The organism is Flavobacterium lotistagni (assembly GCF_011392125.1).
Lineage (GTDB): Bacteria > Bacteroidota > Bacteroidia > Flavobacteriales > Flavobacteriaceae > Flavobacterium > Flavobacterium lotistagni.
Window position 1 is genome coordinate 173,015 of record NZ_JAAJBU010000004.1, and the last position, 57,671, is coordinate 230,685.

General features: G+C 41.2%; 51 protein-coding genes and 1 pseudogene (2 of these 52 running past the window's edge). 26 read left to right on the forward strand and 26 right to left on the reverse strand.

Annotated elements, in window-relative coordinates; all coding sequences use genetic code 11:
• Positions 1–639, reverse strand: partial view of an NAD(P)H-hydrate dehydratase gene (locus G4D82_RS06775; RefSeq protein ID WP_166335892.1) — the 5' portion only. Its footprint begins 213 nt before the window's first position; only the first 639 of its 852 coding nucleotides appear in the window; its start codon is at positions 637–639; the stop codon falls past the left edge of the window.
• 247 nt (positions 640–886) lie between these two features.
• On the opposite strand from G4D82_RS06775, the gene gcvT reads away from it, so the two are divergent.
• A complete protein-coding gene (gene gcvT, locus G4D82_RS06780) occupies positions 887–1,969 on the forward strand; it encodes a glycine cleavage system aminomethyltransferase GcvT (RefSeq protein ID WP_166335894.1) in 1,083 nt (360 codons plus the stop codon).
• A 114-nt stretch (positions 1,970–2,083) separates the two neighbouring features.
• Positions 2,084–2,797, forward strand: coding sequence for a YebC/PmpR family DNA-binding transcriptional regulator (locus tag G4D82_RS06785; RefSeq protein ID WP_166335896.1), 714 nt, complete (start codon positions 2,084–2,086; stop codon positions 2,795–2,797).
• A 128-nt stretch (positions 2,798–2,925) separates the two neighbouring features.
• Here G4D82_RS06785 and G4D82_RS06790 read toward each other — a convergent pair whose 3' ends face one another.
• Both G4D82_RS06790 and G4D82_RS06795 read right to left on the reverse strand, forming a co-directional pair.
• Positions 2,926–3,966: a PLP-dependent cysteine synthase family protein gene (locus tag G4D82_RS06790; RefSeq protein WP_166335898.1), complete on the reverse strand. Its 1,041-nt coding sequence runs from the start codon at positions 3,964–3,966 to the stop codon at positions 2,926–2,928.
• 78 nt (positions 3,967–4,044) lie between these two features.
• Complete coding sequence (locus G4D82_RS06795) at positions 4,045–6,180, reverse strand: S9 family peptidase (protein WP_166335901.1); 2,136 nt, start codon at positions 6,178–6,180, stop codon at positions 4,045–4,047.
• Positions 6,181–6,249: 69 nt separating this feature from the next.
• Between G4D82_RS06795 and G4D82_RS06800 the strand changes: the two genes are divergently transcribed.
• The gene (locus G4D82_RS06800) at positions 6,250–6,576 is read left to right on the forward strand and encodes a YbaB/EbfC family nucleoid-associated protein (protein WP_166335903.1); all 327 of its coding nucleotides are present in this window, start codon (positions 6,250–6,252) and stop codon (positions 6,574–6,576) included.
• A gap of 149 nt (positions 6,577–6,725) precedes the next feature.
• Here G4D82_RS06800 and G4D82_RS06805 read toward each other — a convergent pair whose 3' ends face one another.
• Positions 6,726–7,751, reverse strand: coding sequence for a threonine aldolase family protein (locus tag G4D82_RS06805; RefSeq protein ID WP_166335905.1), 1,026 nt, complete (start codon positions 7,749–7,751; stop codon positions 6,726–6,728).
• 191 nt (positions 7,752–7,942) lie between these two features.
• Here G4D82_RS06805 and prfB point away from each other — a divergent pair.
• The 3 genes from prfB to lpxD all read left to right on the forward strand — a co-directional run bounded on the left by prfB (position 7,943) and on the right by lpxD (position 10,734).
• A protein-coding gene (gene prfB / locus G4D82_RS06810; RefSeq protein ID WP_166335907.1) for a peptide chain release factor 2 occupies positions 7,943–9,041 on the forward strand; the annotation gives its coding sequence in 2 pieces (ribosomal slippage) (positions 7,943–8,005 and positions 8,007–9,041; 1,098 coding nt in all).
• 50 nt (positions 9,042–9,091) lie between these two features.
• The gene (locus tag G4D82_RS06815; protein WP_166335910.1) at positions 9,092–9,634 is read left to right on the forward strand and encodes a DUF1697 domain-containing protein; all 543 of its coding nucleotides are present in this window, start codon (positions 9,092–9,094) and stop codon (positions 9,632–9,634) included.
• 113 nt (positions 9,635–9,747) lie between these two features.
• Entirely contained in the window at positions 9,748–10,734 is a 987-nt protein-coding gene (gene lpxD / locus G4D82_RS06820; protein WP_166335912.1) for a UDP-3-O-(3-hydroxymyristoyl)glucosamine N-acyltransferase, read from the forward strand.
• A gap of 67 nt (positions 10,735–10,801) precedes the next feature.
• On the opposite strand, the gene G4D82_RS06825 is transcribed toward lpxD, so the two are convergent.
• The 3 genes from G4D82_RS06825 to G4D82_RS06835 are packed head-to-tail and all read right to left on the reverse strand — an operon-like array spanning position 10,802 to position 14,068.
• Positions 10,802–12,022, reverse strand: a complete 1,221-nt coding sequence (locus G4D82_RS06825; RefSeq protein ID WP_166335914.1) for a porin — start codon at positions 12,020–12,022, stop codon at positions 10,802–10,804.
• 52 nt (positions 12,023–12,074) lie between these two features.
• Positions 12,075–13,406, reverse strand: a complete 1,332-nt coding sequence (locus tag G4D82_RS06830; RefSeq protein WP_166335917.1) for an inorganic phosphate transporter — start codon at positions 13,404–13,406, stop codon at positions 12,075–12,077.
• Between the two features lie 20 nt (positions 13,407–13,426).
• Positions 13,427–14,068, reverse strand: coding sequence for a DUF47 domain-containing protein (locus G4D82_RS06835; protein ID WP_166335919.1), 642 nt, complete (start codon positions 14,066–14,068; stop codon positions 13,427–13,429).
• 184 nt (positions 14,069–14,252) lie between these two features.
• Between G4D82_RS06835 and G4D82_RS06840 the strand changes: the two genes are divergently transcribed.
• The 4 genes from G4D82_RS06840 to G4D82_RS06855 all read left to right on the forward strand — a co-directional run bounded on the left by G4D82_RS06840 (position 14,253) and on the right by G4D82_RS06855 (position 18,659).
• Positions 14,253–15,881: an acyl-CoA carboxylase subunit beta gene (locus G4D82_RS06840; protein ID WP_166335921.1), complete on the forward strand. Its 1,629-nt coding sequence runs from the start codon at positions 14,253–14,255 to the stop codon at positions 15,879–15,881.
• 56 nt (positions 15,882–15,937) lie between these two features.
• Positions 15,938–17,584 carry a M1 family metallopeptidase gene (locus G4D82_RS06845; RefSeq protein ID WP_166335923.1) on the forward strand — a complete coding sequence of 549 codons (1,647 nt, stop codon included), beginning with the start codon at positions 15,938–15,940 and terminating at the stop codon, positions 17,582–17,584.
• A 24-nt stretch (positions 17,585–17,608) separates the two neighbouring features.
• Positions 17,609–18,133, forward strand: coding sequence for a DinB family protein (locus tag G4D82_RS06850; RefSeq protein ID WP_166335925.1), 525 nt, complete (start codon positions 17,609–17,611; stop codon positions 18,131–18,133).
• 100 nt (positions 18,134–18,233) lie between these two features.
• The gene (locus G4D82_RS06855) at positions 18,234–18,659 is read left to right on the forward strand and encodes a DoxX family protein (protein ID WP_166335927.1); all 426 of its coding nucleotides are present in this window, start codon (positions 18,234–18,236) and stop codon (positions 18,657–18,659) included.
• Positions 18,660–18,707: 48 nt separating this feature from the next.
• Here G4D82_RS06855 and G4D82_RS06860 read toward each other — a convergent pair whose 3' ends face one another.
• Together G4D82_RS06860 and G4D82_RS06865 are read right to left on the reverse strand one after the other, a co-directional pair.
• Entirely contained in the window at positions 18,708–19,766 is a 1,059-nt protein-coding gene (locus tag G4D82_RS06860) for an AMP-binding protein (RefSeq protein WP_166335929.1), read from the reverse strand.
• The gene (locus G4D82_RS06865; RefSeq protein ID WP_166335931.1) at positions 19,744–20,697 is read right to left on the reverse strand and encodes a CPBP family intramembrane glutamic endopeptidase; all 954 of its coding nucleotides are present in this window, start codon (positions 20,695–20,697) and stop codon (positions 19,744–19,746) included. Before G4D82_RS06865 ends, G4D82_RS06860 begins: the two co-directional genes overlap by 23 nt.
• A 60-nt stretch (positions 20,698–20,757) precedes the next feature.
• On the opposite strand from G4D82_RS06865, the gene G4D82_RS06870 reads away from it, so the two are divergent.
• Together G4D82_RS06870 and G4D82_RS06875 are read left to right on the forward strand one after the other, a co-directional pair.
• Positions 20,758–21,099: an arsenate reductase family protein gene (locus G4D82_RS06870; protein WP_166335933.1), complete on the forward strand. Its 342-nt coding sequence runs from the start codon at positions 20,758–20,760 to the stop codon at positions 21,097–21,099.
• Between the two features lie 60 nt (positions 21,100–21,159).
• Positions 21,160–23,613 (forward strand): outer membrane beta-barrel family protein, encoded by a 2,454-nt coding sequence (locus tag G4D82_RS06875; protein WP_166335935.1) that lies wholly within the window; start codon positions 21,160–21,162, stop codon positions 23,611–23,613.
• Positions 23,614–23,754: 141 nt separating this feature from the next.
• Here G4D82_RS06875 and G4D82_RS06880 read toward each other — a convergent pair whose 3' ends face one another.
• Positions 23,755–23,919, reverse strand: a complete 165-nt coding sequence (locus G4D82_RS06880; RefSeq protein ID WP_166335937.1) for a hypothetical protein — start codon at positions 23,917–23,919, stop codon at positions 23,755–23,757.
• Between the two features lie 321 nt (positions 23,920–24,240).
• Here G4D82_RS06880 and fumC point away from each other — a divergent pair, with 321 nt between their 5' ends.
• Complete coding sequence (gene fumC, locus G4D82_RS06885; RefSeq protein WP_166335939.1) at positions 24,241–25,638, forward strand: class II fumarate hydratase; 1,398 nt, start codon at positions 24,241–24,243, stop codon at positions 25,636–25,638.
• A gap of 164 nt (positions 25,639–25,802) precedes the next feature.
• Complete coding sequence (locus tag G4D82_RS06890; RefSeq protein ID WP_166335941.1) at positions 25,803–26,519, forward strand: hypothetical protein; 717 nt, start codon at positions 25,803–25,805, stop codon at positions 26,517–26,519.
• Positions 26,520–26,593: 74 nt separating this feature from the next.
• On the opposite strand, the gene G4D82_RS06895 is transcribed toward G4D82_RS06890, so the two are convergent.
• Entirely contained in the window at positions 26,594–30,019 is a 3,426-nt protein-coding gene (locus tag G4D82_RS06895; protein WP_166335943.1) for a methylmalonyl-CoA mutase family protein, read from the reverse strand.
• Positions 30,020–30,256: 237 nt separating this feature from the next.
• Between G4D82_RS06895 and G4D82_RS06900 the strand changes: the two genes are divergently transcribed.
• On the forward strand, positions 30,257–30,979 hold the full coding sequence (locus tag G4D82_RS06900; RefSeq protein ID WP_166335945.1) for a DUF4197 domain-containing protein: 723 nt from the start codon (positions 30,257–30,259) through the stop codon (positions 30,977–30,979).
• A 155-nt stretch (positions 30,980–31,134) separates the two neighbouring features.
• Here the strand turns inward: G4D82_RS06900 and G4D82_RS06905 are convergent, their stop codons facing one another.
• The 6 genes from G4D82_RS06905 to prfA form a co-directional block, all read right to left on the reverse strand.
• The gene (locus tag G4D82_RS06905) at positions 31,135–31,935 is read right to left on the reverse strand and encodes an ABC transporter substrate-binding protein (RefSeq protein WP_166335947.1); all 801 of its coding nucleotides are present in this window, start codon (positions 31,933–31,935) and stop codon (positions 31,135–31,137) included.
• Positions 31,936–31,980: 45 nt separating this feature from the next.
• The gene (gene pyrF / locus G4D82_RS06910) at positions 31,981–32,799 is read right to left on the reverse strand and encodes an orotidine-5'-phosphate decarboxylase (RefSeq protein ID WP_166335949.1); all 819 of its coding nucleotides are present in this window, start codon (positions 32,797–32,799) and stop codon (positions 31,981–31,983) included.
• A 31-nt stretch (positions 32,800–32,830) separates the two neighbouring features.
• Entirely contained in the window at positions 32,831–33,751 is a 921-nt protein-coding gene (locus G4D82_RS06915; RefSeq protein WP_166335951.1) for an SGNH/GDSL hydrolase family protein, read from the reverse strand.
• 3 nt (positions 33,752–33,754) lie between these two features.
• On the reverse strand, positions 33,755–35,203 hold the full coding sequence (locus G4D82_RS06920) for an MBOAT family O-acyltransferase (RefSeq protein ID WP_166335953.1): 1,449 nt from the start codon (positions 35,201–35,203) through the stop codon (positions 33,755–33,757).
• A gap of 171 nt (positions 35,204–35,374) precedes the next feature.
• Entirely contained in the window at positions 35,375–36,952 is a 1,578-nt protein-coding gene (locus tag G4D82_RS06925) for a T9SS type A sorting domain-containing protein (RefSeq protein WP_166335955.1), read from the reverse strand.
• 51 nt (positions 36,953–37,003) lie between these two features.
• A complete protein-coding gene (gene prfA, locus G4D82_RS06930; RefSeq protein WP_166335957.1) occupies positions 37,004–38,080 on the reverse strand; it encodes a peptide chain release factor 1 in 1,077 nt (358 codons plus the stop codon).
• 232 nt (positions 38,081–38,312) lie between these two features.
• On the opposite strand from prfA, the gene G4D82_RS06935 reads away from it, so the two are divergent.
• A complete protein-coding gene (locus G4D82_RS06935; RefSeq protein WP_166335959.1) occupies positions 38,313–38,783 on the forward strand; it encodes a DUF6265 family protein in 471 nt (156 codons plus the stop codon).
• Positions 38,784–38,832: 49 nt separating this feature from the next.
• On the opposite strand, the gene G4D82_RS06940 is transcribed toward G4D82_RS06935, so the two are convergent.
• Both G4D82_RS06940 and G4D82_RS06945 read right to left on the reverse strand, forming a co-directional pair.
• Entirely contained in the window at positions 38,833–40,341 is a 1,509-nt protein-coding gene (locus G4D82_RS06940) for a S8 family peptidase (protein ID WP_166335961.1), read from the reverse strand.
• A 174-nt stretch (positions 40,342–40,515) separates the two neighbouring features.
• The gene (locus tag G4D82_RS06945) at positions 40,516–41,121 is read right to left on the reverse strand and encodes an outer membrane beta-barrel protein (protein ID WP_166335963.1); all 606 of its coding nucleotides are present in this window, start codon (positions 41,119–41,121) and stop codon (positions 40,516–40,518) included.
• Between the two features lie 168 nt (positions 41,122–41,289).
• Between G4D82_RS06945 and smpB the strand changes: the two genes are divergently transcribed.
• Together smpB and G4D82_RS06955 are read left to right on the forward strand one after the other, a co-directional pair.
• Positions 41,290–41,748 (forward strand): SsrA-binding protein SmpB, encoded by a 459-nt coding sequence (gene smpB, locus G4D82_RS06950; RefSeq protein ID WP_166335965.1) that lies wholly within the window; start codon positions 41,290–41,292, stop codon positions 41,746–41,748.
• A 6-nt stretch (positions 41,749–41,754) separates the two neighbouring features.
• The gene (locus G4D82_RS06955; protein WP_166335967.1) at positions 41,755–42,126 is read left to right on the forward strand and encodes a helix-turn-helix domain-containing protein; all 372 of its coding nucleotides are present in this window, start codon (positions 41,755–41,757) and stop codon (positions 42,124–42,126) included.
• On the opposite strand, the gene G4D82_RS06960 is transcribed toward G4D82_RS06955, so the two are convergent.
• A complete protein-coding gene (locus G4D82_RS06960) occupies positions 42,127–42,768 on the reverse strand; it encodes a protein-L-isoaspartate(D-aspartate) O-methyltransferase (RefSeq protein ID WP_166335970.1) in 642 nt (213 codons plus the stop codon).
• Positions 42,769–42,996: 228 nt separating this feature from the next.
• Between G4D82_RS06960 and G4D82_RS06965 the strand changes: the two genes are divergently transcribed.
• From G4D82_RS06965 to G4D82_RS07000, 8 genes and pseudogenes are all read left to right on the forward strand, one after another.
• Positions 42,997–43,968, forward strand: coding sequence for a Gfo/Idh/MocA family protein (locus G4D82_RS06965; RefSeq protein ID WP_166335972.1), 972 nt, complete (start codon positions 42,997–42,999; stop codon positions 43,966–43,968).
• A gap of 28 nt (positions 43,969–43,996) precedes the next feature.
• The gene (locus G4D82_RS06970; RefSeq protein ID WP_166335974.1) at positions 43,997–44,890 is read left to right on the forward strand and encodes a 3-hydroxyacyl-CoA dehydrogenase family protein; all 894 of its coding nucleotides are present in this window, start codon (positions 43,997–43,999) and stop codon (positions 44,888–44,890) included.
• A 10-nt stretch (positions 44,891–44,900) separates the two neighbouring features.
• Positions 44,901–46,115: a DUF1015 domain-containing protein gene (locus G4D82_RS06975; protein WP_166335975.1), complete on the forward strand. Its 1,215-nt coding sequence runs from the start codon at positions 44,901–44,903 to the stop codon at positions 46,113–46,115.
• An 11-nt stretch (positions 46,116–46,126) separates the two neighbouring features.
• The gene (locus tag G4D82_RS06980; RefSeq protein WP_166335977.1) at positions 46,127–46,786 is read left to right on the forward strand and encodes a YggS family pyridoxal phosphate-dependent enzyme; all 660 of its coding nucleotides are present in this window, start codon (positions 46,127–46,129) and stop codon (positions 46,784–46,786) included.
• A 21-nt stretch (positions 46,787–46,807) separates the two neighbouring features.
• Positions 46,808–48,178, forward strand: a pseudogene (locus G4D82_RS06985) (exonuclease domain-containing protein); the annotation flags it as partial.
• A gap of 99 nt (positions 48,179–48,277) precedes the next feature.
• On the forward strand, positions 48,278–49,216 hold the full coding sequence (gene miaA / locus G4D82_RS06990; RefSeq protein WP_166336073.1) for a tRNA (adenosine(37)-N6)-dimethylallyltransferase MiaA: 939 nt from the start codon (positions 48,278–48,280) through the stop codon (positions 49,214–49,216).
• A gap of 110 nt (positions 49,217–49,326) precedes the next feature.
• Positions 49,327–50,070 (forward strand): acyl-[acyl-carrier-protein] thioesterase, encoded by a 744-nt coding sequence (locus tag G4D82_RS06995; RefSeq protein ID WP_166335981.1) that lies wholly within the window; start codon positions 49,327–49,329, stop codon positions 50,068–50,070.
• Between the two features lie 5 nt (positions 50,071–50,075).
• Positions 50,076–50,558: a GyrI-like domain-containing protein gene (locus G4D82_RS07000; protein WP_166335983.1), complete on the forward strand. Its 483-nt coding sequence runs from the start codon at positions 50,076–50,078 to the stop codon at positions 50,556–50,558.
• A gap of 152 nt (positions 50,559–50,710) precedes the next feature.
• On the opposite strand, the gene G4D82_RS07005 is transcribed toward G4D82_RS07000, so the two are convergent.
• The 6 genes from G4D82_RS07005 to G4D82_RS07030 all read right to left on the reverse strand — a co-directional run.
• Positions 50,711–51,427, reverse strand: coding sequence for a response regulator transcription factor (locus G4D82_RS07005; protein ID WP_166335985.1), 717 nt, complete (start codon positions 51,425–51,427; stop codon positions 50,711–50,713).
• A 17-nt stretch (positions 51,428–51,444) separates the two neighbouring features.
• Positions 51,445–53,028: a sensor histidine kinase gene (locus G4D82_RS07010; protein WP_166335987.1), complete on the reverse strand. Its 1,584-nt coding sequence runs from the start codon at positions 53,026–53,028 to the stop codon at positions 51,445–51,447.
• A gap of 71 nt (positions 53,029–53,099) precedes the next feature.
• Positions 53,100–53,681, reverse strand: a complete 582-nt coding sequence (gene coaE / locus G4D82_RS07015; RefSeq protein ID WP_166335989.1) for a dephospho-CoA kinase — start codon at positions 53,679–53,681, stop codon at positions 53,100–53,102.
• Entirely contained in the window at positions 53,678–54,676 is a 999-nt protein-coding gene (locus tag G4D82_RS07020; protein WP_166335991.1) for a glycosyltransferase, read from the reverse strand. Before G4D82_RS07020 ends, coaE begins: the two co-directional genes overlap by 4 nt.
• Before the next feature lie 84 nt (positions 54,677–54,760).
• Positions 54,761–57,157 carry a GEVED domain-containing protein gene (locus G4D82_RS07025; RefSeq protein ID WP_166335993.1) on the reverse strand — a complete coding sequence of 799 codons (2,397 nt, stop codon included), beginning with the start codon at positions 57,155–57,157 and terminating at the stop codon, positions 54,761–54,763.
• A gap of 108 nt (positions 57,158–57,265) precedes the next feature.
• On the reverse strand, positions 57,266–57,671 hold the end of the coding sequence (locus G4D82_RS07030) for a T9SS type A sorting domain-containing protein (protein WP_166335995.1). The gene runs 2,165 nt beyond the window's last position; the window shows 406 of its 2,571 coding nt (coding positions 2,166–2,571); its start codon lies beyond the right edge, outside the window; its stop codon occupies positions 57,266–57,268.

Sequence of the window (57,671 nt, forward strand, 5' to 3'; positions counted from 1 at the left end):
CGCTGCGTTTCCTGTTGTGTTTTCGTAAATAGTATCGCCGTCGATGATTTTGGTAAGTGCGCCTTTGACTACGACAATCACTTTGTATAACATCGAGAAGTCGATGGTTTTCTGCAATTTTTCGTTTTCATTAGACCAAGCTCCGATAAGCCTTTCGAGTTCTTTTGGATGCGGCGTTAAGATGGTTCCGGGTTGTAATAATGAAAGCCAGTCTGGGTTTGCCGATAAAATATTTAAGCCGTCAGCATCGACAACCAGCGGATGGGAATTGGTTTTTAAAAAATCGTGCAAAGCTTTTTGCGTAGCCGGCTCCTGCCCGATTCCGATACCGATGCCGATGGCTTGCGGCTGAATTTCGAAATGGATTTCGGTGATGTGAGTTTCATGCTTGTCGGCATTTACCATCGCTTCTGGTAGGGAAGTTTGCATTATTTCGTAGCCGCATTTGGGAATGAAAGCCGAAACCAATCCGCAACCGGTTTTGAGTGCTGCTTTAGACGCTAAAACTACTGCGCCAATTTTTCCGTAACTGCCGCCGATAATCAGCGCATGGCCTTGAATGCCTTTATGGGTTTTAGGATCGACGGGTTTGTAGCGTCGGGCAATCTCTCGGGCATTGATAGGAAACGGAAGATTCATGTGTTGGAATTTAGCGTCATTAAAAATACGACTTTTTGTATTACCGCAGTTTCCTAGCCCTGATAGCAGCGGCAGCTTTTGTTTGCAAGCTTTTAATGGTTTTTTACCTTGATTTTGATGGCAAACAAAACTATAGCGGATAGCAGGTTCCCGGCTTCTAAAAAAGACACACATTTTGCAATTTATGAGTTTCCGGATTGACAAATTTTGAATACATTAGCGGCTCAAAATCTAAATCCTGAGAATAATGAAAAATACTGCGCTAAGCCATGTGCACGAAAGCCTCGGAGCGAAAATGCTGCCGTTTGCGGGCTACAATATGCCGATTACTTATGAAGGCGTGAATGCCGAACACGAAACCGTGCGCAATGCTGTGGGCGTTTTCGATGTGTCGCATATGGGCGAATTCCTGCTTACGGGCGAAAATGCTTTGGCGCTGATTCAGAAAGTGACTTCGAACGATGCTTCGACTTTGACGATTGGTCGCGCGCAATATTCTTGTTTGCCCAACAACGAAGGCGGTATTGTTGACGATCTGATTGTGTATCGCATGAAGGAAGACCAGTATCTGTTGGTCGTGAACGCGTCGAATATTGAAAAAGACTGGAACTGGATTTCGAGCCACAACGATTTAGGCGTAGACATGCGCAATATTTCGGACGATTATTCTTTGCTCGCGATACAAGGCCCAAAAGCGGTGGAAGCGATGCAGGCGTTGACTTCGGTAGATTTAGCCTCGATTGCTTACTATCATTTTGTGGTGGGCGATTTTGCCGGTTTTGAGCAGGTGATTATTTCGGCTACGGGTTATACCGGTTCGGGCGGTTTTGAGATCTACTGCAAGAATTCGGAAGTAGAAACGATTTGGAATAAAGCATTTGAAGCCGGAGCGGCCTTCGGAATCAAGCCGATTGGTTTGGCTGCGCGCGATACCTTGCGTTTGGAAATGGGATTCTGCTTGTATGGTAACGACATCAACGATACAACTTCTCCGCTAGAAGCCGGTTTGGGTTGGATTACTAAGTTTACTAAAGATTTCGTGAATTCGGATAACCTGAAGAAACAGAAAGAAAATGGCGTGAGCAGAAAGTTGGTTGGTTTTGAAATGCTGGAACGCGCCGTGCCCAGACACGATTATGAAATTGTGGATGCCAGCGGAAATGTGATTGGTATTGTGACTTCGGGAACCATGTCGCCAACATTAGGTAAAGGCATTGGATTGGGTTATGTTACCGCTGAAAACAGTGCTTTGGATAGCGAGATTTATATCAGAATTCGTAAAAATGATGTTCCTGCGAAAGTCGTGAAGTTGCCTTTTTATAAGAAGTAAAACACAGATTTCACAGATTAGCACAGATTAAATTATTGTTAGAAAATCTGTGTCAATCCGTGTCATCTGTGTTCATAATATTTTATTTTTGCACCGTAAAATTTAAGTTTAGAAATGGGAAGAGCGTTTGAATTCCGCAAAGGAAGAAAAATGAAACGTTGGGCAGCGATGGCCAAAGCGTTTACAAGAATTGGAAAAGATATTGTCATGGCTGTGAAAGAAGGCGGTCCGAATCCGGAAGCCAATGCCCGTTTGCGCGCCGTGATCCAGAATGCGAAAGCGGCTAACATGCCGAAAGAAAACGTGGAACGCGCGATCAAAAAAGCGACTGACAAGGATACCGCCAACTACAAAGAAGTTTTGTTTGAAGGCTACGCGCCGCACGGAATTGCCATTTTGATTGAAACTGCGACCGACAACAACAACAGAACTGTGGCCAATATCAGAAGTTATTTCAACAAATGCAATGGTACTTTAGGAACACAAGGTTCGGTAGAATTTATGTTCGACCATACTTGTAATTTCAGGATTCCAAAGGGCGGAATTGATGCTGAAGAATTGGAATTGGAATTGATTGATTTTGGCGCTGAAGAAGTTTTTGAAGACGAAGACGGAATCTTAATCTACGCTCCTTTCGAAAGTTTTGGAGCGATTCAAAAAGAATTAGAAAATAGAAAACTGGAAATTTTATCGTCTGGTTTTGAAAGAATACCTCAAGTGACCAAAGCACTGACCGAAGCGCAAGTTGCCGATGTAGAAAAGTTGTTAGAAAAAATTGAGGAAGATGATGATGTTCAGAACGTGTATCACACTATGGAGGAAAGTTAAAATCAATTAATAATTAATATTGAATAGTTAATAATTAATAAGTAAAAAAGTCCCGACTGTTTTGTCGGGACTTTTTTTTATTTTTTGTCAAACCAATTATTAATTATTCGTTATTAATTATTAATTAACTATTTGATGAATTCTATTCGCTGTACTTCTTCTGCGTTGACGCTGTCGAAAAAGCCTTGGTCGTTCATCCATTCGTCTGAGAACACTTTGCTCATATAGCGCGAGCCGTGATCTGGGAAAATGGCGATGACATTGCTGTTGGCATCGAACTCGCCTTCTTCTGCGTATTGCTTAATGGCTTGCATCACTGCTCCTGAAGTATAGCCTACAAAAAGGCCTTCTTTCTTCGCGATTTCACGGGTTACGTGTGCGCTTTCTTCGTCGGTTACTTTTGTGAATTTATCGATGACATCAAAATCTGTGGCGGTTGGAATTAAGTTTTTACCTAAACCTTCAATTCTGTATGGATAAATTTCGCTGTTATCAAACTCTTTGGTTTCGTGGTATTTTTTGAGTACTGAACCAAATGCATCTACTCCTAAAATACGAATATTCGGATTTTTCTCTTTTAAGAACTTAGCTGTTCCTGAAATGGTTCCTCCGGTTCCGCTGCAAGCTACTAAATGGGTAATCTTGCCTTGGGTTTGTTCCCAAATTTCTGGGCCAGTCGTATGATAATGCGCATCAACATTAAGCTGATTAAAATATTGATTGATATATACCGAACCTTTGATTTCTTCATGCAAACGCTTGGCTACACTATAATACGAACGATCATCATCGGCTGAAACGTGTGCTGGGCAAACATATACTTTAGCCCCTAAACTGCGGAGCATATCGATTTTGTCTTTAGACGACTTTGAGCTCACGGCCAAGATACAATTGTATCCTTTGATGATACTGACCATCGCCAAACTGAATCCGGTATTGCCTGAAGTGGTTTCTATAATGGTATCGCCGGGAGAAAGAATACCGCGTTTTTCTGCTTCTTCTATGATGTATAAAGCGATTCTGTCTTTGGTTGAATGACCCGGATTGAACGCTTCTACCTTTGCATAAAAATTACCTTCTAAATGCTCGGTCAGCTTATTGAGCTTAATAAGAGGAGTGTTTCCTATTAGTTCCAAGACATTGTTGTAGGCTTTTATTTCTTCTTTCATAAAAAAATGGTTAATCGAGATTTTTTGTAACAATAACCGGTAACCTCAAATCCTTGCAAACTTACAAAAAAAATCGAATTACGATTTAATTTTTTCTAAATCTAACAAGAAAGCAAATTCCTTCGCGAGTTCTTTTAAAGCTTCAAATCGTCCGGAAGCCCCGCCATGACCAGCATCCATATTTGTGTCTAGAAAAAGTTGTTTGTTGTCGGTTTTCGTAACCCTGAGTTTGGCAACCCATTTGGCCGGCTCCCAATATTGCACTTGCGAATCATGCAATCCGGTGGAAACGTACATATTCGGGTAAGCCTTTGCAGTCACGTTATCATAAGGTGAATACGAACGCATGTAATCATAGTAAGTTTTGTCGTTCGGATTGCCCCATTCGTCGTATTCTCCGGTTGTCAAAGGAATCGAATCGTCGAGCATCGTTGTCATTACATCTACAAACGGAACTTGGGCAATCACACCATTATAAAGCTCTGGTGCCATATTTACCACTGCGCCCATTAAAAGCCCGCCGGCAGAACCACCTTCTGCGTACAAATGCTCAGGTGAAGTCCACTTTTCGGCAATCAGGTATTTCGAGCAATCGATGAAATCTGTAAATGTATTTTTCTTTTTCAGCAATTTTCCGTTCTCATACCACTGACGGCCGAGCTCTTCCCCGCCGCGAATGTGCGCAATAACATATACAAAACCACGGTCGAGCAGCGACAATCTGGTTGAAGAAAAATAAGGATCCATCGAGGCGCCGTAAGATCCGTAAGCATACTGCAGCAGCGGATTTTTACCGTCTTTCTTCACTCCTTTTCTGTATACAACAGACATCGGAATTTTGGTTCCATCGGTCGCCGTGGCCCAAAGGCGTTCTTCGATGTAATTGTTCTTATCGAATTTGCCGCCCAAAACCTGCTGCTCTTTCTTGATTTCTTTCACTTTGGTTTTCATGTTGAAATCAATGATCGAAGAAGGTGTCGCCATCGATTGGTAGCCGTAGCGCAGCACATCCGTATCAAAATCGACGTTTGTTGTCGTATAGGCGGTATAAGTTTCAATTTCGAATGGCAGGTAGTAAGCTCCGTTTCCGCTCCAAGGCATGATCTTGATTTTGTTCAAGCCATTGCTTCGTTCAGAAACCACTAAATAATCTTTAAAGATATCGATACCTTCCAATAAAACATCTTCGCGATGCGCAATAAGGTCTTTCCAATTTTCTTTAGTAGTTGCCGTTTCAGGAGTTTTCATCAATTTGAAATTGGTTGCGCCGTCGGCATTGGTCACGATGTAGAAACTATCTCCATAATGCGAAATACTGTATTCCAAACCTCTAACGCGCGGTTGAAAAATCTTGAATTCACTGTTGGGTTCGTCGGCCAGAATGGTTCTGAACTCGTCGGTTAAAGTACTGGAACAGCTAATGGCAATATATTTTTTCGATTTGCCTTTGGCTACAGAAACATTAAAAGTATCGTCTTTCTCAAAATACACCAATTGGTCTTTGGCGGTGTCATCTCCTAATTTGTGCTTAAAAACTTTGTCTGACCTTAATGTTTTTTCGTCCTGGCGGGTGTAGAAAATGGTTTTGTTGTCGTTCGCCCAAGCTACATTTCCGGTCGCTTTGTCGATTTTATCAGCTAAGATTTCACCCGTTTGCAAGTTCTTAATCTGCAAGGTGTAAATTCTTCGTCCCACCACATCGACAGCAAAAATGGCAAAACGGTTGTCATTACTCACACTGATGCCGCTGAGTTGAAAAAACTTATGCCCTTTAGCCATCGCATTGCAGTCGAACATGATTTCTTCCGGTGCGGACAAACTGCCTTTTTTTCGGGCGTAAATCGGATAATCTTGGCCTTTTTCAAAACGAGTGATGTAGTAATAGCCATTATACAAATACGGAACAGATTCGTCGTCTTCTTTGATGCGGCTTTTCATTTCCTTGAATAAATCTTCTTGGAAGGCCTTGGTATGCGCGGTTACTTTATTATAATATTCGTTTTCCTGTTTTAGATAATCAATAACTTCAGGATTCTCGCGGTCGTTGAGCCAGAAATAATTATCTATTCTTACGTCTCCGTGCTTTTCTAAGGTCTTCGGTTTGATAGCCGCAACAGGCGGTTTGGGTGTCTGGGTCATGGATTGTTTTTTGGGTTGAGCATATGCGCTGGCAAAAATAAGACAAAGGCAGCTTAAAAAGAACCGTTTTTTCATGTTTTGATTTATGATGGTAAGCGGGCAATTTAGTAATTTTAGCGCACCAAAATCCTAAAAATTATCAACATGTTTGGAGACCTTATGGGCATGATGGGCAAACTCAAAGAAGCCCAGCAAAAAGTAGAAGAAACCAAAAAAAGGCTAGATACGGTTTTAATCGACGAGCAAAGCAACGACGGGCTTCTCAAAGTAACACTTACTGCCAATAGAAACATCAAATCGATTCTCATTCAAGACGAACTCTTCAATGACAAAGAGCAGCTCGAAGATTACCTGGTGACGGTTATGAACAAAGCGATTCAAAGAGCCACGGCTATCAACGAGCACGAACTTGCTTTAGCTGCCAAAGACGGCATGCCTAATATTCCCGGAATGGATGGGTTGTTTAAATAAGTAGCTTGTAATTAGTAGTTAGTGGTTAGGGGTTTTTAGAAGCTGTTCCCGCTGTTCGCTACTATCTTTTACTGCGAACGCCGCAGCAAAAGGATAACCGCTACCATCGGGGCTAGGGTTTTTGTGGTGTTATCACGAATAGCGTAAAATCAAAAAGCCAGCTTCTCTAAGGCTTCTTTTACGTAATCATGCATGACTTCCTTATAATCTAAATGCGTCACCATGCGCAAGGTTCCTTTGGCCATGGCGCTGATGGCAATATTTTTTTGCGATAGTTTCTCAATCACAGCTTTGTCTTCAATATGCGGCAATACCGAGAAAATCACGATGTTGGTTTCAACCGGTTCCACTTTGGAAACCCAAGGCAATGTTTCCAGTAAAGCGCCTAGTTCTTTAGCACGGCGATGGTCTTCCTCTAGCCTGCTGATGTTGTTTTGCAAAGCATAGAGCCCAGCGGCTGCCAAGTAACCCGATTGCCTCAAGTTCCCGCCAAACATTTTTCTGATTCTTAGTGCGCGTTTAATGGTTTGCGCATCCGAGATCAAAACGGAACCGATGGGTGCGCCCAAGCCTTTAGAGAAACAAACCGAAATCGTATCGAACAATTCGCCAAACTGTTTTGGGTGTTGCTTTTTGGCGATCATTGCATTCCACAAACGTGCGCCGTCGAGATGGTATTTCAGGTTGTGCTCTTGACAAACTTTTTTGATTTCTTTTAAAGTGCCAATTTCGTAACAAGCGCCGCCACCTTTGTTGGTCGTGTTTTCAATGCTGACCATTTTCGATAAGGGCGCGTGATAAAATTCCGGATCGTTGATGCCGTTTTTTACCTGTTCGGCCGTAATCATGCCACGATTTCCGTCGAGCAGGTTGAAATTCACGCCGCTGTTGAACGAAGCGCCACCGGCTTCATACAAATGAATGTGCGACCATTTATCGCAAATGATTTGGTCGCCGGGATTGGTGTTGAGCTTAATAGCGGTTTGGTTGGCCATAGTGCCTGAAGGGAAAAACATTGCCGCTTCCATTGAGAATAATTCAGCTACTTTTTGCTCGAAATCGTTGACCGTTGGGTCTTGCTTGAACACGTCATCGCCTACTTTGGCAGTGAACATCGCTTGCAACATTTCGGGTGAAGGTTTGGTAACCGTATCGCTGATTAAATTTATTTCCATACTAAAGGTGGATAGTTTACTTTTGCTGACGAATTGGTGATTTGGGTTTGCAGCCCTAGCCCGGATGGCAGCGGTATCCTTTTTTGTGAAGACCAGATTCCATTATTGAACCCAAAGTGAGTCACAAAAAAGATTTAGCGTACAGCCGGAAACAGCTACTAAAAAATCACCGCCAAAAATAATTATAATTTATGACAACTACCGAACAAATTAAAGGTATTGTGGAACGCCTTGGTGCGTTGAGGAGGTATCTTTGACATCGATGCCAAACTGATTGAAATTGCCAACGAAGAAGAAAAAACCTTCGCCCCGAATTTCTGGGACAATGCTAAAGAAGCTGAAGCCGTAGTGCGCAACCTGCGATCTAAAAAGAAATGGGTTGAAGATTACGAAAAAGCCACCGCGCTCACCGATGAACTACAACTCGCTTTGGAATTTTACAAAGAAGGAGAACTTACTGTAGAAGAGCTAGATGCGCAATTTCATCTCGCCGATACATTTATTGAAAATATCGAATTCAAGAACATGCTTTCCGACGAAGGCGATTCGCTGAGTGCCGTACTGCAAATTACTGCCGGAGCGGGCGGAACCGAAAGCTGCGACTGGGCTTCCATGCTCATGCGGATGTACATGATGTGGGGCGAGAAATTTGGTTGCAAGATCAAAGAACTCAACTTCCAGGAAGGCGATGTGGCCGGGATCAAAACCGTGACTTTGGAATTTGAAGGCGAATATGCTTTTGGCTATCTCAAGGGTGAAAACGGCGTGCATCGTTTAGTGCGTATCTCTCCTTTTGACAGCAATGCCAAGCGGCATACTTCGTTCGTTTCGGTTTATGTTTATCCGCTCGTGGATGATAGTATCGAGATTGACATCAACCCGGCCGATATAGAAATTACGACTTCGCGTTCGAGCGGCGCCGGCGGACAGAACGTCAACAAAGTAGAAACGAAAGTGCAATTGGTCCACAAACCCACTGGGATTCAAATTCAATGTTCTGAAACGCGTTCCCAGCAAGATAACAGACAGCGCGCTATGCAGATGTTGCGTTCACAGTTATATGAAATCGAGCTCAAAAAGCGCCAGGCCCAACGCGCCGATATTGAAGCAGGAAAGATGAAGATCGAATGGGGTTCTCAAATTAGGAATTACGTAATGCATCCTTATAAACTGGTAAAAGATGTAAGAACCGGATATGAAACTAGTGATGTGGATGGCGTGATGAATGGCGAAATCGACGGTTTTTTAAAGGCGTTTTTGATGATGATGGGACAGAGGGAGGAGAATTAATTAATAATTAATAATGAATAATTGTCAATGAATGGTAGATGTTTGTTTTTATGAAGACTTATATTGCTTTGTTGCGTGGGATTAATGTGAGTGGTCAGAAAATCATTAAGATGGAGTTGCTCCGGAAGGTACTGGCCGAGCTCGATTTTGTGAATATTTCGACCTATATCCAGAGTGGCAATATTATTTTTGAAACTGCTATCGGTAATTCAGCCATACTAGAGAAACAAATCTCCGAGAAAATTGAGCAGCATTTCGGATTTGTGGTGCCGGTGCGGATGACTACTTTAGATGAATTAAAAACGATTGTTGACCAAAACCCTTTTGTGGCCGAAAACTTAGCAGATCCTACTCAGCCTTATGTAGCTTTTCTTTCGGGCGAACCTGCCGCTGCTGATTTGGCCCAATTGGGACAAATAGATTTTCAAGGAGATCGATTCATTTCTAAAAACCGAGTACTTTATTTATGGTATGCCCGATCGGCTGCTGATACCAAACTTTCTAATGCGGTCATTGAAAAAAAACTACAACTCAGCGCTACTTCCCGTAATTGGAAAACTGTATTGAAACTGATAGCGTTGGCGCAAAAGTAGTTATAAAAAGAGCTCTTTTTTGCGGTGGATTTATGGCAAATTGATTTAAGAATTAGGTATTTTCATTCATATTCTTTTTATTTGGAAACTTAACCCAACCAAAACCAAAACGAATGAAGTCATTTTCGATTGAAGAAATCAATGCCGTGCTCAATGGAACCCTTGTAGGTTCTACCGCCAAAAAAATTACCGCACCCGAACAATTGTGTGCCGCAAACGAAACCGAAATTTCTTTCATCGGAAGTAAAAAGTACGAGAAACTCTGGGCAACTTCTAAAGCAGCAGCAGCCGTCGTTAACGAAGATATTTTCATTGAACCGGGAGAAAATAGGGCCTTCATTAAAGTTAAAAATGCCGATTTGGCGATGTCGCAAGTATTAGAGATGTTCGCTCCACCACTACCGGTTTTTGCTAGCGATATTCACCCTACTGCTGTTATTGATGCTTCGGCAAAAATTGGAAACGGAACCAAAATCGGAGCTAATTGTTATATTGGTCCGAATGTTACTATTGGCGATTGTGCAACCATTTACCCCAACGTGACTATTTTAGATGAAAGCACTGTCGGAAATCATACAGTAATCTGGCCCGGCGCTGTCGTGCGCGAACGTTGCCATATTGGCAGCCACTGCATTCTACATCCGAACGCGACTATAGGCGCAGATGGTTTTGGTTTCAGGCCTTGCAATGAAAGAGGTTTGGTCAAAATCCCGCAGATTGGAAATGTAGTGATAGGCAACCATGTAGAAATTGGTGCAAACTCTAGCGTTGACCGCGGAAAATTTAGTTCGACTGTGCTGGGTGACGGCTGCAAAATCGACAACTTAGTACAAATCGGGCACAACAGCCAATTGGGCAAATTCTGTATTATGGCTGGAAACAGCGGATTGGCAGGCTCGGTAACCTTGGGTAATGGTGTTATCATCGGCGGAAGTGCCTCTATCAAAGACCATTTGACTATTGGCGATGGCGCGATGGTAGGTGCCGGTTCTGGTGTTGCAGCCGACGTACCGGCAGGCCAAACGGTTTTGGGTTATCCGGCAGTAGAAGCCCGAGATGCGCTCAAACAGTGGGCAGCAATCAAACGACTGATTAAGTAATTTTTTAATAACAATACCAAAATGAAAAGCGGAAATGACCTTGTAGTGATTTCCGCTTTTTTGTTGCTTAGATTCCGATTTCTACTTGGAAACGCAGATACCAGTTGTTTTTGGTCGTGCCGTTGTGGTATTTGAGTTTGTCGAAATTCACTTCGGTTTGCAACTTAAAAGAATGTTCCCAGATGTATTTGGTCACGCCAAAAGAAAACTCACGAGTATTGGGTGCAATGCTGCGGATGTCTTCGCCCACATTTTGAGTAGAATAACGCCCAATGATTTCGTAATTCGACCTTAAATTATAACTCAGTTGATAATCAAATCCATTGCCTACAAATACATAATTACTTTCTGTAGTATCTAACGGATTAATCGTAATTGCGTTTTCAGTTGTACTTCTTGACATATAACTCGCCATGGCTGCAAATCCGTTGTATTTGAACATCGCATCAAGCAGCACAGATTTCATAGTACGTTGCTCGAACAAATCATTCCCGAGTTGGCCTTGGGTTCTTCTGCCGTGATTGTTTTGTTGAAAAGCCCCTGAAAGCAAGAGCTTAGGTTTTTGCTCGCGAATGATATCACCTTCGAAATAAGTTCCGTCTTTGGCAAAAGCACCGAAAGGAAGCAATTCTATTTTTCCGGTCAGGGCGACACCATCGTCAGACTTTCCAGTAACATTGCGGCCTTCTCCGGTAGAAACAGCTCCTTTTAAATTATAAGAGAACTTGTCTTTCCATTCGTTCATATTGTGCACTTGAAAACCGAAATCACGGTCGATAGTAAACTTGGCGTTGTTGATGGTTCGGTCAGTCAGTTGCAAACCTCCAGAGGAATTTACACGCTGGCGGTTACCGGGCAATTTGGTTTGTCCGAAACTGATGTTCCAATGTTTGTTCGGACGGTAAAACATCACGGCATCTCGAATAATGTTGATGTTCTCGCCTTCTTTAACCTCACCCACATCACCTGGAGCAAAGGACAATTGTATCACATAAAGGAATTTCGGATTACCTACATAACCATCAAAACGCAAACGCAAACGCCGTATTTGGCCATCATAAGCACCATTTTCATCATCGTTCTTGAGATAGGTAGCACGATTTTGCATTCGGAAACGAATGTTGAACTGGAACAAACTATCGGGCGAAGTAATTCCGATGCCTTTTCCAAAACTGTAATAAGGTAAGGTAGAAAGCTTAACATCATTGTCATTCTTAGATTGTTCAATCGTAACCTGCGCCTGAGAACTCGCAATAATCAATAAAAATAAAATCGTGATTTTTTTCATTTTAAAATCGATTGAATAAAAAAAACTGCCAAGAAAGGCAGCTTAATTTATACTAAAGGATGGCATTCAAAAGTATATAAACTCCGGCCGCTAAGATAGCCGAAATAGGAATAGTTAGAATCCATGCCCATAAAAGTTTAACAGTAATCCCCCATCGTACGGCGGAAACCCTTTTGGTAATTCCTACACCGATAATCGAACCTGCAATAGTATGCGTAGTGGAAACTGGAATTTTAAAATGCTCTGTGGAAAACAAGGTCAAAGCTCCGGCAGATTCAGCCACTACGCCTTCAAAAGCGGTCACCTTGGTAATTTTAGATCCCATTGTTTTAACGATTTTCCAACCGCCGCTCAAGGTTCCTAAAGCGATGACAGTATAACAAGTTAGCGGAATCCACTCGGGCATGTGACCGTCGATTTTAACTCCGTCTTTCTCTGAAGGCAATACCACATTAAGGTCTAACCAACCAATAGACATATCCACATTCGGATTTGATTTGATATAAACCGCAACAGCAGCAGCGATAATTCCCATAACTTTCTGAGAATCGTTACCACCATGCCCCAAACTGAAAGCCGCTGAGGATAACAATTGCATTTTCTTGAGTACCGCTTCAGCTTTGGCTGTCGAAAATGAACTAAAAAACAAGTTAAAAACAGCCAGACTATAGAATACAAAAGCCACTAAAAACCACTTGATGTTTGCTGGTTCGCAAAGAAAACTAAAAGTCTCGCTTTCAAATCTTGGTTTTTTAATGTCGGCATATGGCGTAAGAACGGTGCTTAAAAACCAAACACCCAACACCATCAAAGTCATTGTGAAAATTTTTGGATAAATGTTCTTGCGCGAAGAATACATCAACCACAACGACATAAAATAAGAAATAATCATCCCGAGTAAGGGCGCGAAGGCAATAAACAAAATGACAATCAAAACCCCGGAAGGAAGCAATTCGCCTTCTTTGGCATCTTTAAGCCAATTCACAATCTTAAAACCTGCGTGCTCTGGGTCAGTTACGTGGCGCAAACCATGCATGACGGCCGCTCCGGCAAAACCTCCGATTAAAGTATGCGAAGATGAAGATGGAATTCCTTTCCACCAAGTGAATAAGTTCCAAATAATGGCGGCAATGACTCCGGCTAAAATCACCACTAAGTTGATACTTCCGGTGTGGGCCGTTTTAGCTACGGTATCGGCTACCCCAAAACCAAAAACCCAATAAGCCAAAAAATTAAAAAGTGCTGCCCACAAAACCGCTTGAAACGGCGTGAGCACTTTGGTAGCAACAATAGTTGCAATGGAATTGGCTGCATCATGGAAACCATTGATATAATCAAATATCAATGCCAAGACGATAATAATGATGAGTAGTGTAAAATCCATAAAAAGAGTTTGAGGGATTTTTATGAATGTTTCACTGAGATTTGCTCCATCACGTTGGAAACACTTTTACACTTGTCTGACGCAGATTCGAGTGCAGACAATACTTCTTTGTATTTAATGATGTTTTTCACATCGGTTTCGTTTTCGAAAATATCAGCAACGGCTTTGTCAAAAACATCATCAGCTTTACTTTCTAGTTTGTTGATGCGTTTGCAAGCTTCTTTAATCGCTTTGTTGTTCATGACTTTAAGCTCACGAATACCCATGCCAATCAATTGACAAGCTTCAAGGTTAATTTCAGTCAGTTTGCGAATGGATTTGGTAATCTTTTCTACTTGGTACAAACGCATTCTACTGGCTGCACCGTGCATGAAATCCGCTACGTTATCAATTGATTTCACCAGTGCGTGAATGTCTTCGCGGTCGAATGGCGTGATAAAGTTTCGACTCAGTTCTAAATGTGTTTTGTGTGTAATCTCCTCAATGGTCACCTCAAGATCGGCTATTTTTTTATAATAGTCTTCGCGTTCTTCTTTCGGAGCATTCACTGCCTCGTGAAGGGTTTCGGCCAAAAGGATTAACTTCTCTGAAGCTTGTTCGAACAATGGAAAGAACTTTTTATCTTTCGGAACCAAAAACTGAAACACGTTGTTTAATGTCATGACATAGTGATTAAAATACGCGGCAAAAGTAAGCGGTCAATGTTAACTTAATATTAATTTAGCAACAAGAAGTTGTTATGTAGTTAACATTTTCTTAAAGTTATTTTTACATTAGTTTTTTCAGGTGCTGCCCATAATTCAAACGTTTTCGTATTTTAGCGCGACAATAAACTCAAGCTTTCCCATGGATCTTAACTTCAATAAAAACGAAGATTACAACAAACTTTTACTATCAGAGCTCAAACAAAAATTTGCCAAAGTGAAACTGGGCGGCGGCGAAAAAAGAATCGAAAAATTGCACGCCGAAGGCAAAATGACTGCTCGCGAACGCATTGATTATTTGCTCGACCCGAAAGCCAAAAGCATCGAAATCGGTGCCTTCGTTGGCGATGGAATGTATGCCGAACACGGTGGTTGCCCTTCAGGTGGCGTTGTAGTTAAAATCGGTTATATTAAAGGAAAACAGTGTATTGTTGTGGCCAATGACGCTACTGTAAAGGCCGGCGCGTGGTTTCCCATTACTGGCAAGAAAAATTTACGTGCGCAGGAGATTGCCATCGAGAACCGTTTGCCGATTATTTATCTGGTCGATTCGGCAGGTGTATATCTTCCAATGCAAGACGAGATTTTTCCCGACAAGGAGCACTTCGGACGCATTTTTCGCAACAATGCAGTCATGTCGAGTATGGGCATTACCCAAATTGCGGCTGTGATGGGAAGTTGTGTTGCCGGTGGCGCTTATTTGCCAATTATGAGCGATGAAGCTATGATTGTCGACAAGACCGGAAGCATTTTCTTGGCCGGAAGCTATTTGGTGAAAGCCGCTATCGGAGAAACCATTGACAATGAAACTTTGGGCGGAGCCACAACGCATTGTTCCATTTCGGGCGTAACCGATTACAAAGCCAAAGACGATAAAGACGCACTAGACCGAATCAAAAATATCGTAGGCAAAATTGGCGATTATGACAAAGCCGGGTTCAATCGCGAAAAGGCTGAGAAACCTGAATTAGATGAAAAAGAACTCTATGGTATTTTGCCCAAATCGCGTGCAGACCAATACGACATGTATGATATTATTAAGCGTTTGGTAGACCATTCCGAGTGGGATGAATACAAACCCGATTACGGCAAAACACTGATTACTGCTTACGCCAGAATTGATGGTTGGGCTGTAGGCATCGTTGCTAACCAACGCAAAGTAGTCAAAACAGCTAAAGGCGAAATGCAATTTGGCGGCGCGATTTATTCAGATTCAGCAGACAAGGCTACTCGTTTTATTGCGAATTGTAACCAGAAGAAAATTCCATTGGTATTTCTGCAAGACGTGACCGGTTTTATGGTGGGCTCAAAAAGCGAGCATGGCGGTATCATTAAAGACGGAGCGAAAATGGTCAATGCTGTTTCCAATTCGGTAGTGCCAAAATTCACGGTGATTATCGGAAATTCTTACGGTGCCGGAAATTACGCCATGTGCGGTAAAGCGTACGACCCAAGATTAATTTTCGCATGGCCAAGTGCCGAATTGGCTGTGATGGGCGGAACGCAAGCCGCGAAAGTACTTATGCAAATCGAGGCTTCAGCACTCAAAGCCAAAGGCGAAGTCGTTGATCAAGAAAAAGAGCAAGAATTGTTTGATAAAATTAAAGCGCGTTATGATGCGCAAGTTTCTCCCTATTACGCTGCCGCCAGATTATGGACCGACGCGATTATCGATCCAATAGAAACCCGAACATGGATTTCGATGGGTATTGAAGCGGCTAACCATGCTCCTATTGAGAAAAAATTTAATTTGGGCGTGATTCAGGTGTGAGTTAGTAATTAGTAAATAGTAGTCAGTAGTTAGTAGGAGTTGTAAAAATCATGGAGATGAGGAAGTTTTCTTTTTTATGGATTGGCCGATTGTTTATTTTATTACTACTCGGCTTTCAAATGTTTGCGCAGGAAACTTTTACCCGAAAAGATTCTCTGCGTGGTGGTTTGCGTATGGAAAGAACTTGTTTTGATGTTTTGCGCTATGATTTGAATATCAAAATTGATCCGAAAGAGAAATCTATTCATGGTTTTAATGATGTTACTTTCCAAGTAGTTGAAAATACTTCAAAAATTCAGCTCGATCTTTTTGAGAACATGACTATTGATAGTATCGTTCTCAATGCCAAGAGACTCAACTACAAAAGGGAGTTCGACGCTGTTTTTATCGATTTCCCGAAAACCTTGAATAAAGGTTCACAGCAGCTTTTGCATTTTTACTATTCCGGAAAACCCACCATTGCCAAGCGCGCTCCTTGGGACGGCGGTTTTGTATTTGAAAAAGACGCCAAGGGCAAGGATTTTATTGGCGTAGCGGTTCAAGGTACTGGCGCCAGTTTGTGGTTTCCTTGTAAAGATTCCCAAACAGATGAACCTGATTTCGGCTGTACGATCAAAGTGGCCGTTCCCAATGGTTTAACCGAAGTTTCGAACGGACGTTTCATAGGCAAAGAAGATCTGAAAAACGGATACACTCGCTGGGATTGGGAAGTCAAGAATCCGATTAATAGTTATGATATTACCGTCAATATTGGCGATTATATTCATTTCGGAGAAAACTATAATGGCCTTGATTTGGACTACTATGTTCTCAGGCAAAATGAAGCTAAAGCACGGAAGCAATTCGAGCAAGTCAAACCGATGATGGATTGTTTCCAGAGCAAATTCGGCACTTATCCGTTTGCCAATGATGGATATAAATTGGTAGAAACGCATTATTTAGGTATGGAGCACCAAAGCGCTGTGGCTTACGGAAATAAATATCAAAATGGTTATCTCGGCAACGATTTATCTAGCACTGGCGTTGGGCTGCTTTTTGACTTTATTATCATTCATGAAAGCGGCCACGAATGGTTCGGCAACAGCATCACTTCTAAAGACATTGCCGATATGTGGATCCATGAAGGATTTACCTGTTACAGCGAAAGTGTTTTTCTGGAATGCCAATACGGTTACGACAAAGCGCAACAGTACATTAACGGGCTGAAACGCAACATCCACAACGACAAACCCATCATCGGTCAATACGGTGTTAGTAATGAAGGTTCTAGCGATATGTATTATAAAGGTGCGCTAATGCTTAATACTATTAGACATATTGTTAATAACGACGAGAAATGGTGGCAGATTATTTTAAAATATTCAACAACTTTTCGCCACCAAATTATTGATACGCCTACAGTTGTTGATTTTTTCAATCGCGAAACCGGAATAAACCTTAAGCCGGTTTTTGATGAGTATTTAAATTATAAAGAACTTCCTATTTTAAAAGTTTATCTTGGTAAGAAAAACCAACTTGTTTTGCAATGGCAAGCCCAAGAAAAGGATTTTGAAATGCCAGTAGAAGTTAGTATCGATGGTAAAATTGAAAGAATTCCAGTTTCAACACAAATCACCAAAACCAAGTTCAAAGTCAAGAAGAGCTTTGGTTTCAAAGATATCAATACGACCAAATTTCTTTACCAACTTGGTCAACACAATTAATTCGAAAAACTAATTTTATCCATCATGGATTTTAATATTTCGCAAGCCATAACCGTTTTAGAACGCACGCCAAAAACCTTAGATTTTCTTTTAAGCGGTATGGAAGATTCTTGGATTTTCAATAATGAAGGCGAAGAAAGTTGGAGTCCTTATGACGTTTTAGGGCATTTGATTCATGGTGAAAAAACCGATTGGATAGTTCGCATGGACATTATTCTTTCGGACCAGCCAGAGAGAACCTTTGCGACTTTTGATCGCTTTGCCCAATTCGAATCAAACAAAGGAAAAACTTTCACAGCATTGATGGAAGAATTTCAAAGTTTGCGAAGTACCAATATCAATATTCTTAAATCTAAAAATCTTACTGATGATGATTTAGCCAAAACGGGCATTCATCCAGCGCTCGGAACAGTTACCTTGAAGGAACTACTCGCCACTTGGGTAGTTCACGATTTGGGACATATCGCGCAAATTTCACGTGTTATGGCCAAACAATACCAAAATGAAGTGGGTCCGTGGCAAGTGTATCTTCCTATACTCAGCCGCTAATGGGTATCAAAAGTGAATGAAATTGTTCAAATGTTTTGCAATAAAAAAACGTATTCCATTAATAAATAGTAACTTAGACTAAATTCTAAACTTATTTATTATGGACACTTCTGTAAAAGGTTTGAACAAATGGGCCAATGCCCACACGAATTATGCGCTCGACGCACTAAGAATTTTACTTGGCGTTTTTCTAGTTTACAAAGGTGCCTCGTTTATTACACACAGCCGCGAATTTGAAGATTTGATTGCTCCGGTGAGTAACTTCATGGGCGGAATGCTAACTTTCCATTACATTGCAGCGGCTCACATTATGGGCGGTGTGATGATTGTTTTTGGTTTACTTACGCGTTGGGCCATTATTGCACAACTACCGATTTTACTTGGTGCGGTACTGATTAATTTTTTGGGGCAAATGGAGCCAGATAATCTGATGATGGCTACGGCAGTTCTGGGCATCAGTATTTTCTTTGTGTTCTATGGCGGCGGAAAACATTCGGCAGATTACTATTTCAAAATGGAAAAGTAAAGGTACTGTTTCAATTACAACCGCAGTTTCTGTATTTAGAAGCTGCGGTTATTTTTGCTGTAGTACCAAGGCTAAGGTATCTTTTCTGATGATTTTTCCGTTTTCAGTTTCTTTGAATTTTGGCACAAACAGTACTTCTTTCGGCTTTTCGTACTTGTCTAAAGATTCAAAAACAGCTTCATCAATCGGCTGTTTTTCGCCTTCAATAATCAGAACTAATTTCTCACCTAAGGTTTGATCGGGTTTTCCGGACAGAATGAACCTTTGTTCGATTTTTCCACTGAGTTTGGCTTCGATTTGTTCCGGAATCAACTTGATGCCGCCGCTGTTCACTACGTTGTCGAAACGACCTAAAAAGATAAATTGGTTTTCGTTGACCAACTCTACGATATCGTTGGTGCGAATGACTTCATCTGAAATTCTTGGCGCATGGATCACCAAACAATTGTTATCGTCATACGAAATTGTCACATTGGGCAAAACCGTGAAAGCCTTCTCTCCTATTCTTTTGGCTGCGATATGCGTGATGGTTTCAGTCATGCCATAGGTTTCGTAAGCAATCGTCTGTGATTTGAGTAATTGCTTTTCAAGTTTTTCGTGCAACTTGGCGCCACCAATAATCATCTTCTTGACTTGCTTGAGTTGTTTGATGGATTGTTGCGCTTGCAAAGGCACCATCGCGACAAAATCATACTCTGTTTCATTTTTGTGTAAAGGCGTCGAATTGGGCGCTACCAAATCCATATCTAAACCTAAAATAAAGCCGCGAACGAGCATCATTTTTCCGGCAATATATTTTACCGGAAGGCATTGCAAGACTTTGTCGCCCGGAGCCAAATCAAAAAAATCACCTGTGGCCAAAGCCGAATTGACCATCGCTTGTTTGTCTAGTCGGATGTTTTTTGATTTTCCGGTGGTTCCTGAAGTGGGCATTTCCAGATAAGGCCGATCATCAAACCAATCGAGAATGAAACTGCCGACAGGTTTCTCAAAATCTTCTCCTTCTTTGATAAAGCTGTACGCCACGCGGCACAAATCTTCGCGGTTCAAATGAAAACCGTCCAGTTTAAAGCTGTTGTGTACGTTATGATAAGTTGGTGTGCTCATGATGCTCTAAGTGTTTAGTGGAAATTTCGCCTGTAAGTTTTTCTCTCCAATGCGTCCAACGGTATTTTCTGCCAAAGACAAACAACAACGCCGGATAAATGATAATTACCGGGAGAAAAGTGTCAATCGCTACTGACGGATCGGAAACATCTTTTAGTATCGAAGCGGTTTGAAAAGCCGACCAATCTGCCGTAACTAGCAAAGCACCAATTAAATTGTTGGCCGCATGAAAACCCAAAGAAAGTTCCATTCCTTCATCCATGAGCGTGATGATGCCGAGAAACAATCCGGTGCCGATATAATATATCAGCACAATATAACCCATCTTTTCTATTTCAGGATTAAAGATGTGCATCAGCCCAAAAATTGTAGAAGTCATTAACAAAGGAAACCACTTATTTAAGCTCAAATTCCCGAATCCTTGCATTAGGTAACCCCGAAAAACCAATTCTTCGCAGGTGGTTTGTATCGGAATCATTAGCGTGCCGATGACCAACAAGATTAAAAAAGGCTGCGGTTGAAATGTAATAACGAAATCTTGCGGGCTCATCCAATAATCTAGAATTGTGGTCACTATAGTTAATGATGCCCAAATTAAAAATGCAAAACCAATGCGTTTGAAATCGAGTTTTTTTCTCGTTGTTGTAATTTCAATCATCGTTTGTTGGTGCAAATATTTCACAACGAAGTAAATTCCGCCAATGGCAAAAAGGAACGAAACCAAAATCAAGAACAAGGCAAGATTAGAATCGAGCATTTCCATAATCGAATTCTGATCGGTGGGCAACCCTTTTCCGCTGGCGAAGGATTGCATCATCAAAGCCACCAACAACGGAATTTGCCCGATGCCCGAAGCCAAAATAATTAATATTGAACCCACTAAATACTTCCAGAATTTGTTTTCCTTTCGGATACCTTGCTCTATAAACATGCTCAATGATTTTTGACTAATTTAAGTGATTTTTTGATTCCTTTGCAAAAACAATTCTTAATGATTTCGATTTATCACAATGCCCGCTGCAGTAAATCGCGCGAATGTTTGGCTTTTCTGGAGCAAGGTAACCACAACTTCCAAGTCGTCAAGTACATAGAAGCACCTCCAACAATTGAAGAACTTTCAGAATTAATTCGCAAACTAGGCATTAAACCTATTGAGTTGGTTAGGCAAAAAGAGCCTTTATGGATTGAAAAATTCCAAGGCAAGAAATTGACACCGAAGAGAATCATTGAAATCTTAACCAAAAATCCCATTCTCATTGAAAGGCCTATAATAATTAACGGAGAAAAAGCAGTCATTGCACGACCTTTCGAGAAAGCATTAACCATCATTTAACATAGCTTTGTGAAAGCAGGTTTGCCGCAAAACCTATTTTTGTGCTCTCAAACTTCATTTATGTCGGATTTCAAATACAGCTTGCTTCTACTCTTTTTTCCGTTATTTCTTTTAGCTCAAAAACCTGAGGGTCGAAAAATCAAAATATCAGGAACCATCATTGAGAAAACTACTAAACAACCGCTAGAATACGCTACAATTACTTTCACCAATACCAAGAACCCGAAAATCATTGGTGGCGGAATCACCAACAATAAAGGCGAGTTCGATATCGCATTAAGCCCGGGCAATTATTCGGCAAAAGCAGAATTCATTTCGTTCAAACCGTTTGTTATTGCGGCCAAAGATTATCAAGAAAACACATCGCTAGGCGTGATTTCGCTCGATGAAGATTTTACCCAACTCAAAGCCGTAGAAGTGCGTGCGCAAACTACCAGCATTGATATCAAACTCGATAAAAAAGTCTACAGCGTAGGCCAGGATTTAATGGTCAAAGGCGGAACGGTGAGCGATGTTTTAGACAATATTCCTTCAGTTAGCGTCGATGCCGACGGAACCGTCAACCTGCGCGGCAACAGCAACGTGAGGATTCTGATTGATGGCAAGCCTTCCAATTCTGTCAATATTACCGAAGCTTTAAGGCAAATTCCGGCCGATGCTATCGATAAAGTAGAAGTCGTGACCAACCCATCAGCGCGTTATGATGCGGAAGGTGGCGGCGGCATTCTGAACATTATCCTCAAACGCGGCAAGAACCAAGGCATCAACGGCAGCGTAATCGTTTCGGCAGGTTCGCCTGAAAATACTGGTGCTTCGGGCAACTTCAACATCAAAAGCAAGGAATCGAATTTTTTTGGTTCGCTCGGTTACAACAAAAGCAACAGCCCGGGAAATACCAAAATTGACCAAACCAATTATGATTCCGCCGGCAATTTCGTTTCTTACATCGAAGAACGACGCAACAACGACAGAGCGCGTGAAGGTTTCAACACCAATTTTGGCATCGAACTGTATTTAGACAAAACTTCGTCTTGGACCAATGCACTTTCGATTCGCAAAAACAAAGGCGGTAATCCTGAAGACGTGTTTTATTCAATTTATTCCAACAATCCGTTCGAGCTGCGCCAACGTTATAACGACTTGTACCGCTCGAGCCAAGACATAGAATACACGACCAACTTCATCAAGAAATTCAAACGCGACGGACACAAATTCACCATCGATGGCGCTTTTTCAGTGAACCGCGACAATGAAACTTCGAACATTTACGGCAACGGAATTCTGCCGACTCCGAGATTCATTTCTTCGGAAAAAACCAGCAATAACCAAAAACAAAGCAGAAATCTGATCCAATCCGATTATGTGTTGCCGTTCAAGAAAAACAGTCAATTGGAACTGGGTTTCAGAGGCAGTTACCTCACTTTGCGTTCTGATTATAATGTAGCCGAAGACCGAACCAACAGCGGTATTTTTACAGATAATCCGTTATTCACCAACAACTTCGAATACAAGGAAAATATCAATGCGGCTTACGTTCAATTGGGAACCAAAATCAAGAAATTCTCAATACTCGGCGGTTTGCGTTTTGAAGACTCGAATATCGAAATCAACCAACTTGCTACAGCAGATTACAACACCAAGAAATACAACAACTTCTTCCCTAGCCTTTTCCTGACCTACGAAATCAGTGAAACCACTAATATTTCTTTAAACTATAGCAGAAGAATCAACCGTCCGCGCGATCGTTTCATTAATCCGTTTTCGTCTTATTCTAGCAATACCAGCTTGTTTTTAGGAAACCCTGATTTAGATCCGGCGCTGAGTGATGCTTACGATTTGGGCTTTTTAAAGAAATGGAAGAAACTCACCTTAAATACTTCGCTTTACGTCAACCACACTACTGATTCGTTTCAGTTCATCGCCAAAGAACGCGGCGATGAGATTGATGGCATTCCGGTAATTATCAGAACGCCGTTCAACTTAGCAACCGACAACAAATTCGGTTTCGAGTTCACACTGAATTACACGCCTTTCAAATGGTGGCGACTCAACGGAAACTTCAACTATTTCAGCAATAAAACCGACGGAAGTTATACTTACACCAAAATCAACGGCGCTATCGAAACTGTAGATTTTTATTTTAATTCGTCTACTTGGTTCACGCGATTGACTTCCAAAATCACTTTGCCTTACAAGATTGATTTTCAAACCAACGGCACCTACAACGCCGAGCAGAAAACCGCACAAGGCCGCAACAAAGCCAACGCGAGCATGAACTTAGGTTTGAGCAAAGATGTTTTAAAAGACAAAGGCACGATCGCATTCAACGTGAGCGATGTGTTCAATTCGCGGAAAAGACTTACAGAGCAAAATACGCCAACGGTGAATTCAGACAGCCAAATGCAATGGCGCGAAAGACAAATCACTTTATCGTTTACTTACCGTTTCAACAAAGCCAAGAACGAGCGCGAGAAACAACCGAAGCGTTCCGATGATGGCGGTGAGGAATATTAGATTTTGGACCGCTGCGCTTTGAGACCGCTTCGCTGTAGGACTTTACGACCGCTGCGCTTTAGGATTGTAGGATTGTAAGACTATGAGACAGAAATAAAAAAGGGAACCCGATCGTTGGTTCCCTTTTTTGGTGCTCTAAAATTAATTAGCAGCTTCTCTTTGTGCTTTTTTCGCTTTGTATCTTTCCCATAGCGCGCCGCCAACCCAATACTGGAGGAAGCCTACCAAGAAGAACATGAGCCAGAAGCCCATCGTCAAGATACAGAGGAACAATAAAAAGCCCAAGTACTGTGAAAATTCAAACATGTTTTCCGGAATTTTTTGAATTATGAGCCAAAGGTAACTTTATTATTTTTTGTAGGCAATTAATTCCAAATCAATTTTTATAAAATCACATTTATCCTTACTTTTGGGCTGGTTTTTAAGGAGCTGTTTCCGGCTTTTCGCAGTGCATGGCACTTTGCTTCAATCCGGGCTAGGGTCCTGTATATCACCGGAATCCCGCGTTAGGGGTTGGAGCATTTGTCTGAGCTCTTTGCACAATGCAATGGAGCAAAAGCGAGTGCGGAAGGCCCGGCCGAAGGCAACGCCCAAACATAGAACATATAACTTACAACATACAACAAAATGGAATTCAGAATCGAGAAAGACACCATGGGCGAGGTAAAAGTACCTGCCGACAAATATTGGGGCGCACAAACCGAACGCTCTAGAAACAATTTTAAAATCGGGCCATCGGCTTCTATGCCTAAGGAGATCATCGAAGGTTTTGCTTATTTAAAAAAGGCCGCCGCTTATGCCAACTGCGATTTGGGCGTATTGCCCACCGAAAAACGCGACGCGATTGCAGCAGTTTGCGACGAAATCTTGGCTGGAAAACTCGACGACCAATTCCCGCTCGTGATTTGGCAAACCGGATCAGGCACACAAAGCAACATGAACGTGAATGAAGTCGTTGCGAATCGTGCGCAAGTTTTGGCTGGTTTTAAAATCGGTGAAGGCGAAGCAGTAATTAAAGCCAATGACGATGTAAACAAATCACAATCTTCTAACGATACGTTCCCGACCGGAATGCACATCGCAGCCTACAAAGCTGTAGTAGAAACGACAATTCCGGGTGTTGAAAAACTCCGCGATACTTTACAAGCCAAAGCTACCGAATTCAACAACGTAGTAAAAATCGGCCGCACACACTTAATGGATGCGACACCGCTTACTTTAGGGCAAGAACTTTCCGGTTATGTGGCGCAGTTGAATTATGGCATTAAGGCTTTGAAAAATACACTGTCACACTTGTCAGAACTTGCTTTGGGCGGAACTGCCGTAGGAACCGGGCTCAACACACCAGCCGGTTATGACATAAAAGTCGCTGAATACATTGCAAAATTTACCAGTCATCCGTTCGTGACGGCGCCCAACAAATTTGAAGCTTTGGCCTCGCACGACGCGATTGTGGAAAGCCACGGTGCTTTGAAGCAACTAGCGGTTTCTTTGAATAAAATTGCAAACGATATCAGGATGTTGGCTTCCGGTCCACGTTCGGGAATTGGTGAAATTTTGATTCCTGAAAACGAGCCAGGTTCGTCAATCATGCCCGGAAAAGTCAACCCAACACAATGTGAAGCTTTGACTATGGTGTGCGCGCAAGTCATGGGTAACGACGTAGCGATTTCTGTTGGTGGCATGCAAGGGCATTACGAACTGAATGTTTTCAAACCGGTGATGGCAGCCAATTTCCTGCAATCAGCGCGACTATTAGGCGATGCTTGTTTGTCATTTGAAGAACACTGCGCGGTCGGTATCGAACCGAATTACAAACGAATCAAAGAATTGGTCGATAATTCGTTGATGCTTGTGACGGCTTTGAACACCAAGATTGGTTACTACAAATCGGCTGAGATTGCGCAAACCGCACATAAAAACGGAACTACTTTGAAAGAAGAAGCGGTTCGTTTGGGCTATGTTTCCGCTGAGGATTTTGATGTTTGGGTGAAAGCGGAAGATATGGTGGGAAGCTTGAAATAATTAATAATGAATAATTAATAATGAATAATGGCCCCTTTTTGGGGCTTTTTTTTAACTTTAGTTAAAGGGTTAAATTTCAAGGCAATGGTTTTATTTTTCGTTTGTTTTTTATAATTTCAGTTTTACAATCTATTGATAGTTATTGGTTTGAAAACTCATTTGCTATGAACGAGAATAAAGGAATAATCGAGAAAGAACTATTTAAAGAACGCAGCCGCTTTCAATCGGAAACGAATATTTTAGAAACCGTCAGCCGGATTCTGAACGAAAATGAAACGACCCGCGATGGCATTAAAAAAACACTTGAATCTAAAAGTTCAACAGATTCAAACGCTTTTAACGCTGATTTGTTGCAAACCGACAAAATTTACCACGTTTCGCAGATTCGTCGGGTTTGTATTGATTATCGCTTCAGGTTTTTAGACAGTGTGTTTTTCAAAGCCGGCATTCCAGAAGAAGCCATTAGCAAAATCCACGCGCTGGAAAAGCAGCACCAAACCCAACTGCATGGCTTCAAGATTATGGCACCGAGCAAGGCATTCCAATTATTGAGCTACGACGATCCGTTGCTCTTCGCTCCTATCGGAAATGATTACTATTATTTGATCCACCAATGGGGAAACGATATCAATCCGGTTAGGAAATGGCTCGTCAAACCGGTCGAAAGCCTGATGAGTTTTACTTGGTTTTGCCTTATCATTAGTTTGATAATTACTTTTCTGACACCGGAAACCAACCTGAGTAAAGCCGTTCCGATGGCTAGCATCATTATCTTTTTGTTTGCTTTCAAATCGGTAATAGCCGTGCTGATGTACGGTTTTTTTATGATGGGCAAGAATTTCAACGTCGCGATTTGGGACCGGCAATATTTCAATAACTAAAAAAACCGATAATGATAATTTACCGGTTTTTATAAATCTTACAGTCTTACAGCGAAGCGGTCTTAAATCCCAGCTTACATATTCCTTCTGTATTGTCCGCCCACTTCAAACAAGGCGCTGGTGATTTGCCCTAGCGAACAAACCTTGGTGGCTTCCATCAATTTCTCGAAAATGTTCTGGTTGTTGATAGCAGCTTCTTGGATAATGTTGAGCTGTTGTTCGACTTGGTCATGATAAGATTGATGCAATTGCTCAAGCATCGTAATCTGGTACTGCTTTTCTTCTTCGGTTGCGCGAATCACTTCAGCCGGAATCACCGTTGGCGAACCTTTCGAACTCAAGAAAGTATTCACGCCAATAATCGGAAACTCGCCAGTGTGTTTCAAGGTTTCGTAATACAAACTTTCTTCCTGTATTTTCGAACGTTGGTACATCGTTTCCATCGCGCCGAGCACTCCGCCTCTTTCGGTAATGCGGTCGAATTCCTGCAATACGGCTTCCTCTACCAAATCTGTCAGTTCCTCAATAATAAACGAACCTTGGATTGGATTTTCATTTTTCGCCAAACCTAATTCTTTATTGATAATGAGTTGGATAGCCATCGCACGACGAACGGATTCTTCAGTCGGCGTGGTAATCGCTTCGTCGTAGGCATTGGTGTGCAAAGAATTACAGTTGTCATAAATCGCATACAAAGCTTGCAAAGTGGTACGGATGTCGTTGAAGTCGATTTCCTGCGCGTGCAACGAACGACCTGAAGTTTGAATATGGTACTTCAACATTTGCGCTCTTTCGTTCGCTCCGTATTTGTTCTTCATTGCCTTGGCCCAAATTTTACGGGCCACTCGACCAATGACTGCATATTCCGGATCGATTCCGTTCGAGAAGAAAAACGACAAGTTTGGCCCGAAATCATTGATGTTCATGCCGCGACTTAGGTAATATTCTACGTAAGTGAAACCGTTGGCGAGTGTAAAAGCCAATTGCGTGATTGGGTTCGCTCCGGCTTCGGCAATATGGTAACCGGAAATAGAAACCGAATAGAAATTGCGAACATTCTTTTCGATGAAATATTCCTGTACATCGCCCATCAAACGCAAAGCGAATTCAGTCGAGAAGATACAAGTGTTCTGCGCCTGGTCTTCTTTTAAAATATCGGCTTGCACCGTTCCGCGCACTTGTGAAAGTGTTTTGATTTTGATTTCGTTATAAACATCAGCCGGCAAAACCTGATCGCCGGTAACGCCCAAAAGCATCAAGCCCAAACCGTTGTTTCCGTGGGGCAACTCGCCTTGGTACTGCGGGCGTTTGGTGCCTTTCTTTTTATAGATTTCGTTGATTTTTTCCTGAACTTCCGCTTCAAGATTGTGGGCTTTGATGTAATGCTCGCACTGTTGGTCAATCGCAGCGTTCATAAAGAAACCCAGAAGCATCGGCGCCGGGCCATTGATGGTCATACTCACTGAAGTCAATGGATGCACCAAATCAAATCCGGAGTACAATTTTTTGGCATCGTCGAGGCAACAGATAGAAACCCCGGCATTTCCGATTTTCCCGTAGATATCAGGACGAATATGCGGGTCATTTCCGTACAAAGTCACGCTATCAAAAGCAGTAGAAAGTCTTTTTGCTGGCATTCCGGCACTAACATAATGAAAACGCTTATTGGTTCTTTCCGGGCCACCTTCTCCGGCAAACATTCTCGACGGATCTTCACCTTCGCGCTTGAACGGATACAAACCAGAAGCAAATGGAAATTCGCCGGGCACGTTTTCCTGCAAACACCAACGCAAAATGTCGCCCCAAGCTTGGTATTTCGGTAAGGCAACTTTGGGGATTTGTGAATGTGAAAGCGACTCGGTATGGGTAGCAATCTTGATTTCTTTGTCGCGGACTTTAAAAGAATAGATTGGATTTTTGTATTTGTTGACTTTGTCATCCCAAGTGAGGATGATTTCCCAGTTGTATGGGTCGAGGTCCATTTTGACACGGTCGAATTCTTTGGTCAGCAAAGTAAGGAAATCTTTGTTTTGCTCAGTAATATTCAAGGATTCGTCTACAATACCAGACTTATCAAGTTTAGGCAATTTTTTGGCGACGGTTTCAATGGTTTTGAAAATCCCGTATAATTTCTGCGCGACTTGTTCTTGGCTTAAAGCGATTTCGTCGTATTTGCGGTTGTTCTCGGCAATTTCTGAAAGGTAACGCGTTCTATGTGGCGGAATCACGAAGATTTTCTCGCTCATTTCTCGCGTGATTTCAAATGTGGAATGTAAATCCGATTGTGTTTTCTCGTGGATTTTGTCCATCACGGCTTTGTAGAGCGTGTTCATGCCCGGATCGTTGAACTGAGACGCAATTGTACCGAATACCGGAAGCGTATCCAAATCGCTGTCCCAAAGTTGGTGGTTGCGTTGGTATTGCTTTTTCACATCGCGCAAAGCATCGAGCGCACCGCGTTTGTCGAATTTGTTGATGGCAACCAAATCGGCGAAATCGAGCATGTCAATTTTTTCCAATTGCGTGGCGGCTCCGAATTCGGGTGTCATTACATACAATGAAACGTCTGAATGGTCCATGATTTCAGTGTCAGATTGACCGATTCCCGAAGTTTCCAGAACAATCAAATCATATTTTGCAGCTTTTAAAACCTGAATGGCTTCGGCTACGTATTTGGACAATGCCAAATTAGATTGACGTGTGGCCAGCGAACGCATGTAAACCCGTGGGTTATTGATCGCGTTCATTCTGATTCTGTCACCAAGTAAGGCACCGCCGGTTTTTCTTTTAGACGGATCGACTGAAACGAGGCCTATGGTTTTCTCTGGAAAATCAATCAGGAAACGACGCACGAGTTCGTCTACTAACGAGGATTTTCCAGCGCCTCCGGTTCCGGTGATTCCGAGTACCGGTGTTTTGCAGTCTTTATTTTTGCTGTGGATGATATCTAAAGTTTCTTTGGCAACTTCAGGGAAATTTTCTGCTGAAGAAATGACGCGCGCAATCGCCGTAGGATTTTTTTCTTCGAGATGATTGACTTCTCCGTTGAGCTTATCGCCTACCGCAAAGTCTGAGCGTTTGACCAAATCATTGATCATGCCTTGCAAGCCCATTGCGCGACCGTCATCAGGAGAATAGATGCGCTCGATGCCGTATTCGTGCAATTCAGAAATTTCAGAAGGTAAAATAACTCCGCCGCCGCCGCCAAAAATTTTGATATGCCCTGCTCCTTTTTCCTTGAGCAAATCGTACATGTATTTGAAATATTCGTTGTGCCCGCCTTGGTAAGAAGTCATGGCAATCGCGTTGGCGTCTTCTTGAATGGCGGTGTTGACTACTTCTTCTACAGAGCGGTCGTGGCCCAAATGAATCACTTCGACTCCGGTGGCTTGAATGATGCGTCGCATGATATTAATTGCGGCATCATGACCATCGAAAAGTGAGGCTGCCGTTACGATTCTGACTTTGTGTTGGGGAATGTAGGGTTGGGCTTGTTCCATATTGAGGGATTCTTTTTTAAACGCGTGCAATTTACAGAAATTCTTAAAAAATGCCTACCAAATCGGGCAAAACATAAAATTATAATAAAGCGGTTTTTGTAACTGAATTTAATGACTAGATTTGGACAAATTTTGAACCGGATAGCCCTAGCCCTGATGGCAGCGGCATCCTTTTAAACCTACTAGGTTTAAAAGATATAGCGTACAGCAGGTTCCCGGCTTCTAAAAAATATAAAAATGAAAAGAATCTTATGGTTTTTTTTACTACTTCCGACTTTCGCAATGGCGCAAGATTGGCAGGATTTGCTGAACCAAGTGAAAGACAAACTCAACCAGGTCAATACCAGCGGAAGTGTTGATATTGCGGCCGGTTTGAAAGAAGCGCTCAACAACGGCATTACCAAACAAGTCATCAAACTGACCGCAACCGATGGTTTCTACAAGAACGAAATGGTCAAAATCGTGTTGCCGGATGAACTTAAAAAAGTGGATAAAACCTTGCGCAAACTCGGCATGAGCAAACTGGCCGACAGCGGTATCAAATCGTTAAACCGGGCTGCCGAAGACGCTGTAAAAGAAGCTACTCCGATTTTTTTGAACGCAATTAAAAGCATGTCGTTCTCAGACGCGAAATCGATTTTAATGGGCAAAGAAACCGCTGCAACAGATTATTTGAAAGGTACCACTTCGACTGCTTTGTACGCCAAATTTAGTCCTGTCGTACAGCAATCGATTGGAAAAGTGGGTGCTGATAAAATCTGGGCTTCGATTATTAAGAAATACAACTCAATACCAAAGGTTGCCAAAGTAAACCCGGACATTACCGATTATGTAACCAATAAAGCCATGGACGGAGTTTTCAAGATGGTTTCGGTAGAAGAAAAAGACATCCGCACGAATATCAAATCAAGAACCTCGGATCTTTTGAAAAAGGTTTTCGCGCTGCAAGACAAGAAATAAAAACTTAACACTACTCAAACAAAGAAATAACAAAGCTTTAACTAGGAAACTGGCACATTCGGCGGACATTTGTAGGGTAATAAAAAAGGTTTTTATTATTTTGGTTTAGAGTTAGTTTAATAAGAAAGCCGTGTCTTAATTGATGCGGCTTTTTTTTATGCAATTCGCTCGTGGAGTTTTTTGAAATAGGAAAATGCTTTCAGCAGCCGAGATCCGTACCAAGAAAACATTTCGCCGTCAACAAAAATTGTTTTGGCGTGATGCGTGAATCTCCCGATTTCGAAGGCATCTTCGTCTTTGAATGGATAAGGTTCTGAGGATAAAAGCACCAAGTCTGGATCGCCTTCGAGACGCAATTTTCTAAGTTCTACTTCAGGATAACGGCTTTCGCGGTCGGCATAAATATTTTGAAAATGGTTCAGTTGCAGTATTTCATTGATGTAAGTTCCCGAACCAGCAACCATGTATGGATTTTTCCAGATAAAATAGGCTACTTTTTTGAAGGGTTTTTCTTTGATGAAAGCCCGAAAATCAACCAAAGCGTATAGTAATTTATCGTTCCACTTTTGAGCTTCGGTGCGGCAGTTGAAGAGTTGTCCGAAATCAGTAATCATTTGAAAATTCTCTTCGATGGTTTTAATATCTGTTACCCAAACCGGGCAGATTTTTCGGAGTTCTTCGACAATTTCAAGTGTATTTTCTTCTTTATTGCAAATGATGATATCGGGCTGCAACAAGCGGATTTTCTCGTAATGTACTTTTTTAGTGCCGCCTACCACTTTCTTAGTCGATTTGAAATGAAACGGATGCACGCAGAATTTGGTTATACCGACGATACTAGATTCCAAACCCAATTCGTAAAGTAATTCAGTTTGCGAAGGCACTAACGAGATAATCCGTTTGGGAACAGTTTCAATATAATGGGTATTTCCTACTTGGTCTGTTAGCATTTTCATATCGAGCCAGCGAATTTAATTCGTGCTAATTCGTGCAATTCGTGTTTATCTTTTTTGCATCAACTGCTGCATTTCAGTTTGGATTTTCAGCGCTTCTTCCCTAGCCTTGGTTGCAAAATTTTCTCCACTATCAGCATAAATAATCCCGCGTGAAGAATTGATTAACAATCCAATAGCTTCATTCATTCCATGCTCGCAAACTTCGGCTAAACTTCCGCCTTGCGCACCGACGCCCGGAACTAATAGAAAGCTGTCAGGAACAATCTTGCGGATTTCTTTGAAGTATTCGGCTTTGGTTGCTCCTACTACGTACATCAAGTTTTGGCTGTTTTTCCAGTTTTTGGAGGTTTGAATCACTTGCTGATACAACGGTTTTTCGTCGGCAAACGCTGTCTGGAAATCGAATGCGCCTTCGTTGGAAGTCAAGGCGAGTAAAATGGTGTGCTTGTTCTCAAATTCTAGAAACGGCTCCACGGAATCTTTGCCCATATAAGGCGCGACAGTAACCGAATCGAAGTTCAAATCTTCCAGGAAAGCTTTGGCGTACATAGACGAAGTATTACCGATATCACCGCGTTTGGCATCTGCAATGGTGAAAATTTCAGGATGCTTTTCGTTGAGATAATCAATGGTTTTCTGAAGCGATTGCCAACCTTTGATTCCGTAGGCCTCATAAAAAGCAGTGTTCGGCTTGTAAGCTACAGCTATGTCATAAGTCGCGTCTATGATGGCTTTGTTGAATTCGAAAATCGGATCGTCGAGTTTTAATAAATGCGGTGGGATTTTATTCAAATCGACATCGAGGCCGATGCAGAGAAAGGATTCTTTTTGGCGGATTTGTTCGGTGAGTTGTGTTGTTGTCATGGTTGTGTAGTTTCGGGGCAAAGATAATTGTTTATTTTTTCTTGAAGCTTGATTGCCATTGCTGCTTCAGAATCCATTTTGCGATTTTTTCAGAAACTTGCTGCCCTGATTTCTTACTCAAATGTATACCGTCGATGTAGTGATATTGGTTGTTTTTATTGGTTAAATCAAGATATCCGGATGATTTTGCTACCGCTTTTTCAATACGTTTATTGAAATTCGGAAGCAATCGCTGCTCAATCTGCATTAGTTCGGAGGCCATCGGCAATCTGACCAAATACACTTTACCGTGCTGACTTAAAAAGTCGATTATCTTCAGAAGATAATCCAACCTGAGTTGTGAAAATAAATAATCTGACTCATATTGTCGGTACTGATTTAAAGTACTTTCAGTTCTTCGGTTAACTGATAATGAATCTTCATCAAGGCTTACTTCGAACCAACCATCATCGTGCAAAAAAGCGACAGACGATTCAAAAATCAAACCATAGTACTTGCCAGAGAGGTATTGGGTTAAATAGGTAAAATTGGGTTTCTGGTTAACAATTTTCATTTCGCCTACACAAGAATGGTTTTCACTAAAAGCCAAACTGTCATTTGGATGCTGGCTTTTAGTAGCGATACCCCAGTAATCCACTGTCAGAATAAAAATGCCGTTTTTAGTATTGGGGTCGAGTTTTCTTTGAACGCTTCGGAGATAACTCGGTCCGTAAGGACTTTTGCTGATATCGAAAGAGTAATTGTAAAGTTGTGATTTTAAAATCTGATTCATTGTTTCCGGTCTTAATCCCTGCGCTGCTTTTGAAGTTCCTAGAATCAGGCTCCGTTGCTTAGGAGTTGTGAATCGCAGATAATGCGCATCGGTATATCCGTCGGCACGGAAAAGCAATGCAATAATAGAAACCGTTAGCAAAAGAAGAAACGTCAAACAATAGATTAGAAATTTTTTCATCGGTCAGAATTGAAAATAAATAAACGTCTCATTTACCGCTCCGAACAAGAAAATCAACATCGTAATTAGATAATAAAAAGCCCATCTAAATGGTTTGCTCCATTGGGTTGCTATCGATTGAATGCCATATTGTTGTTGCCTTCCGATCCATTCTATCAGTAGCATAAAAACAATAAATACAATAGTAATGGCAGCTTGTTTGATTCCTAGAAAATACGGTATACTGAATAAATCTGCAGCGCACATTCTAGAGAAATAAACCCAAGTTTGGGTGATACTTTCAGACCTAAAAATAATCCAAGCCAATGAAACCAAAATAAAAGTAACAACCATTTGCCCCATTTCTTTGAGATTGGGCAGTAAACTATTCGAAGCTACAATTTCGATATTGGTTCTGTTTTTCCCTGAAAGCAATAATGGCATGAAATACAGAGCATGTACTGCACCCCAAAGAATAAAAGTCCAGTTGGCACCATGCCAGAAGCCGCTGAAAAGGAAAATGATAAAGGTGTTGCGCACAGCCATCCATTTGCTGCCATGACTTCCTCCTAATGGGATATACAAATAATCTTTAAACCAAGACGACAGAGAAATGTGCCAACGTCTCCAAAATTCAGCAATATCGCGCGAGAAATAGGGATACGCAAAATTGCGCAAAAGGTCGATGCCGAAAAGTCTGGCGGCTCCCAGCGCAATATCTGAATAACCTGAAAAATCGCCATAAATCTGAAATGCAAAAAACACGGCACCGAGCAAAAGTGTACTTCCTGAATGTTCTGAAGGATTTCCAAAAATCGTATTGGCATAAGTCGCGCAGTTATCTGCAATGACCATTTTTTTGAACAAACCCCACAAAATCTGCTTTAATCCGTCAACGGCTTTCGCATAATGAAATGCTCTTTTTTTGATGAGCTGCGGCAGCAAATGAGTGGCTCTTTCAATTGGGCCCGCAACGAGTAACGGAAAGAAACTCACAAAGACGGAATAAGTAATCACATCGCGCTCAGGCTTAATCTTGTTTTTATAGAGATCAATTACATACGACAAACCGTGAAAGGTATAGAAAGAAATTCCGACCGGCAAAATAATATTCAGTGAACCTAAATTGGCTTTAAGGCCAACCATCAAGAGAGCTTGAGCAAACGATTCAGCAAAGAAATTGTAGTATTTAAAAACACCCAAAAAGCCCAGATTAGCACCAACGCTAATCCAGAGCCACCATTTTCGTTGCTTTGAGTTGGTAGCATCGAAAATTTTGATTCCGGTGTAATAGTCTAACGAGGTTGAAAAAATCAGCAGAAATAAAAAACGCCAATCCCAGCAGGCATAAAAAAAGTAACTGGCCAACAACAACAAAATATTCTGCGATTTCACGCTGCCTTTGGCTATAAACCAATAGAGCAAAAAAACAACCGGCAAGAAAAAGGCGAAATGGATCGAGTTAAAAAGCATACACGCTAGATTAAAAAATAAAATGAATGGAAATATAGGAACCTCTTACCAATCAATAGTCCTAGCCCCGGTTGTAACGGCATCCTTTGCTGGCGGGGTTCGCCAGTAAAGATATAGTGAAAAACGGGAACAGCTTCAAAAAAAAAAGAACGGGAAACCAGTAATGAGTGTTTACTGACGAATAATTTTTACCGTACTGCTGATTTGTTCGGCACTACTGAGTTGCAGCAAATAAGTGCCTTTGCCTAGAGACTGAAAATCAAGCGTTTCTTGATGAGCGCCTTGGTTTCTTGTAGCATCTGTAGCAAATTTTCGCACCAATCTTCCGGTCAAATCATACAAACCAATACTGATTTTTTGCTCTTGGGCCAGTTCATAATGCAAAACTGTCGCAGACTGCACCGGATTCGGATAAACGGTTAATGATGCACCAGTGTTAAAGTCTAGATTTCCTAAAACAATTCCGGTGGTGAGTCGGCCCATTAGGTATTCCCAATGCCCGTTAAAGATTCGGGTACCGGCAAAAACCAACCGGCCTTGAGAATCAAAAGCGATTCTGCTTATGTTTTCGTTACCGCCAAAAGCCGCTTTAAAGATACCGTTGTTGCCAAAGGTCGAATCATAGTTTCCGTTGGGAAGACAACGAATCACAAAGCTATCGGTTCCGGTCAGTGGCGGATTGTCCATGTATTGGCCTGCAAAAACAATTTTTCCGTCTTCTTGCTCCAGCACTGAAAATATGTAAGTATTGGGCAAAGTGGAACCATAATAAATAACCGGCTCTGCAACTAAATTACCGCTGGCATCGAACTTTATAGTACGAATGGATGTAGGCGGCGAATTCAAATAAGTAGTCACCGGATTGGCCAACAGAGATACACTACCATCATCAGCTACTTTTGTCAGATAAGCAGAAGAAATGGCATTGCTGAGCATCACGCCGCTTGTGCCATAAGAATTATCGACAGTGGCATCGGCATTAAATTTTTTAATAAAATAATTGCGGCGCTGCACATTGCCTGCATCGGTGTAAACATAATTGCCCAAAACCAAATATTTGCCGTCGCTCAGCGGATAGAGCGAACCACTGATATTGTCTGCACTGCTCGCAGGAATATCGTTCAAGGGAAAGAACAAAAAGCCGTTGTTGCCGAATGAAGTATCAACGGTAGCATTTGAGAAATATTTCCCTAAAGCCAAGCCAATTGGGCCACTACTGGTTTGTTTGGCTTTTCCGCTGGCAGTAAAACTTCCGTCTGGAGCTACTTTAACATTGGCAGCATTGAATATTGTGCCGTAAACCAAATCAAAAGTGCCATTGGTGCCAAAAGAGGTATCGACCACACAATCCAAGTTAAGTTTGGTTAAAGAATAACGCTCGCCATAATAAGACACTAAGTAGTAACTGCTGTCATCAATCTTCAATAACGAACCAAAATTAGTGAACGAAGCATTTTTTACGCGCATCCGAATCACGCCATCGGTTCCGAAAGTAGTGTCAAAATTGCCGTCTTCATTTACCCGAATCAACCCGACGAGTTTGTCTCCCAAAGTAGTAGCGTAATCGGCATTCCCAGCAAAAATAACCTTACCGTTTTCTTGGAAAATGATGCTTCTGGCGCGGCTGTCTCCTTCGAATAAACTTCCGTTTTGTCCGGTTCCGTGAAAGGTTGGGTCGAGATCGCCGTATTGTGCAAACGAAAATTGACTAATAACCAAAAACAAACTAAAAAGAATTGGATGTTTCATAAGTTCAAATTTTAAATGCCAACCGTCGCTTTTTGCTAGGCAGATTTTATGTTAAAACACTTCACTCGCTTCTTTCAACTTCTCGGTGTTGTTCACGAGTTGCAACTCATCAATCATTTTCTGGATATCACCATTGACAAAATTCTGCAAATCGTAAATGTTCATATTGATCCTGTGATCGGTCACGCGGCCTTGCGAATAGTTATAAGTTCTAATCTTTGCCGAACGGTCACCTGAGCTTACCTGTGAGGAACGTTTCTTGGCATCTTCTTCCTGTTTCTTGGCGAGTTCCTGCTCATACAAACGCGAGCGCAAAACCGTTAACGCTTTGTCTTTGTTCTTGTGCTGCGACTTTTCGTCTTGGCATTGCGCTACCAATCCGGTTGGAATGTGCGTTAAACGAACCGCCGATTTGGTCGTGTTTACCGATTGTCCGCCCGGCCCTGAAGAACAGAAATAATCAATTCTTACGTCGTTCATGTCAATCTGCACGTCGAATTCTTCTGCTTCTGGCAACACCATTACCGTTGCTGCCGAAGTATGCACGCGGCCTTGGGTTTCCGTTTGCGGAACACGCTGAACCCTGTGAACACCTGCTTCAAATTTCAAAGTACCATAAACATCTTCACCGGTTACTTCGAAAATGACTTCTTTAAAACCGCCTGAGGTGCCTTCGTTCATATCGACTACCGAGGTTCTCCAGCCTTTGTTTTCGCAATATTTGGTATACATTCTATACAAATCACCTGCGAAAATCGAAGCTTCATCACCACCGGTTCCGGCCCGAATTTCAACCATCACGTTTTTCGCATCTTCCGGATCTTTCGGGATCAGCATGAACTTGATTTCTTCTTCTAATTCCGGCAATCTTTCTTTGGCCTCGTCGAGTTGCATCTTGGCCATCTCGACCATTTCTACGTCTGAGCCATCGGCAATAATTTCGTTGGCTTCGGCAATATTTCCGGTCAGGTTTACGTATTCGTCGCGTTTTTCGGCGAGCGCTTTCAAATCTTTGTATTCTTTATTGAGGGCCACCCAACGCTTCTGATCGGCAATCACATCGGGCTGAATAATCAAGTCCGAAACTTCGTCAAAGCGCTGTTTTACTATTTGCAGTCTGTCTAACATTTTATTTTTCCTTTTTTTGGTGCGCAAATTTAAGCAAAAATGTTGTAGGTTGTAAGTTGTAGGTTATAGGTTTTTTCCGAAGCTGTTCCGGCTGTACGCTATAGTTTTGTTTGCTATTGCACCTCGATAAAAAAGCAAATATCCGCTTAGCAAACAAAAGCTGCCGCTGCCATCCGGGCTAGGGCAATTTTGCTTATTATTGCAACAGTGAAAAACCTGAAAATAGTTCCTTATGAGAAAATCTATCTTACTACTGGCTGCCATTGCACTCAGCGTTTCGTGTAAAAAATCTGGTCAAGAAAACCAACTCCAGGCTGCTGATTGGCTTATCGGTACATGGGAAAACCAAGACCCGCAAGGCAAAATGATTGAAATCTGGAGCAAGGCCAACGACAGCATTTACATCGGTGAAAGCTATTACATCAAAGCAAAAGACACTTTGCATTCAGAGCAAATTCAACTGGTTCAAAACGGCGAACTCGTGCAATACATCCCAACAGTCAAAGGCCAAAACAATGATCAGCCGGTCAATTTCAACTTAACTTCAAAAACCGACAAAGAACTGGTTTTCGAAAATCCGAAGCATGACTTTCCGCAGAAAATTGTCTACAAAAAAATTACTGCAGACAGTTTGGTGGCAACTATTTCAGGCACTCAGCAAGGAAAAGCCAGCTCAGAAAGCTACCCGATGAGAAAAAAATAAACCACTACCGAGTAGATAGTGGTTTCATAATTTTTTTATGTGCAAAAAGCTATTGTACTGCCAATAAAGCATTCACATTGCCATGACCAAACTCCGGATTTTTAACCGGATAAAAAGTAGCAGATTGTTTCATTTTGGTCAAAACTTGATCGCGCGTCCAAGTAGGGTTTTTCGCCCAGACCAAAGCAGCAATCCCAGCCGTTGTAGCTGTAGCCACTGATGAGCCACCTACATAATTCGTCTGCGCATTGTAATAACTGTTCACCGGAACGGTATTGCCGCTGGAAGCACGTTGCATTATTACAGTAAAATCAATTTTGTTTCCGGTATGGCAAACATCACATTTTTGGTAGGTACTTCCCTCCTTCACGCCGGTAACCGCAACTACTTCTGGCATCCAAGCCGGAAAAATAACGCCTACAAAAGTGGTAAAACTAGTCGAGGTTCCGCCAGCGCAGAAAATCAGCTTTCCTTTACTGTAAGCATATCGGATACCGTCTTCAATTTTCCCGACAGAAAATACATAACCCATCGACATCGAGATAATCTTCACGTTGGCATTATTTCCCAAAGCCGTAAACGCATTCTTCACGCCTTCTTGCTCTTGATAACCATCCAAAACCACATTTGAAGCGGCGCGGTAAACTACCAAATTTGCGTTGTAAGCGACACCTACCGGCATTCCGTTGTTGTTTCTCGGGGCAGTCGCTACCGAAGCCATGCTGGTGCCGTGCCCACATTGGTCGTTCGGGCCATCAGTATTGGTGCTCCAAGGCCAAATCGAATTCACATACACTCCAAATTTCTGCAAAGTTCTACCCGAAGAATCACCAGTATTGAATGCCGAACCCAGCAAAGTTTGATTGGGTGAAATTCCGGTATCTACAATTCCGATGGTAATGCCTCGGCCACTGCTGTAATTCCAGGCACTAGGAATGTTGTGTTTGGTGAAAGTCCAAGGCACTTTTGCATTGGGTGTTGTGGTAGTATAGTCGGCTGCACTTAAGGCCGTCGAATCAAAACCGCAACCTGAAGAACCTGAACTCGACGAAGAAGTTAAACGTCGTTGCCCGTTTTTGATGGCAACATAATGATAATCAGCCGGCTCAATGTATCGAATGTACTTGTTCTTTCTGAGCGCAATGATGGTTTCTTGCTTTTTAATTATCACGTTCATCAAATTCAAATAGCGATCAGAAGAAATCAGTATTTCATCCGAATCACCTTCATACTTTTTAATGATTTGCATCAACTCAGCTTCAATGGCTGCGCTATTTGCGGTCTTGGCCCGGTCAAAATCTTGGGCAGAATTCCCAAAACCGATAGTCACTACCGAGTTTCCTTGCATTGTGGCACTCCACAGTAAATGGTCTGAAGCGCTTTTCCAGTTGAAGTCGCCTTTTGCGTTGAGTTGTTCATCGATTTTTGCATTGATTTGCTGAGTGTTCAGTGGCTCGCGTTGGGCGGCATCGATAACGATGGGTTGTGAATCGTCTTCATTGTTACAACTGGCCAAAATCAGCAACACTATACTGAATTGTAATAATTTACGAATCATAAAAAGTTGATTTATAGTTAGGTGAAACGAATATAACAATAATTCAAAACCAAAACAGAAATGTTAATAAAACTTGGCCGATGCATGCAAAAGGAAAAGGTTGCTACCTAAAAAAGATAACAACCCCTTCCTTACCCGGTTGCCCAAAAAAACAACCAAACTAACAATTATTAATTAAAACAAAAACTTAACACCTACTTGCAAATTGCCCAACATACGGTCTGATACAGAGTTAAGTGGGTTTGCGTTCAACTCGAATTTTGTAGTTTTGTCACCAGTGTCCGGTGTTATAGTTGAGCTTGTAGCATTGAAAATCGTGAACGAAGTTTCAATAGTCATCCATTTGTTAAGCACATAGTCAAAACCTGGAGAAAGCTCTAAACCTACTGACATGGTTTTTGAATCAGAAATATCTTCTTTTCCAGACATGATTGGCAAAGCTGCCTGACCATACATAAAGAAATTTCCTTTGATATTCCAGTATTTTCTAACCAAAGGTTTTACTACAAAAGTATTGCTATCTTCTGTCGTAACGCCAGCAGCATTATCTGTTTTAGAACTGATGGTTCCAATACCGATACCGGCGGTTACCGATGGTGCAAAGAAATAACCCACGATTGGTAAAACCATAGTCGACGATGATTTAGCATCACCGGTTTTAGTCGAACTGTTTGAAATTTGTCCGGCTACCCACCATGTTCCTTCTAATCCTTGTTTTTCCTGAGCCTGAGTAGTAAAGCTTAATAGAGCAGCTGCGGCAATAAAAAAAAGTCTTTTCATTTGTTTTTAGTTTTTAAATTAATGTTGTTTAAAATTTATATGACAAATGTATCGCGCTAGTTTTGCTTAAAAACTGACTTAAATCATAGTCTGGACACTTTTTTTTATTTCTTTAAATGCAATCGCAACCTGTTTTATCCAACCAACAATTCTATTACCTTTGCGCTTATGATTAAACTGGTCAACATTCTTAATAAGCGGGCGCGTTTCGACTACGAAATCCTGGAAACCTACACTGCCGGCATCGTACTAACCGGAACCGAGATTAAATCAATTCGGCTCGGAAAGGCCAATATCACCGAGAGTTTTTGCGAATTTAGCAACGGGGAACTGTTCGCCATTAATACTTATATAGAAGAATACGCTTTCGGCAATCAGTTCAACCACAAAGCCCGAAGCGAACGCAAATTGCTATTGAACAAGCGCGAACTCAAATCATTATTCAAAAATGTACAAGTAAAAGGTTTGACGATTATTCCGCTGAAATTACACACCAACGAAAAAGGTTTAGCCAAACTAGATATTGGTTTGTGCCGAGGAAAGAAAACCTACGACAAACGCGAATCGCTTAAAGCACAAGACACCAAGCGCGATTTAGACAGAATCAAGAAAGCCTACAACAATTAATTACTGATGGAAAGCGTTGCGGCATGGCTCAAAAAAGGTAGGGAAAGTAAAGGTTTGAAAACCCGAGCAGTTTCCTCGATGCTCAAAATTGACCAAGCGTTAATCAGCAAGTTCGAAAACGGACAACGTCGCCCGACCAAAAATCAAATAACGCAACTCGCTCAGTTGTTTGATATCAACATAGAATCGCTGACGATTTTGTGGATTAAAGAAAAATTACTGACTGAAATTCAAGACGAACCTTTAGGGATTAAAGCTTTTGAAGCAGCTGCAGAACAACTCAACCTAATTAAACCTAAAGACAATGCCGCGATTGAAGCGCTTTTTGAAGAAATGAATGTGCTTAAAACTAAAATGGAGGCGCTGAGAAAACCTTAATTAATTTTTATTTTCCAACAAAGGCACAAACCTAAATTCTCCGAGTTCGTGTTTTTCGAATTGGGTCTCGTTTTTTCTAATAAGTAAAGTCATGATTTGGTGTTGCTCACCCAACGGAATCACGAGTCTGCCTCCTATTTTGAGCTGCGCCATCAGCGGTTTCGGAATTATAGGCGCGCCGGCAGTTACGATGATGCTGTCAAACGGCGCATGATTTGGCAAACCTTTATAACCGTCACCAAACGACAAATGCTTGGGGCGAATGCCTAATTTAGGAAGCAATATAGAAGTTTGTTTAAAGAGTTCGTTTTGTCTTTCGACACTATAAACCTTTGCGCCCATTATACAAAGCACAGCCGTTTGATAACCCGAACCGGTTCCGATTTCAAGGATTTTCTGGTCTTTTTTTACTTCAAGTAGTTGCGATTGAAAAGCCACAGTATAAGGCTGCGAAATGGTTTGGCCCGCACCAATTGGGAAAGCTTTGTCTTGATAAGCGTAATCTTCAAAACTCGAATTCAGAAATAAATGCCTCGGGATTTTCTTGATGGCTTCGAGTACGTTTTTGTCGGTGATGCCTTTTTCTTTGAGCTGCGCCACTAGTTGGTTCCTGAGGCCTTGGTGTTTCGGGGTATCTTTCAAAACAGGGGAATTTTTTGGTAAAAATAACAAAGTAAATCCTATTTTGAATGTTGAATGTTGAATTTTGAATGAGTCATCCCTCAATCGATTTTCATTCCATAGTATAGTTGAATAACTAACCGGATTTGTTGAGAACCTTAGCCGCAAATTGATTGTACGAAGCAAATTAATTCCTATTTTTGTTCACTCGCGGCCTAGCCCGAATTGAATGAAATAAAAAATCCACTTATGCTCAAAATTGGCGTTCTCGGTGCTGGCCATCTCGGGAAAATACATTTAAAACTACTCCAACAATCTGAAAAATACGAGCTCGTTGGTTTCTACGACGAAAATCTCGAAAACGGAAAAAAAATCGCTGAAGAATTTGGTTATAAACAATTCCAGACCATCGCTACTTTAATCCACGCTGTAGATGTAGTAGATATTGTTACTCCGACACTTTCACACTACAAATGCGCGCGAGTGGCGATCAAATCCGGAAAGCACGTTTTTATTGAAAAGCCGATATCCAACACTGTAGAAGAAGCCGAAGAAATCATCTCGCTTGCCAAAGAGTACAATGTAAAAGGCCAAGTCGGACATGTAGAACGATTCAATCCGGCCTTTATCGCTACCAAAAATATGATTGAAAATCCGATGTTCATCGAAACACACCGTTTGGCCGAATTCAATCCGCGCGGCACAGATGTTCCGGTAGTATTGGATTTAATGATTCATGACATCGACGTGATTTTGAGCGTTGTAAAATCCAAAGTGAAAAGGATTAATGCCAGCGGAGTTTCGGTAATTTCAGATTCGCCCGATATCGCCAATGCCCGAATTGAGTTTGAAAACGGCTGCATCGCCAATCTGACTTCAAGCCGGATTTCGATGAAGAATATGCGCAAGTCGCGGTTCTTCCAAAAAGATGCGTACATATCAGTAGATTTTCTTGATAAAGTGTGCGAAGTCGTGAAAATGAAAGACGCACCTGAAACGCCGGGCGATTTCGACATGATTTTACAAAATGCGGAAGGAGTCAAAAAGCAGATTTATTTCGCCAACCCGGAAGTACATCCGAACAACGCGATTCTCGATGAATTGGAGACTTTTGCCGATGCCATCAACCACAACACAACGCCGATTGTTACTTTAGAACAAGGTACAGAAGCACTTCGCGTCGCCTACCAAATTATTGGTTGCTTTGAGCCGGGTGCCTAAAATTCAGAACAAACTAAAAACAGTATATATGAAAAATATCGCCGTAATCGGAGCCGGAACCATGGGTAACGGTATTGCCCACACTTTCGCCCAAAGCGGATTCACCGTAAAACTAATAGACGTTTCTGAAAAATCACTCGATAAAGGCATGGCCACTATTGCCGCAAACCTCGACAGAATGGTTGCTAAAGGCACCATTACCGAAGCCGACAAACTTAAAACCATCGGCAACATCATCACCTACACGGATATTAAAGACGGCGTGGTTGGTGTAGATTTGGTCGTAGAAGCTGCCACCGAGAATGTAGAACTTAAGCTCAATATTTTCAAGCAACTCAATGACTATTGTTCGCACAGCACGATATTGGCTACCAATACTTCATCGATTTCGATTACCCAAATCGGCGCAGTGGTATCGCATCCGGAGCGTGTCATCGGAATGCACTTTATGAATCCGGTGCCGATTATGAAACTTGTAGAGATTATTCGCGGTTATAATACTTCTGATGCCGTTACTAAAACCATCATGGATTTGTCAGTTACCTTAGGAAAGGTTCCGGTGGAAGTGAATGATTATCCGGGCTTTGTTGCGAATCGAATTTTAATGCCGATGATTAACGAATCCATCGAGACTTTGTATAATGGTGTGGCCGGGGTTTATGAGATTGATACCGTAATGAAACTCGGAATGGCACATCCGATGGGGCCATTGCAATTGGCTGACTTTATCGGCTTAGATGTTTGCCTCGCTATTCTTCACGTAATGTACGACGGCTTTAAAAACCCTAAATACGCTCCTTGCCCATTACTGGTCAATATGGTTCGCGCCGGAAAACTGGGCGTTAAGTCTGGCGAAGGTTTTTATGATTATAGCGAAAGTAAAAAGGCCGAGAAAGTGGCGAAAATGTTCACTAAAAACTAATATTTAAAGATTGGCGACCATAGTTCCTTTCCAAGCTGTAAGACCAACTCGCGATAAAGTTTGTCTGGTTACCTGCCGTTCCTACGACGAATACGTGAATGCGGAATTGGCTGCTCAGCTTGATTTCAACCCATTGTCTTTTTTGCACGTGATTCGTCCGGCTTTTGTAAACCAACAGTCTATTGCTTACGAGAAACGTTATCGTCAAGTGCATCAGAAATACCAAGATTTCAAAAACGAAATCATTTTGGTCAAAGATGACAAACCGGCCGTTTATATTCACAAGATTAAAACAAAAACCGAATCTTTTGCAGGCATTATTGTGGGTACTTCTCTAGAGGAATATCGTCAAAATATCATTCGCAAACACGAAGATACCATTGCATTTCGCGTTCGGCTGCTCAAGGAATACATGAAATATTCGGAGTTCAACACAGAGCCGGTGTTGATGACTTATCCCGACAATAAAACTATCGAGAATTGGATTTTTAATTGCACACAGAAACTCGCCGATTTCGAATTTTCGACCACCAAAAAAGAAACGCATTACCTCTGGAAGATCGAGGATCAACTGGAAATTAATTGGTTGCAAAATATCTTCAAAAAAACTGATTATCTGTATATTGCCGATGGCCATCATCGTTGTGAAGCTGCTAAATTGCTAGCCGATGAAAATGACAACCCAAACAACAAAGCCAAGGATTATTTGTTGAGTTATTTGATTTCGGAACACAACATCAAAATTTACGAATTCAACCGACTCGTTAAAGACTTGAACGGTCTTTCGCGCGAAGCCTTCATTAAAAAACTGGCCGAAGATTTTATCGTAAAAAGCCATAGTGAACAGCCTTTCAAACCAACGCATAAACACGAATTTGGGATGTATCTCAACCATTGTTTCTACAGCTTGACCCTGCGAGACGAACGATTCGGTTCTGTATTGGAAGCTCTTGATACTCAAATTCTGTACGACAAGATTTTGCATCCTATTTTGGGAATTTCTGATTTGAGAAACGATGAACGCATTGAATATGCCTCCGGAAAGAACTCGGTTTTAGATTTAAAGCAACGAATAGATGATGAAGAGTTTGAGGTAGGCTTTGTTCTTTATCCGTCGGATATTGAGGAAATCAAAGCTTTGGCCGACAACGATTTGATCATGCCTCCAAAAAGCACTTACATCGAGCCGAAGTTCAGAAGCGGTTTGGTGATATACGAATTGTAGCGAAAGAAAAAATGTCGATAGCAAAAAACCTGATACAAATCAAAGAATCTTTGCCGACTGCGGTTACTTTGGTCGCGGTTTCTAAAACCAAACCCATAGCCGATTTAATGCAAGCTTACCAGGCTGGCCAACGAGTTTTCGGCGAGAACAAAATTCAGGAAATGACAGAGAAATACGAGCAAATGCCCAAAGACATCCAATGGCATATGATTGGGCATGTTCAAACCAATAAAGTCAAGTTCATGGCGCCTTATGTTTCGTTGGTTCACGGTGTCGATAGTTTAAAGCTACTCGAAGAAATTAACAAACAAGCATTGAAAAATAACCGTGTAATCGATTGTTTGCTGCAAGTACATATCGCCGAAGAAGAAACCAAATTCGGATTGAACGAAGAAGAACTCGATGAGTTGTTAAATTCAGCAACGTTCATGAATCTCAAAAACATCAAAATTACCGGACTCATGGGCATGGCAACTTTTACGGATAACCCAATGCAAATTCGAAAAGAATTCCAGCACTTAAAATCCATCTTCGACAAACACCAAAAACCAGCAACCCACAACCCACAACTGACAACCCTTTCCATGGGCATGTCCGGAGATTATCAAATAGCGATTGAATGTGGCAGTAACATGGTTCGCATCGGAAGTAGTATCTTCGGGCATCGCTAATTTAACAACAACCGACAACTATCAACTGAATTGTACGCAATACTTGACATAGAAACCACCGGCGGGCAATATAATGAAGAAGGCATTACCGAGATTGCCATCTATCAGTTCGACGGTCATGAAGTTGTAGACCAATTCATCAGTTTAGTAAACCCTGAAATTCCAATCCAACCTTTTGTGGTGAAACTTACCGGTATCAACAATGCGATGCTGCGGTCGGCACCGAAATTCTACGAGATTGCCAAACGAATTATTGAAATAACCGACGGCTGTATCATTGTAGCCCATAACGCTTCGTTTGATTTTAGAATCTTGCGCACCGAATTCAGGCGGCTCGGTTATGATTTTGAGCGACAAACCCTTTGCACTGTAGAATTGGCAAAAATTTTATTGCCAGAGCAAACTTCCCACAGTTTAGGCAAACTTGTGCGCGCTTTGGGCATTCCGATGGCCGACCGACACCGCGCTAGTGGTGATGCGATGGCAACGGTAAAGTTGTTCAAAATCCTGTTAGAAAAAGACGTGACCAAAACCATCGTCAAGAGCATGATTCAAACCGAATCGGTCAAGAAATTGGCACCCCGACTTAACGATATTGTTGAAAGTCTGCCCTCGAGAACCGGAGTCTATTATATCCATCGCGAAGACGGAACCATCATCTACATTGGCAAAAGCAAGAACATCAAAAAACGAATCAACCAGCATTTTACCGGAACCACCAACAAATGCAAGAAAATCCAGTTGGAAGTTTTTACCGTAACATACGAAGAAACCGGTTCAGAGCTTATTGCGCTACTCAAAGAAAGTCATGAAATTAAAGCCAATCAGCCTATTTACAACCGCTCGCAACGCCGCAGTATTTTTCAATGGGCGCTTTACGACGAACTAGACAGCAACGGTTACATCAACCTGAAACTGCAAAAAGCCGATGGCCGTCGACGAGAAATTACCTCGTTTACTAGCCTGCAAGAAGGCAAAAACACCTTGTTTCGAATTTCAGCGCAATACCAATTGTGTCAAAAGCTCAATGGCATTTACGATACGCAACAACATTGTTTTCAATATACAATTAAAGAATGTGATGGCGCGTGTATCGGCAAAATTGCTCCGGAAATTTACAACCAGCGCGTGCAGGAATTCATCGACACGTATCTTTTTGAAAACAAAACGCTCGTGCTGATCGACCGCGGCCGGAATATTAGCGAGCGTTCGGCAGTGCTCATTGAAAACGGTATTTACAAAGGATATGCGTTTTACGATTTGAATTACCAAATCCGCAACATCGATATACTGAAAAACATTTTGGTTTCGATGCCCAGTAACCGTGACACGCGCAAGATTATTCAAAGCCAAATGCGCAAAAGTAAAAGTTTGAAACAATTGATTTTTTAGCAGCTTTTTTCCGCTTTTCATTTTATCTTTGTCCGCGAACCCCGCGAACAAAGGATGCCATTACAATCGGGGCTATGGCTATCGAATTTTCAAGAACCATTGAATTATCTCATTACCATTACCGGCCCAACCGCTATCGGAAAAACCGCCTTAAGTATCGAATTGGCGCGGCATTTTGGTTGCGAAATCATTTCCTGCGACAGCCGTCAGTTTTTCAAGGAAATGAGCATCGGTACTGCAGTTCCAACAGTGGAAGAATTGGCCGCCGCGCCACATCATTTCATCCAAAGCAAATCGATCTTTGAACCCTACAACGTGGGCGATTTTGAGAAAGACGCAATAACCCAACTCGATACGCTTTTCGCTAAAAATAGCATTGCCGTTTTGGTTGGTGGTTCCGGTTTATACGTAGATGCTATTTTGAAAGGTTTAGACGATTTTCCCGAAATTCTGGCAACCATTAGAAATTCTGTTGCATCTGATTATCAAAAATATGGAATAGCTTACTTGCAAGAATCATTGAGAAAAATCGACCCCGAATATTACGAGAAGCTCATCAAAGAAAACCCGCAAACTTTGCTTAATCCGCAACGATTGATGCGCTTTGTAGAGGTTGGTTTGGGCACGGGAAAACCTTATTCCTCGTTTTTGAATCAAAAGCAAAACCAGCGCAACTTCACTCCTATTGTCATTGGTTTAGAAGCCGAACGTGTTATTATTTACGAAAGAATCAACCAACGTGTAGATTTGATGGTGCAAAACGGATTAGTTGAAGAAGCAAAAGCTTTGTTGCAACATAAAGATTTAAATGCCTTGCAAACTGTAGGCTATCGTGAACTGTTTGATTATTTCGAAGGAAAATTATCGCTCGAACAAGCTATCGAGGAAATCAAGAAAAATACCCGAAGATTTGCCAAACGCCAACTGACTTGGTTCAAACGAAAAGAAGACACGAAATGGTTTGATTTTCAAACACCTAGTGAGAAGATTATCAATTATATAGAGAACAAAATGAGAAACACGAATTTCACTAATTAGCACGAATTAAATAACAAAAGAATTTTTTTCTTTCAACTCTCTAAAACGTTGCAGGAAAAATAATCTTCTCAATTCGTGTAAATTCGTGAAATTCGTGTTTGATTAAAACTATGCCTATAGCTCCTGACTTTCAATCTGTGTTTTCCCGCGATTGGGAAATCAACTTCATGCAATGCACGCCAAACGGATTTTTGCGTTATACTGAATTGTGTAATCTGTTGCAACTCACCGCTGCCGCCCACTCGGAATCTGGCGGTTTCAGTTTTGTGGATATGCAAGCGTTCGATCAAGCTTGGGTGTTGAGCCGAATGCGTTTGGAAATTTCCAAGTTGCCAAAGTGGAAAGACGTTATTACAATAAAAACTTGGATCAATTCGCTAGAAAACTCGCGCTCTGTCAGGGCTATGGAGGTTACTGTTAATGGCGAGAAGTATGTTGGCGCGGAAACTTTTTGGGCCGTCTTCAACACTAAAACACGTCGCCCGGAAGGCATGGCGTTGGCGCATGAACACTGCGAGAAATACCCGGATGAGCGTGCCACATTACTACCGTTTTCTAAAATCGATATCGACCGAAACAATGAATTGGTTTTTGAGCGAAAAGTGGTTTTGTCGGATTTAGATATCGTGAACCACGTGAATAATGTGAAATATCTCGAATGGTGTTTGGACTTGGTGGATGATAACGAAATCTTGAACCAGAGGATTTCAAGTTTCGAGATGAACTTTTTAAAAGAATTGTCATTGAACGATTGGGTTCAGATTCACACAATTAAAAAAGACAACAAGACCGTTTTTAGCATTACCAAAGACGATAAGGCAGTTTTTGCGTTGGAACTGGAAACTAACTACTAAAAAAGATGGAACCTCGAATTATTCATATCGGAGCCAAGAAACTTATTGGTCAGCACGTTTTAATGTCTTTGGCGGATAACAGAACTTTCGAATTATGGCGTGGTTTTATGCCGAGAAGGAAAGAAATCACCAATAATTTGAATACGGATTTAATTTCGATGAAAGTTTGTCATGAGCCAGTGGATATCGGCCGAATGGACCAGCTTCACGAAAAATGGGCCGCTATTGAAGTAAGCAGTTTTGAATTTGTTCCGCCCGATATGGAAACCTTCGAATTGCCAGGTGGCACTTACGCTGTTTTTCATTACAAAGGGTTGAATACAGACCCGAGAATATTCATTTATATTTTTACCGATTGGTTGCCCAACTCAGAATATGAACTGGACGACCGACCGCATTTTGAAATCCTGGGCGTCAAATACAAAAACAATGACCCAGATTCTGAAGAGGAAATCTATATTCCTGTTCGGCCTAAAAGCGAAAGATAACACGAAAGCCCTAGCCCGGATGGTAGCGGCAGCTTTTTGTTTGCTGGGGTGGTATTTCTTTTTCACCCGATGTGGAAGCAAACAAAACTATAGCGGACAGCCGGAACAGCTACCCATAAAAAAAGCCCTGATTACTCAGAGCTTATTTCTTTTTAACTGGCGAGTTTGTTTTTGATTACCAAACGGAAGCCTTCGCCGTGAATGTTGAGAATTTCAACGTCTTCATCGAGTTTGAGGTATTTCCTGAGTTTGGCGATGTACACATCCATACTTCTGGAAGTGAAGTAATTGTCGTCTCTCCAGATTTTTGTAAGCGCTAATTCACGTGGCATCAAATCGTTTTCGTAGATCGCAAGCATTTTGAGTAACTCGTTTTCTTTGGGCGACAATTTGATCGGTTCTTCGTTTTTGAAAGTTAAGAACCTGAGTTTCGAATTCAAATGGAAATTTCCGATTTGAAACTCAAATTTAACGTGATCGGTTTTGACATCGTTGGCCTTTCTTTGGATAATGGCTTTGATTTTCATCAGCAAAACTTCTGAATCGAAAGGTTTGTTGAGGTAATCGTCTGCGCCAACTTTATAGCCTTTGAGCACATCTTCTTTCATGGATTTGGCCGTTAAGAAGATAATCGGTACGTCTTTGTTTTTCTCACGGATTTCTTTGGCGAGCGTGTAGCCGTCTTTATAAGGCATCATCACATCGAGGATGCACAAATCGTAGGTGTCTTTCTTGAATTTCTCGAAGCCTTCCATGCCGTTTTTAGCTAGTGTGACTTCAAAGTCGTTGAGCATAAGGTAATCCTTGAGTATGGCTCCGAAATTCTGGTCGTCTTCTACCAGAAGGATTTTTTTGTTTTCTGTTTCCATAGCGGTTGTTGGTTTATTTAGTTGATTAGTGGTAATTTAATAATGAAGGTGCTTCCTTTCCCTTTTTCGCTTTCTACAAATATCTGACCGTTGTGGTCTTCTACAATTCGCTTGACATAAGCCAAGCCTAAGCCGTGTCCTTTGACGTTGTGCAAATCTCCGGTGTGTTCGCGGTAGAACTTCTCGAAAATTTTCTTTTGCGCCACTTTGCTCATTCCTACGCCTTGGTCTTTGACTTTGATGATAATGAAATCTTTGACGTTTTCTGTATAAATATCAATTCGCGGCGCTTCGGTGGAATATTTAATCGCATTATCTAAAATATTCACGATGACATTGGTAAAGTGAACGTCATTGAGCAAAACAGTCGTCCGGTTCGCATTGAGGTGCGTCGTGATCGAACCTTGGCGGTCTTCAATGATGAGGTTGACGTGTTCAATGGCTTCTTCAACAATATCGTGAACGCTATATGATTCTTTAGTGATTTCGAGCTCTTTCTTTTCAAGTTTGGATATTCTAAGAACATTCTCGACTTGAGCGTGCATGCGTTTGTTTTCATCGCGAATCATTTGAAGATATCGCTGGATTTTATCTTTATCTTCAATAATCTTCGGGTTTTTAATGGCATCAAGAGCAAGATTAATAGTTGCAATCGGCGTTTTGAATTCGTGCGTCATGTTGTTGATGAAATCGGTTTTGATTTCTGAAATCTGACGCTGGCGAATTAGCTGATTCAGTGCACTACTGTATGCAATCAGGATAACTAAAGTGAAGATAATCGAGAGCAAGGTAATACCGATCAGTTCAGAGAACAAAAACTTTTGTTTTTGAGGAAAAGAAACGAGTAATTGGTATTTGTTATTGCCTTCATTATCTGTAAAAACAGGAATCGAATAAGTTTTGTCTTTTTCATAATTGAAATTATCCGATTGGACTTTTGTAGCTAATCCGTTGCTATATATACTGAATTCAAATGGTGTTCTGACACCGTATTGATCCAGTTCGGTTTTTAACAACAGTTGCAATCTATCTTTTGAAACCCTATCCTGCAGAGGCTTGGCAGCTGCAATATCTTTAAAAAAAATCTCAAATTGGGCTTTGTCTAGAATTTCGAGCTTACCTGCTTTTTTGATTTTGATATCTGCTGCAATGGTTTGTTGCATTCCAGATTTATCGATATTACCGTTGTTGAATACCTCAGTTACCCTTTTTGATGTAAAGTTTTTGAGTTTGATGCTGTCGGTTTTTTTATCAAAGAACGAGGATGAAATGTTGTAATCTTCCGAAATGATATTGTTAGAGTAAATAATTGTTTCGTTGGTTCGAGAATCTCTTTGGTAGTAACCAAATTCCAGAAAATCACTTTTCTGTGGTTCTTTCCCAATACTATCTTTTAGTTTTTTGTATTTATCAATAAAACTAAAAGCTTCTTCGGCTTGTAATTTCTCGGCTACGTTGCCAATCACTTGTTTGACGTGAAACCGAAACTGCTCGTCATTGTTTTTGAACGAGGTGTTAAACCAATAAACTTGCACGAGAATGATGCCGATTAACGACAAACTCATTAACAAGACAAGCAAACGGAAAAACAATTTATTCATCAATCCAAAATTAACATTTTAACATTTAAACGATAAATACATTAACCAAAGATTAACATCAAAACCTAATTTTACGGATTTTGCAGTTTTTTTAGAATTTCTTCTGCTTGAATCTTAGCTGAAGTAAGCTCTCGGTTTTCAATTACATAATCACTTTTTGCGATGCGCATTGGGTCGGTCCACTGGTTGTTGATGCGACTCAGAATGGCTTCCCTGCTAGTCTGGTCACGCAACAACACTCTTTCTATTCTGCTTTCCAATGGCGCGATCACGGTAATAATTTTATCACAATCTTTATAACTTCCACTCTCAAAAAGTATCGCGGCTTCTTTAATAATAATTGGACAATTTTGTTGGGATGACAACCAACTTTCAAAATGAGCTTTTACCGCCGGGTGAACAATTTCGTTCAATAAACTTAGCTTTTCAGGATTGGAAAAAACCAAGTTTGCTAGTTGCTTTCTATCAATTTTATTGTCAACCAACTCCACCCCAAAAGTCTTTACTATTTGTTGCTGAATTGAAGCTTCATCGATAATTTTCTTAGCTTCATCATCAGCAATATAAACCGGAATTCCTAACGATTTGAAATGCTTAGCAATAGTAGTTTTTCCGCTACCAATGCCTCCGGTAAGCCCAATGATTTTAGTCATTTTTTAAAAAATAGTTCCGGAAATGCTGATTCCGGTTGTTGTTTTAAAACGTTGATTCGAATGAAAGATTGCAAAAAACCCATACCATAACCATGGAATTGTTTCCAAGTAGCAATAACGGCTAGAAATCCGACTTTTAAGCTTTTGTTTTGCGCAGAAGCAACTATCATCAATACAAAAAAGTAGCAACAATAAAGTTTCATTAAAAAATCTTCTGCAAAAATCAACAACAATAGTGAACTATAAAGTCCTAAAATAAAAAAGGTTGGAAAAAAATAAGACCATTTGTTATGCTCAGGATACCAACTATTCAAAATCGGTCGAGCCTTCCCAAATTTCTTAACTTGGTGCGTGAATTTTTCCCAATCGATACGGCGCTTGTGGTAAACATAGACTTGTGGAAACAATCTAGTTTGAAAACCTAAATTCCATAAACGGATGGATAAATCTGGATCTTCACCCGGATGAATATTACCGAAACCTCCGGAAGCCTCAAATGCTTTTCTGGAAATGCCCATGTTGAAACTTCGAGGCTGAAACTTGTTTATTTTTTCAGAACCGCCTCGAATACCACCTGTAGTTAGAAAAGAAGTCATTGAAAAATTGATGGCTTTTTGAATATCAGTAAATGAATCTAGCGCTTTATCAGGGCCGCCATAGCAATCGACATAATTCATCTGAAAAGCTTTAACCAATTCTGATAAATAGTTTCTGGGAATGATGCAATCTGAATCGAAAAGAATAAAATAATCGCCTTTAGCTTTACGCATTCCGAAATTTCTTGAATCGCCAGGCCCGGTGTTCTCTTTGAAATAGTATGCAATGTTGAGTAAGCCTGCATATTTCTCTACCACTTTATCTGATTTATTGACAGAACCATCTTCTACGATTACCACTTCAAACTCCTGATCGAATTCTAGGTTTGACAAACTCTGCAACAGTTCTTCAGTTTCCTCTGGACGATTATAAACCGGAATTACAATAGAAAATAACATAAGCACCAATTTGAACAAAGGTAAACTTTATAAAAAACAAAAACCACCTTAACAGGTGGCTTTAGTCGTAAAAATTAGGAGTTGTTACTCTTTACTAATTTTAAAGGTCTTTGTCTTGTCGTTTACAAAAACTTTTACCAGATAAGTTCCAATAGGTATATTACTTAAATTAATATTCGCAGAGGTTGTTAACACTGTTTGATTAATAACTTGTTGCCCCAACAAATTATAAACCAATACCGCAGTAATTGGTTGCTTGTTACTAATCGATAGATAATCATTCACAGGATTCGGATAATAATTTAAGTCCGAAAAATCAAAATTATTATTGTTTAACGTGGCGCTCCAAGCAGCTATCTTAAAGGTACCTTGTACATTGTTACCATACTCCCAAACTCGGGCATAAATAGTTTGTCCAGCGGTTAAGCCTGTCAAATTTAATTTGGAAAATGAACCTACTCCTTCATCGTCACTACAACCGATTGCTGTTAGGTTGTCACAACTTCCTGTGAATACACTCATACCTGAATCAATAAATGGAGAGCCAGGATTGGCTTGTAATTCAATAGTGATTTTACCATCGGTAGGAACAATTGTACTAAACCAAACATCACCTCCGAAACCTAAAGCTGCACAAGTAGGATTGGGTATTCCTATGCTTGTTGATGCATCTAAGTTGCTGGCAATGATGGCGTGTTCAGCAAATGTTGTTCCCGCAGTCAATTCTATCGCATTGATACACTCGTCATTGGCTATTGGTGGTGGAAGTGTTGTAAAAGTGTATGGTCCAATCCAATTGCTGTACTGATTGTCTACACATACGGAACGAACATAAAATTCATAGCTTGTGCCATTGGTTAAATCAGAAATTAATAGCGGACTGGTGCTATTTGGATGTGATGGCAAACCAGTTGGTAAACCAGAACCTGCTGGACCAAAATGAAGATCAGAGCCTAAAGGATTACAGACAGAAACCCAAGTCAAGGTGGCATTGGTAGCATTTACGCTACTGGTTCCAAGATTTGTTGGAGCTATACAAATACTACCCTCTTCAATTGTAATATCATAATCCTCCGTTTCTCCGTATTGATAATTCGCGCAAGGATCAATATTTGTTGCAAGAGTATTCCAAACATCCCTGATTCTCATCCTGTGCAAACCCGGCAAAGCATTACAATCTAAGGTAATTTGAAAAGTTCCTGTTCCACCACCACCAATCTCGGCGGTACTTCCTACTCTTTCATTAGCTTCAAAAAAACCATTATCATTGTAATCAATCCAAGCGGTCACGTTTTGCTGTCCGAAACTTCCCACTGTTACATTCAATTCATAAGTATAACCCATTTGAAGTGATGCGGTGTAATTTTCTTGCCCAGTAAAATAGGTATAAGCCGGATTCACTGGTTCAGTACCGCTGTTATTAGACAAAGTAGTCCCTGTGATATTTACATTCGAAATTAGATCTCCATCAGTTTTCCCAGTGGTGTAGGTTGGTGTGCAAAAACAAAGAATTGCACTATTAACAGTCACTTGAACTGGAGTACTAATAGCGCTTTCACTTCCACAACTTACCAAACATTGATAGTAATTCGCGAGCGTTTGATTCGTTGTTAAAATCGAATTATTGGCTAGAGGAATGTCTGAATATTCTACACCATCAAAAGAGGATTGCCATTGGTATGAAACTCCAAAACCTGCAGTTGGATTTTCTAAACTCAACTGAAAATTAGTTCCGGCGCATACACTTGATACACTTGAAACGGTATTACCTGGAACAGGAACTCCATTACAAGGTGGCCCTAGGGTGAAAGTAAATTTTTGCCCAACTAAAAACTCAGTACTGTTGATGAGGTTATTAGCAGTAATATTCGATGATGTAGCCGAAGTCAAGTTTGGTGTAATACTCAGAAATGAGCCGGAATCATTTAAGCCAACAGAAGCCGATAAGTTTCCAACAGGATTCATGGTAGGCCCGTAAATAAATTCAATTACTCCAGTTGTTTCATACAATCGCATTTTGAATGAACCAAATGCAGTAGCACTTTGAGAACCATTCCCTCCTAAATTGATATTGTCCCAACCTATTTCTAATATTTGATCTGGTGTTGATCCAGACAATGCATATTGAATAGACCCTGTGTTGCGATTGTGATCATCCCAAAAAGCGGCTATTAAAGGTCTCTGTGCTGCATTATTAGCCAAAATATTGGTCCAAGAACTACCAGCAACAGGGTTTCCTAATCGAATAAAGCCGTTCGTACTGATGCTGAAAGTAGTATAAGTGGCACTACCATAACTAAAATCAAAACCTATTGGAATATCATTTTGTGAACCATCATCACCTGCTGCTGTTGAAGGAGTTCCAACCACTGGTGTATATGTTTCGGTTGATTGACTAAACACATAATCAGCTACAGACTGCGCTTGAAGGCCAAATCCATTGAAAGCTAAAAATGAAAATAGAATAGTAACTTTTTTCATATATCAAGTATTGAATTGATTTCTAAAGTAATAAAAAAACTAATACAAAGAAATAATATAAAAAAAGCCGCCCATTAAAGGCGGCTCTTAAAATTTATTAATCAAAGATTACTCTTTTACAACTTTAATTGTTTTAGTTTGATTGTCAGCTGTTACTTTAACGAAATAAGTTCCGCTCATTAAATGCGACATGTCAATTTGAGACATATTATTATTTAATGACTTGGCAATCACTTGTTGACCCAATAAATTAAATATAGCTACATTCGAAATTGTTTTATCTAAAGACAAGTTCAAAACATTCTTTGCTGGGTTTGGATAAACTCTGAAATTAGCACTTTCAAAAACACTATTTGCTAATGAAGCATCATAAGCAGACAATTGGAATTCGCCATCAGCAGAAGATCCCCATTTCCAAACACCGATGTAAAGTGTTTCACCTGGTGTAAGATCAGCTAAAACAACTTTTGAAAAGTTACCATTTCCATCATCGTCATTGCAACCAATTTCAGTT

Bases quoted from the DNA above. Each gene is read 5' to 3' on its own strand.
- gcvT (WP_166335894.1), top strand. From the start codon at position 887: ATGAAAAATACTGCGCTAAGCCATGTGCACGAAAGCCTCGGAGCGAAA.
- G4D82_RS06785 (WP_166335896.1), top strand. From the start codon at position 2,084: ATGGGAAGAGCGTTTGAATTCCGCAAAGGAAGAAAAATGAAACGTTGG.
- G4D82_RS06790 (WP_166335898.1), bottom strand. From the start codon at position 3,966: ATGAAAGAAGAAATAAAAGCCTACAACAATGTCTTGGAACTAATAGGA.
- G4D82_RS06795 (WP_166335901.1), bottom strand. From the start codon at position 6,180: ATGAAAAAACGGTTCTTTTTAAGCTGCCTTTGTCTTATTTTTGCCAGC.
- G4D82_RS06800 (WP_166335903.1), top strand. From the start codon at position 6,250: ATGTTTGGAGACCTTATGGGCATGATGGGCAAACTCAAAGAAGCCCAG.
- G4D82_RS06805 (WP_166335905.1), bottom strand. From the start codon at position 7,751: ATGGAAATAAATTTAATCAGCGATACGGTTACCAAACCTTCACCCGAA.
- G4D82_RS06815 (WP_166335910.1), top strand. From the start codon at position 9,092: ATGAAGACTTATATTGCTTTGTTGCGTGGGATTAATGTGAGTGGTCAG.
- lpxD (WP_166335912.1), top strand. From the start codon at position 9,748: ATGAAGTCATTTTCGATTGAAGAAATCAATGCCGTGCTCAATGGAACC.
- G4D82_RS06825 (WP_166335914.1), bottom strand. From the start codon at position 12,022: ATGAAAAAAATCACGATTTTATTTTTATTGATTATTGCGAGTTCTCAG.
- G4D82_RS06830 (WP_166335917.1), bottom strand. From the start codon at position 13,406: ATGGATTTTACACTACTCATCATTATTATCGTCTTGGCATTGATATTT.
- G4D82_RS06835 (WP_166335919.1), bottom strand. From the start codon at position 14,068: ATGACATTAAACAACGTGTTTCAGTTTTTGGTTCCGAAAGATAAAAAG.
- G4D82_RS06840 (WP_166335921.1), top strand. From the start codon at position 14,253: ATGGATCTTAACTTCAATAAAAACGAAGATTACAACAAACTTTTACTA.
- G4D82_RS06845 (WP_166335923.1), top strand. From the start codon at position 15,938: ATGAGGAAGTTTTCTTTTTTATGGATTGGCCGATTGTTTATTTTATTA.
- G4D82_RS06850 (WP_166335925.1), top strand. From the start codon at position 17,609: ATGGATTTTAATATTTCGCAAGCCATAACCGTTTTAGAACGCACGCCA.
- G4D82_RS06855 (WP_166335927.1), top strand. From the start codon at position 18,234: ATGGACACTTCTGTAAAAGGTTTGAACAAATGGGCCAATGCCCACACG.
- G4D82_RS06860 (WP_166335929.1), bottom strand. From the start codon at position 19,766: ATGAGCACACCAACTTATCATAACGTACACAACAGCTTTAAACTGGAC.
- G4D82_RS06865 (WP_166335931.1), bottom strand. From the start codon at position 20,697: ATGTTTATAGAGCAAGGTATCCGAAAGGAAAACAAATTCTGGAAGTAT.
- G4D82_RS06870 (WP_166335933.1), top strand. From the start codon at position 20,758: ATGATTTCGATTTATCACAATGCCCGCTGCAGTAAATCGCGCGAATGT.
- G4D82_RS06875 (WP_166335935.1), top strand. From the start codon at position 21,160: ATGTCGGATTTCAAATACAGCTTGCTTCTACTCTTTTTTCCGTTATTT.
- G4D82_RS06880 (WP_166335937.1), bottom strand. From the start codon at position 23,919: ATGTTTGAATTTTCACAGTACTTGGGCTTTTTATTGTTCCTCTGTATC.
- fumC (WP_166335939.1), top strand. From the start codon at position 24,241: ATGGAATTCAGAATCGAGAAAGACACCATGGGCGAGGTAAAAGTACCT.
- G4D82_RS06890 (WP_166335941.1), top strand. From the start codon at position 25,803: ATGAACGAGAATAAAGGAATAATCGAGAAAGAACTATTTAAAGAACGC.
- G4D82_RS06895 (WP_166335943.1), bottom strand. From the start codon at position 30,019: ATGGAACAAGCCCAACCCTACATTCCCCAACACAAAGTCAGAATCGTA.
- G4D82_RS06900 (WP_166335945.1), top strand. From the start codon at position 30,257: ATGAAAAGAATCTTATGGTTTTTTTTACTACTTCCGACTTTCGCAATG.
- G4D82_RS06905 (WP_166335947.1), bottom strand. From the start codon at position 31,935: ATGAAAATGCTAACAGACCAAGTAGGAAATACCCATTATATTGAAACT.
- pyrF (WP_166335949.1), bottom strand. From the start codon at position 32,799: ATGACAACAACACAACTCACCGAACAAATCCGCCAAAAAGAATCCTTT.
- G4D82_RS06915 (WP_166335951.1), bottom strand. From the start codon at position 33,751: ATGAAAAAATTTCTAATCTATTGTTTGACGTTTCTTCTTTTGCTAACG.
- G4D82_RS06920 (WP_166335953.1), bottom strand. From the start codon at position 35,203: ATGCTTTTTAACTCGATCCATTTCGCCTTTTTCTTGCCGGTTGTTTTT.
- G4D82_RS06925 (WP_166335955.1), bottom strand. From the start codon at position 36,952: ATGAAACATCCAATTCTTTTTAGTTTGTTTTTGGTTATTAGTCAATTT.
- prfA (WP_166335957.1), bottom strand. From the start codon at position 38,080: ATGTTAGACAGACTGCAAATAGTAAAACAGCGCTTTGACGAAGTTTCG.
- G4D82_RS06935 (WP_166335959.1), top strand. From the start codon at position 38,313: ATGAGAAAATCTATCTTACTACTGGCTGCCATTGCACTCAGCGTTTCG.
- G4D82_RS06940 (WP_166335961.1), bottom strand. From the start codon at position 40,341: ATGATTCGTAAATTATTACAATTCAGTATAGTGTTGCTGATTTTGGCC.
- G4D82_RS06945 (WP_166335963.1), bottom strand. From the start codon at position 41,121: ATGAAAAGACTTTTTTTTATTGCCGCAGCTGCTCTATTAAGCTTTACT.
- smpB (WP_166335965.1), top strand. From the start codon at position 41,290: ATGATTAAACTGGTCAACATTCTTAATAAGCGGGCGCGTTTCGACTAC.
- G4D82_RS06955 (WP_166335967.1), top strand. From the start codon at position 41,755: ATGGAAAGCGTTGCGGCATGGCTCAAAAAAGGTAGGGAAAGTAAAGGT.
- G4D82_RS06965 (WP_166335972.1), top strand. From the start codon at position 42,997: ATGCTCAAAATTGGCGTTCTCGGTGCTGGCCATCTCGGGAAAATACAT.
- G4D82_RS06970 (WP_166335974.1), top strand. From the start codon at position 43,997: ATGAAAAATATCGCCGTAATCGGAGCCGGAACCATGGGTAACGGTATT.
- G4D82_RS06980 (WP_166335977.1), top strand. From the start codon at position 46,127: ATGTCGATAGCAAAAAACCTGATACAAATCAAAGAATCTTTGCCGACT.
- G4D82_RS06995 (WP_166335981.1), top strand. From the start codon at position 49,327: ATGCCTATAGCTCCTGACTTTCAATCTGTGTTTTCCCGCGATTGGGAA.
- G4D82_RS07000 (WP_166335983.1), top strand. From the start codon at position 50,076: ATGGAACCTCGAATTATTCATATCGGAGCCAAGAAACTTATTGGTCAG.
- G4D82_RS07005 (WP_166335985.1), bottom strand. From the start codon at position 51,427: ATGGAAACAGAAAACAAAAAAATCCTTCTGGTAGAAGACGACCAGAAT.
- G4D82_RS07010 (WP_166335987.1), bottom strand. From the start codon at position 53,028: ATGAATAAATTGTTTTTCCGTTTGCTTGTCTTGTTAATGAGTTTGTCG.
- coaE (WP_166335989.1), bottom strand. From the start codon at position 53,681: ATGACTAAAATCATTGGGCTTACCGGAGGCATTGGTAGCGGAAAAACT.
- G4D82_RS07020 (WP_166335991.1), bottom strand. From the start codon at position 54,676: ATGTTATTTTCTATTGTAATTCCGGTTTATAATCGTCCAGAGGAAACT.
- G4D82_RS07025 (WP_166335993.1), bottom strand. From the start codon at position 57,157: ATGAAAAAAGTTACTATTCTATTTTCATTTTTAGCTTTCAATGGATTT.